This is a genomic window from Parabacteroides acidifaciens (assembly GCF_003363715.1).
Lineage (GTDB): Bacteria > Bacteroidota > Bacteroidia > Bacteroidales > Tannerellaceae > Parabacteroides > Parabacteroides acidifaciens.
On sequence record NZ_QREV01000003.1, the window covers coordinates 55,587 to 113,257 of the forward strand.

The window sequence follows — 57,671 nt, forward strand, 5'->3', positions numbered from 1 at the left end:
CCTTGGTCTGCTCTGTCGTGCTCTCCACATCGCTATAGCGCGACAGGGCGGCGTTGACGACATTGGCGACAGAGCCTTTCTGTTCGCTGCACAGTTTATGGGCGGCTTCGAGGTTGCCGGCTTCGAGGTATTTCTTGATTGCCTGTACGAAGTTGACCAGATTCTTTTTCCCTTTTGAGCGGCTGATGGCGATCATGCGTTCGATACTCAGGGTGATCACGGTGAGCAACAGTGTGATCACGAGCGGGACAATGTATCCGCCTTTGTAGACAGTTCCGAAATAGTTTCCGGGCAGCGGATGGTTGGCAGGATTGTTATCCATGAAGTTGGCCGGGTTGCCCAGCACGAACTTGTAAAAACAAACGGCTATGATGAAGCACGCTAAGATGACGATGGCTGCGGAAATGCCGTTATATGACTTCTTGTTATTTGATTTCTTCGTTTCCATACTCTTGTATTATTTGACAGTAAATGTGATTTTGTGATAAAGCTGATGCATGTATGGCTGTTTAGCGGCTGTATCCAACCATTCCCCTCTTGAGAAAGGCGGAGAGTGCGGTATTGTCTGCGCATGTGAAAATACACACTCTTTGATCCCCTCTCCAAGAGGGGAGACGATTACTCTCAGCTACTAAAAACCGACAGTATGTACTATCAAATAATAATTTTTCGTAAGACGTAGACCCAGTGGCCTGCCCGTATACGAAGGGAAGAGCATTTTAAGGTGTGATTGATTGATGTTATTTCGGATATCTTATTGAGGGCGTCTTGTTCTTTTTGCAACGATAGCTCAAGCAGGCGGGTAGTCGTTTTTAAAAGACGTTCGCTGTATTCGGTCGTTTGTTGTACACGGTTGGTGAGGCATAGGGCGGCATTCGGACTTTTGCATAATTCGAAATGTTTGACTTTCTCCTGGAGGGAATGGGCATTGTCTTTTTCCGTCACGATGGTTTGCCTGTCGGCGGAGTCTTCTGTCGTAGCCATGATTCCTTGTCCTACGGTGAACAGGAGAAGAATGGATAATATGGATAACAATCTTTTCATCATGGTACATTTAGAAACCCTATCGTATAAACATAACAATGCAAGTGGCAAAAAGTTGAACGGTGTATAGATAAATTCGATCTCTTTTTTCCAACAAACCTTCGTATTCTCCTGTTATATTTGTACAAAAGATAAAACTCAAAAAGTAAAAGTATGGAAATTGTAAAAGTAATAGGACGAGAAATCCTTGATTCACGTGGTAACCCGACTGTTGAAGTAGATGTACATTTGGCTTCCGGCGCTTTTGGCCGTGCGGCTGTTCCCTCCGGAGCTTCTACCGGTGAAAACGAAGCGATCGAGCTTCGCGATGGCGACAAGAAACGTTATGGTGGCAAAGGCGTTCTGAAAGCTGTCGATAATGTAAACAACATAATTGCTCCCGCTATCTTAGGTATGTGTGCCCTGAACCAGCGCGAGATCGACCATAAACTGATCGCCCTGGACGGTACGAAGACTAAGTCTAATCTGGGCGCCAACGCCATGCTGGGCGTTTCACTGGCAGTAGCCAAAGCGGCAGCCAACTATCTGGACCAGCCCCTTTACCGCTATATCGGCGGAACGAATGCATACGTGCTGCCTGTCCCGATGATGAATATTATCAATGGCGGTTCACACTCCGACGCGCCGATCGCATTCCAGGAATTTATGATCCGTCCGGTGGGAGCTTGCTGCTTCCGCGAAGGTTTGCGTATGGGAGCCGAAGTGTTCCATGCTTTGAAGAAGGTGTTGCACGACCGCGGCCTGAGCACTGCCGTAGGGGATGAAGGAGGATTTGCTCCTGCATTGGACGGCACGGAAGATGCCCTGAACTCCATTATGGCCGCTATCAAAGCCGCCGGATACGAACCGGGCAAGGATGTGACGATCGCGATGGACTGCGCCTCTTCCGAATTCTATCACGACGGCGTATATGACTATACGAAGTTCGAAGGCGACAAGGGCGCTAAACGTACGGCTCAACAGCAGGTGGCTTACCTCTCCGAACTGGTTGCCAAGTATCCGATCGACTCGATCGAGGACGGTATGGACGAAAACGACTGGGCAGGCTGGAAGATGCTGACGGAAGCGTTGGGCAGCAAATGCCAGTTGGTGGGCGACGACTTGTTTGTTACAAACGTTGAGTTCCTGAAGAAAGGTATTGAAGAAGGCTGTGCCAACTCTATCCTGATTAAGGTCAACCAGATCGGTACGCTGACTGAGACACTGGATGCTATCGAGATGGCACACCGCAACGGCTACACCTCCGTCACTTCCCACCGTTCCGGTGAGACGGAAGATGCAACGATTGCCGATATCGCCGTGGCTACCAACAGTGGACAGATCAAGACCGGTTCTCTGAGCCGCTCCGACCGTATGGCGAAATACAACCAGCTGCTCCGTATCGAAGAAGAGTTGGGTGACCTGGCTGTTTATGGCTATAAGACTTACAAGAAGTAACCGACGGAAAGAAGGTCTATAATAACAAAAAGGCCTGCCAATCACTGGTGGGCCTTTTTTCATGTGTCAAAAAATTTTACCTAATCAGAGAGTGAATGTTTATTCGTTTCATCATCATTCGTCATCCGGGTCATAATCGTATGGATGCAGTTCCCAGATGTCATCGAACCGGTAAGTACCGCTTTTGCCCGTTGCTATAAAGCCTCTTGTCCCGTTGGAGAAAGAGACTGCTACTGTACGCGCCGACCCTTTGAAGGCATGTACCTCTTCCCACAGGTCGGTAGAAGGATTATACTTCCATGTGTCGTTTCGGACGTTTCCGCTTTCCCCGCAGGTCAGATAGGCTGCGCCGTCGATAACGAAGGTGCTGGCGTTCATGCGTACAATACTATAATCGTCGTCATAGTCTTCATCCGAAGTGTTGGCTATGTCGCGAAGTTGTGTCCATTGTCCTGTCGACGGGTCGAACTTCCAGAAGTCGCTGATATATTCGCCGTTGTTGACGCCGCCGCATACATAGGCGATATTGTCGATCACGAAGCTGGAAGCGCCCATGCGCTTGCTTCCCCCGATACTGATAATCTGTGTCCAGGTGTTGTTGGCAGGGTCGAAGGAGTAGAAGTCTTTCAGGTAGTTGCCGTCGTATCCGGCACCGATGTATCCTTTCCCGGAGACTCCGAAGGAGACGGCGCTGTATCGTCCTACGCCGGGAAAGTCGGCCTTTTGTGTCCAGGTATTGGTTGCCGGATCGTATTCCCAGAAGTCGTTCAGCTTGTTTTCGCCGTCGTAGCCGGTACCGAAATAGCCTTTGCCGTCGATCGCGAAGGCGGTTGCGTTACTGCGGGCGATGCCGGGGAAGCTGGCTTTCTGCGTCCAGGCGTCCGTTGTCATATCGTATTCCCACAGGTCGCTCAGTCGCGCATTGCTTTTGCTACCGTCATATCCGCAGACCAGGTATCCTTTATTGCCGATGGAGAAGCAGGAGGCTTCTCCGCGGGCAAGCCCGTCGAAGTCGGAGGTGCGTACCCAGTTACCGATCAGATCGTCGTCATCGTCGTCGCTGCAAGAAGAGACGAAGACGGGAAGCAGAGCTATCAAGAGAGCAAATAATCTTTTGTGTGTCATTCTTAAACGTGTTCTTTTGTTGTTTACGGTTGCAAAAGAACGAGGCTTTCCCTTTTCCCGCAAATGAAATCGACGAACAGACGTTCTTATCCGGTGAACGGACGGATCAGGGAGGTAAATGCCTTTTTCACCCGCTGAAAGACATTGGCAGGCGAACAGCAGCCTTTTATTGAGAGAAACCGGCCGTTGGCAGGTTATTCTTGCAGGACAAAACCGGATTGAAGTTCTTTGCAAGCCGAAATATATCGTATATGTATGAATAAGAATCTGATTCCTTTTGGGCTGCTTCTACTGTGCAGCGCTCTCTTTTCCTGTTATGACGAGAATAATAGTTACGGGGACAACTTGGTGGACAGTGTTTTCCGGAATGTGCTGGTGGACAGTTGTACCGTCACGGTGAGTTCCACCATAATCGATTCGTTAGAGACGACCGGACAGGGGCTTGCACTGGTGGGACAGTACACCCATTCGCTCTGGGGAACAGTCTCCGCCAGTGCCTATCTGCCTTATTCGTCTCCTTCCTATACGACGGAGGCGGACGAGGTTGTACGGTTGGATTCCCTTGTGCTGGCCCTCTCATACGGCGGCTATTCGATCGGCGACACGGCGCAACCGATGCGGCTTACCGTACACCGCCTCTTGGAGAAGGTCATCCTGAACGATAACGACTATCTTTATAACAACAGCTCTTTCGCCTATGATCCGGAGCCGATCGCTACCTGCACCTTCAAGCCGAAGCCGGGTGACAGCGAACGGTTGGAAATCCGTCTGCCGGACGACTTGGGAGAAGATATGCTCACAAGGTTGCACAGCCGCGACGACGGCCTGTCGGGTGACCGTTTCGAGGATTACTTCAAAGGGCTGGTCGTTGTTCCCGACCTCGACGTATGCCGGAATATCGTTTCCTTCAGTGTGGGCGACACGGCTTCCGCCCTGATCCTGCGCTATCGTATAGAAGATGCAATCGCGCAGGAAGCGGAGTGTGTGATCTATCCGAACACCGAGACGCAGTTCTACCATGTCGACCACGACCGGACAGGGACGGCTATGGAAAGCCTGCCGCTTAAGAACCTCGAAGTCGCTTCCTCCGAACTGGATAACCGGGGCGTGCTCTTCGGGGGAATCGGCTGGTACAGCCGGCTTGGCTTTCCCCACCTGAACGAGATCCTGCAACAGGGCGAACGTATCTCGATCGAATCGGCCTATCTAAAGATCTATCCCGAGCCGGGTTCCTGGTCTGAGTTCAACCCTCTTCCCGACAGCCTTTTCCTGTATATCGTAGACGAGAACAACGTGGTGACGGATGCCGTCACCGACTATTTAGGCACCGAAGTACAGAGCGGGACGCTGGTCAAGGACGAGAGTTTCTCGGAGAATACATATTACTACTTTGACGTCAGTACTTTCATGCAAGAGGAGTTAGGCGCTTTCGGGAAGTATAAGCACAGCCTGCAACTGGTCTTCGGCGAGGACGATTATACCCAGACGTTCCGCAACCTGACCTTCAGCGACCAGGCGGGACGTTCTCCCATTGTCTTACAACTAACTTATAAAATATATGAGAGTTATTAAATACGGATGGCTGCTCGGCCTGCTGCTTCCCCTCTCCGCCGCAGCCCAGAATGTGATGACTTCCTCGCCCTATTCGATGTTCGGGATCGGGGAGATTACGACCGGGCTATATGGCTCCAATACGGCTATGGGAGGCGTTTCGACCGGTATGCGGGGGAAGATGCTTCTCAACATGGATAATCCTGCCGCCCTGACTGCCATCGATACGTGCCGCTTGCTGGCGGAAGTCTCTGCTTTTGCCAAGTGGGAGGCGTACCGCTCGAAGGGGGACGATAACCAGGCTTTTACGGGCAACTTCTCCCGCTTTGCGATGGCCGGGCGTATCATTCCCCGCTGGTATATGGCGGCGGGACTGACGCCTTACAGTTCGGTCGGCTATTATTTCCAGAGCACGCAGGAGCTGGAAGGTTCTCCCGGCTCTTACTATACGAGTGTGTTCTCCGGTGACGGCGGCCTGTCGAAGGTGTATCTCTCGAATGCTTTTCTGGTGTTGCCCTCGCTGTCGGTCGGTGTCAATCTGGGCTATATCTTCGGGAATATGACACAGGCGGAGACGCAGAGCACGATGGCGATCTCCCAGAAACTCTTCGGGCAGTCTTTCACGGCCGATTTCGGCGTGCAGTACTCCCGCCGTCTCGGCCGCGAACTGAACCTGACGCTCGGTGCTGTCTACGGCCTGCCCCAAACGATGCGCCTGGAGAAGACAAAGACGATGACGGATAATTCCACCTCCACCTCTTCCAATATGAAGAAGGTCAGCCAGACCTTGCCGCAGTATATCGGGGCAGGCGTTTCCGTGGAGTATAAAAAGATGACGTATGCGTTCGACTATATGTACCGGCAGTACAGTTCGCTGACTTCGGTGGACACGCGTGTCACGTTCCACGATTCGCACGAACTGCGTGCCGGCGCCTGTTATTATCCGGATGGCTACAGCTCATCGAGCATCTGGCAAAGGATGGATTATAAGATCGGCCTCGGACTGTCGTCCCCTTATTATATGCATGTCAGAGGACAGTCCGGCATCTCCTGGCGTGTCAGTGCCGGCCTCGGCTTCCCGCTGATGAACGGCCGCCTCCATACCGCCTTCTTCTACGACCGTGTCGACCTCAGCGGCAATGCGCTGAAGCGGGGGATAACCGGTTTCACGGTTACTTATACGCTGAGCGAGTTGTTCTATAAGGTTAAGTTGTAGAGGAATGTGTTGCCGGATGTTATAAGCCTTTGATGTGTTGCGGGAAAAGATTTATTTCATATCTTTGCTTCTGTAACTCAAAAGAAAGGAGTATAAATATGACTATGATAGAATTAGACACTTACTCCATGCCTGCGGATTTATTGGACGATTTGATGGCACAAGCAGAAAAAGATGATGAGACTGGATTGTGTATAACATCCGAAGAGTTAGACAAGGAGATGGAAACATGGTAATGTTCAACCGCTAAAAAACTATATGGCAAAGCTTAACCGCAAAATAAAGACAAAGACAACCGCGTCCACCGAAGAGGGAGCCGGATATATCAGTAAGGAAGAAATCCTTGCTGGAATTGATGTTGGGTTGAAAGATTTGAAAGCAGGAAGGAAAACACCGGCACGGGAATTCTTAAAAGAGTTGAGAGATGTTCGTTAGTATCTTCTAACCGATTATATCTTCTATTCGCTTAATCTATTAAACTTATCCCTATCCATTAAGTCATTCCCCCTATTATATTATCCCTTTCATCGTAATCAATAAGTCGTCCGCTTGGCGTCGAACGATCGTTCGCTTGCCGCCGGACGATCGTTCACTGGGCGGCGGACGATCGTTCGCCACCAAGCGGACGACTTACGAATAGTAACCAACGGCCTAACATATACCGAAGAAAAGGCTAAAGGATAACGATCAAACGCTTAACAGCCGGTAGCCTTATTTGGAAGAAGTCCCGCTCTCCAGAATACTGACAATGGAGAAGAGCGTGAAACAGATACCTCCCAATCCCGCCAACACACGTGCCGGCACGAAATAGTATCCGTGAACCGTCCCCATTTCGAACAGGAATGCTGCCAGGAAGAGGCACCCCAACGCCGTAAAGATAGGAATCAGCGGGATACGGTTGGACAGCTTGAACTCATGCCGCCATATCTTCGACAACAGGATCACCTTGCTGGAAATGCTGTAGCAGACCAGTCCCAATCCAATCATGATGTAGCCGGTCGAAGCGAGTCCCCTGTCGGCCGTACCCAATATCAGGATCAATCCCCAGATGACACACAGGCTTCCCATGATTAGGACCAGCACCGGCCATATCTTTCGTTCGGAGGCGGAGAAGATGTTCCGTATCTGCCGGGCGATGGTGGCGACCAGCGTAATCAGGCAGGTACAAATCGAGGCGAGCCCGATCATGACGTGTCCCGCCACGAAATACTTCGGATGCAGTCCGCTCTTGGCAAGCAGCACGAATGCCCATACCCAGGCGACGACCGAGATGATGAGGGCAATGGAGATCAGCGTCAGCCCCTGTGTGCGTGTGAAGGCTTTGGGTGGTGGCTCGTGGTCGTTCCTCCGGGCGTTAACGGTTATCATTGTAAAGCGGGTGGATGAGGTCGCGGTTGTTGCCACACAGGCGGTGATAAGTCCGACGCCGCAGATGACATGCCCTGCCACAAACGAAGCTGTGTCCGTCGAAACATGCAGCAACCGGATTCCTCCGATAATCGTCAGGGCTGCCGACAGATAGCCCACTCCGGGAAGCACATATTTACTCACTGTCCCGAAAGTCCCGATAATCTGCCGTATGATAGTGGCGGCTGTCGAGAAAAGAGCAATACAAATCATCCCTAACGAGAACACGACCGGACCGGCTAAAAAGCGGTTTGGGTCTGTCCCATACGACGTGATGAACAGCCCGTAACCGAAACAAAACAGGCCCATAAGCAGGGGAATAGCCCTGAACAGAACGCTAATACCGTAATTCATAGAATCATCTTTTTGAGTTTCCAGACAAACAACGCCTGCCGCAGCTTTGTTCCTGCTCTTTACATTTTATAAATACTTTTAGGGGTGGACGGTTTATGAATCCGATGCCTGTCCGTCCGCAAAGCGACAGGCATCGCATCCGGAACGGACAGGCACAACAAAAAAGCCGCCCGAAATGAATCGGACGGCTTTTTCGTATGGCAATCGAACCAGAGAGATTACACTCTTCTTTCTTTGATTCTTGCTTTTTTACCGGTAAGAGCACGCAGATAATACAGCTTGGCGCGACGTACTTTACCAAATTTGTTTACAGTGATGCTTTCGATAAACGGAGATTCGATCGGGAAAATACGTTCTACACCTACGTTTTCAGACATCTTACGAACAGTGAAGCGTTTCTTGTCGCCGTGACCTGAGATGCGGATTACAACACCTCTGTACTGCTGGATACGTTCCTTGTTACCTTCTTTGATACGGTAAGCTACTGTAATAGTGTCACCACTCTTGAATGAAGGATATTCCTTCTTTGTAGCAAACGCTTCGTTTACAACCTTAATTAAATCCATTGTTTTATAGCTTTTTAATTGTATTTATTAATGAAACGCAATGTAACGGGCAACCTTGTCCCGACAGAGATTACGCAAAGCGGATGCAAAGTAACGAAATAATTATTTGATACGCAAAGAATCCGGATTGTTTATTTTAGATAAACTACAAGTATTGAGAGCACGTATGGTTGTTGGCTATGTAACGGACTAAATAAGTCTCATTGTGAATCGAAAAGAATACATACCATTGTGTGTTATGATTTTTCCTGTAGCTGACGTAATACAACTCCTTCCCATAACGATCAAAATGAGCCGGAGCTTTCTTCTTTAATTGAAAGGGAAGGCTGTCTTTAATGTCTTGAATCAAGTCTTCCACGTAATCCATAGCAGATTCGTAAAAACCAAAATACTGTTTCTGATAAAGTATTTCGATTAATTCAACCAAGTAGTTCTCTACTTCTGGTAAGAATAATACAACCATTAATCAAATAGGGCTTTGATACGGGGACGAAGGCGGTTGATTAATTCATCCGCAGTGATGGCGCGCTCCAAATCTATATCATAATCGACTTGGGATTGCATTCCTCTACGATTGTAGGAAACGATAGGTTCTTCAACTTTGAAGTGGCTTTCTTCCGGTTCTGGATATGTTTTATGTTCAGTCATTATGTGTTGTCTTTTAAGATGTCTCCAAAAGTACGGATTATAATCGGCATAGGCAAACGAATCCAAATAGAAATCCAATTATGTTCGGATACAATTGGATTTCCGTTCGGAATTATTATTCATTTCAACCACTTATCCGCAAACCGGATGTAGTTCTCCCAGTCGAAATCCGTCACGTCGTGTACACCGGTACGGATGTGATAGGCGACGCGGTCTCCGATCGAAGTGTTGACGGGCGGAAGGGTGGTTGTCTCCAGACCTTTCATGCCGTAGAGTTTGTAAACATCTCCTGCGTATGAGGCGGAAAGGAATTCCCCTTTCGGATCGGACCAGCGGTCGCCTTCGGCACTTGCCACATAAAGCGGGCGGGGAGCGATGAGGGCGAGCAGTTCGTGCTGGTCGATTGGCAGGTCGTTCTCTTTCTTGTTGTACCGGCGGAAGTTCTTGCAGAACCAGTGCGGGAATACATTGTTGATGCGGTTGACCGTCTCGCCTACCTGCCGTCTGGACAGGGCTGCACCGCCGCAACCGGATTCGTTGGCGACGACGATGGCGAAGCGCGTATCTAAAGCACCGGCCCAGAGTGAGGCTTTCCCTAAGCGGGAATGGCCCATAAGGATCACTTTGGAAGCGTCCACCTGCCAGTCTGTTTCCAGATAGTCCATCACACGGCTGTTTCCCCAGGCCCAAGCGGCAATGGCCTGTCCGCCGTCTGCCGGGATATCATCGCCGGGTTTGTAGCCGAAGAGGGCGAGGATGCTTTCCGCATGCTTGTCTTTATCGTCGGGGAAGAAGTCGAAATAATGGACGGTGGCAAGGCCGTAACCGGCATCGATAATCTTCTGCAACGGCCAGCGGGAGGCTTGGTTGCCCCGGGCTTCTTTGGAATATTGCGAAGGGATGATCTCCGGGTCTGCCGAGATTGTCTGGTTCCCCTGGAAGTTGAAGTGCAGGAAGACCGGCACTTTGGTCTTGACATGGTTCGGCAGGTACATCAGCAGCAGGGCTTTCCGTTCGACGCCGTTGCGGCTGAACGTGATCTCGATCTGTTTGCGGGTGGCGCTGCCGTCGAGGGCGCTGTGGTTGTCGTCCAGCTTTTTATAGGAGACATCCACTTTGCCCTCAGGCATTTTACCATATACCTGTTCGGCAAAGATGGAAAGCAGTTCGGGACGCCTGGTCTGCTCCCATTGTTGCGAGGTGGTAACTTTCTGGCCGTTTGCTGTTTCCAGCAGGGCTGGCAGGGTGAACGGCGGAATCTTGCTTTCGTCGTAGTTGGCTTCTTCTGCATTCTGCGCGTGCAGGCCGAGCAGGCTGAATGCTAAAAGTAACAGGATGGATAATCTTTGCTTCATGGTATGATATATTAATTCTTAAATTGGCACATTATCCCATTGGCATATTATTTATATTTGCGAATAGGGCAATGGCGAAAGGAACAGGCTGGTGTTCCGGGTTGCCGTGTAGGCATATTCGGGCATATCCTTGATCCGTTGCCAGTCGGGATGCTTGCCGAACTTGTTCCAGGCTTCTGCGCGTGTCGGTTCGTCCTTATACCAGGTGAGGTACATGATCGCCGGCATAATCGGTCCGGCCATTATCTCGCCGTAGCAGACGGAGTTGACGCCTACTTTGTCGAATATCTCGATCTCGTCGTTGTTGAACATGGCGATTTTCCGCTGGTTTGCCTCTTCGTTCGGGCTGTGGTAAGTGCGCAGTTCCAGGAGCGTCCGGTTCTTGTCCGGCATTCGCATCACAGGGATTTTGTCGAATGCTTCGCAAAGGTAGCTTTCGAAGTTGAAGTAGGCTGGCTTGGGAGCCGTCTGGTCGAAGAAAGGTTGGGCGGCTTTCCGGAACGTGGTGTCTTTCCATATATCCTTCTTTACCTTGTAATAGGTGTCGATATCGGGATAGACGAACAACAGCAGGCGGCGTTCCTTTTCCTCTTTCTTGTAAGGGGCGAAAGCGCCGGCTTTGATATTCTTCCGGTTATAGGCCGGGATCAGGGTATCACGGAAAAAGGCATCCAGTCCGTCTCCGTCTCCTTCCAGTGTGTAGATGCGCCATTCGTAGATCTGCTTCTTTGAGGAAGCGGTTTTTTCTGTGGTTGCGGCTATTCCGTTGATTGCCGGGAGAGTGGCCAACAGGCCGGTCAGTTTCATAAAGTGTCTTCTCTGCATGGTTTGATAGAATTTGAATTAAAAAATAATTAGTAAACAGCCCAAAGGTAGGAAATATCAGGGTAAAATTCTTACTTTTGGTGTGCAATATTCTCGGGATTTGTTTAATATTTGATGAAGTAAGGAAGTTAAGATGAAGAAAATATATATCCTCCTGTTTAGTTGTGTCACGTTTTTATCCGCTCTGGCGCAGACGACACCGAACCTTTACCGGGCTGCGGACCAGGCGAAGATGAACCATTGGGTAGACTCCGTCTTCGATGCGATGAGCTATGACGAACGTATCGGGCAGCTCTTTATGGTGATCGCCAATCCGAAGTCCGACACCCGCAATATGCAACGGCTGATGCGGTATGTCAATGAAGTTAAGATAGGCGGCATCCTGTTCCACAAAGGCGATCCGGTGACACAGGCCGAGGTGACCAACCGCCTGCAAAAAGCCTCCCGCATCCCGATGTTGGTCTCGCTGGACGGCGAGTGGGGGCTATCAATGCGCCTCTCCGGTACGACACGTTTTCCGAAGAACATGATGTTGGGCGCAATCGAAGACAACAGCCTGATCACCGAATACGGGAAAGAGGTGGCCCGCCAATGCAAGGAGATGGGCATCCATATCAACTTCGCTCCGGATATGGATGTGAATAGCAATACCGATAACCCGGTGATCGGTTTGCGCTCTTTCGGCGAGAATCCGAATGCGGTTGCAGACAAGGGACTGGCTTATGCCCGCGGACTGGAAGGGCAGGGGATTATCTCCGTCTCCAAACACTTTCCCGGCCATGGCGATACGAACGAGGATTCCCATTACACCCTGCCTGCCGTCCACCACGACCGGGCGCGACTGGACAGTGTCGAACTGCTCCCTTTCAAACGCTATATCTACGATGGCTATGCCGGTGTGATGACCGGGCACTTGTATGTCCCGGCGCTGGATAAGGCTCGCAATAAACCTGTCTCCATGTCGCGTGCCGTTGTCACCGACCTGTTGCAAAAAGATTTAGGATTCCGGGGACTTTGCTTCACTGATGCGTTAGCGATGAAAGGCGCCTCCACCCGCAAATCCGATAACCCGTCCGTCATGGCTCTTCTTGCCGGAAACGATATCCTGCTGGCTCCTGCCGCTCCGATCAACGATTTCGCTGCGGTCAAGGATGCACTGGAAGAGGGTATTCTGGATAGGGAAGAGGTAGAAGCAAAGATTATCAAGATTTTGCAATACAAATATATCGCCGGACTGAACAATTACCGCCCGGTCGAAACGAAAGGCCTGTCCGCTCGCCTGAACACGCCCCATGCCGCCTGGCTGGCGGCAAAGCTGAATGCCGAGGCGATCACGCTTATGAAGAATGAAGGAGACATCGTGCCCCTGAAACAGTTGGACAAGAAGAAGATTGCCGCCCTCTCTATCGGAGATGACACCGGCAACGAGTTCCAGAAGATGCTCTCCCGCTATGACTCGGTCGCTTGTTTCAGTATCGGCAGGAATGCGACGGCGCAGCAGGTGCAGAACGTGTATAGGAAACTGGAGAAATACGATGTGATTATCTGTGGTGTCCACACGGTGCGTATCCCGGAAAGCCTTGCTCTGCGCCAGTTGGCCGAGAAGAAAGAGCTGGTCTATGCCTTCTTCACTTTGCCTTATTTCTGTAAGGAATATAAAGCCTCCATTCTGAAAGCCAAAGCTGTGGTGATGGCTTACGAAGGGACGCCGCTCGCCCAGGAATACGCTGCGCAAGTAATCTTCGGCGGCATTGCAGCCAAAGGAAAACTTCCGGTCTCTATCCCGACCTTATACCAGGCCGGTACGGGTATCTTTACCGAAAAGACGCGCCTCGGCTATCATGAGCCGGAAGAGGTAGGCGCCAGTCCCGAACGCCTCGATGTCATCGCCTCGATTGTGGAGGACGGACTGGAGCAGAAAGCCTTTCCTGGTTGCCAGGTCTTAGTTGCCAAAGACGGGATGATTATTTATGATAAATCGTTCGGCTATTTCAGTTACGACGGGAAACAGCCGGTTGAAGGAAACTCGGTCTACGACCTGGCCTCTTCCTCCAAAGCAGCCGGAACGCTTCTGGCAGTCATGAAGGCTTACGATGAAAAGAAGTTCACCCTGAACAATAAGATTTCCGATTTTGTTCCCGAACTAAAAGACTCCGACAAGAAGAATCTGCTTATTAAGGAACTGCTCTATCATCAGTCCGGCCTGACACCTACGATTAATTTCTACTTGAAAGCGATCGACAAGGACAGCTACAAAGGCAGCCTCTACAGCGGTGCAAAGAACGCTACACATCCCGTCCGCTTCGATGCCAAGACGTATGTCCGCAACGATTTCTCTTTCCTGCCCGACCTTGTTTCCAATAAGAAGAAACCGGGCTTTACGACAGAAGTCGCCCGGGGTATGTATCTGCACGATTCCTTTAAAGACACCATCATACAGGAAATAAAAGACTCCCGTCTGGGGGTGCGGGGTAAGTATAAATATAGTTGCATCAACTTCATCCTCCTGAAGATGATGGTTGAAAAGCAGACCGGGCAGCCGATGGACCGCTTGTTGCACGACCAGTTCTTTAGTCGTCTTGGCGCCTGGCATACGACTTACAATCCGCTGCATGTCATGGACACGGCCTGTATTGTCCCGACGGAAAACGACCAGTTTGTCCGCCGCCAACTGCTTCGCGGTTATGTGCACGACGAGGCTGCCGCTTTCCAAGGAGGCGTTTCCGGAAATGCCGGGTTGTTCTCTAATGCGGACGATCTGGCGAAAGTCCTGCAACTCTACCTGAACCAGGGAACCTATGGCGGCGAGCAATACCTCTCCCCGGAGACCGCCCGCCTCTTCACGCAAAGCAAAAGTCCGACCTGCCGTCGCGGTCTCGGTTTCGACAAACCTGCTCCCGGTGCGGGCAAAGGTTCGCCATGTGGCAGTCTGGCGCCGGCCTCCGTCTACGGACATACCGGTTTTACCGGCACCTGCTTCTGGGTCGATCCGGACAACAACTTGCTCTATATCTTCCTGTCCAACCGCGTGAACCCGACACGGGCCAACAACAAACTAAGCTCGCTGGAAATACGGACGCGCATACAGGATGCTATCTATAAAGCAATCAATGGAGGGAAATAAAACAAAAGTCGTATCTTTGCCTCTCTATTACACGATAATTATTTACTAAAAACAGATATTGTATGCTATTCGGACACGGTGATGATTTCTATAATTCGCAGAACGAAGTAAAGATAAACTTCAGTTCAAACGTCTGGCATGGTGCTAACCTGGAAAAGCTCAAAGATCATTTGAATGAGCAGTTTGATAAACTGACACGCTATCCGGAACCGGATGCCGGCACCCTGAAGCGGTTACTGGCCCGCCGGTATGAGATGAAAGAGAATAATATTGTCGTAACAAACGGCTCGATCACGGCTTTCTATCTCCTGGCGCAAGCCTGGAAGGGGGGGAAGTCGATGATTGCGATCCCCTCTTTCTCCGAATATGAAGATGCCTGCCGCCTGCACGGACATGAGATCAGCTTCTTCCCGACATCGGACGACCTGTCCGAACTTTCGCTCGAAGGACAGGATTTCTGCTGGATATGCAACCCGAACAATCCGGACGGCAAGCTGATACACCGCACCGAACTGCTGGCTCTGATTGCTGCTAACCGACAGACTACTTTTATCATCGACCAGGCATACGTCGCCTTTACGACTGAAGATATGCTGAAGCCTTCGGATGTCAAGAATCATCCGAACCTGATCCTGGTGCAGTCCATCTCGAAAGCCTACAACATTCCGGGGCTGCGCATCGGTTACCTGATTGCCTCTCCCGAGAAGACGGAAGAGATTAATAAATACATCATTCCCTGGTCGGTCAATGCGATCGCTATCGAGGCAAGCAAATATATCCTGATCCACCCGGCACAGTTCACCCTGCCGATCCGTAAATGGCAGCGCGAAACAGCCGAACTAATCTATCAGCTGAATAAGCTGGACGGTCTCGAAGTGCAACCCACTTCCACCACCTTCTTCCTGGTCCGCCTGAAGAAAGGTACTGCCGCCGCACTGAAACAGTATTTGTGGGAGAACCACGGCATACTGATCCGCGACGCCTCCAACTTCCGCGGCCTCGATGAAACCTATATCCGTGTCTCTACCCAGACCACTGCCGAGAATCAGGTACTGGTCGATGCGGTAAAGGAATGGCTGGCGCAGCAATAAAGAAAAGTAAAAACATGGCACGCTGATGGCACAGATTAGGTAAATGGTAAATAAATATCATTATCTTTGTCTGTGTTATTCATTCAAATAAATGATAATATGAAAACATTAGAATTGCGTGCTTCATTAATGCAGGAAATTGTAGGGTTGTTAGATAACGACGAGGCAATGGAGAAGTTACAGAAATATATCCGTCGGTTAAAGAAAGAGATAACTGTAAATGCTCCGGCTGTTCAACCCTATACAATGGTAGAACTGAATGAGCGTATCAATCAGGCAGAAGATGATGTCCGTACCGGGCGTACACTATCAAACGAACAGATGTTTGAGGAGATTGACAATTATCTGAAAGAATTATGCAGATAATCTGGACAGAACAAGCCCGGCAGCAGGTGAAGTCGGCTATGGACTATTGTAAAGCGACGTTCGGGACAAGAATCTTGATCCGTTTTAGTGGACAGTTAAAGGCTGATATCGTTCGATTAGGTAAAAATCCGTTTATGGGACTGGTTGAGCCTTTATTGGAAGGACGAAATAAGGTATATCGTAGTTTAGTTATCCATAAATTGTACAAGTTGGTTTATTATGTGGATGAAGAAACGATTTATATCGCCGATCTATGGGATGTGCGTCGTGATCCGGATAGATTAATAGCTCGTTTACCGTTGTAAAAGAGAATCGTTCAAACATAAATGAGGATGGGACTGAATAAAAAGTCCCATTCCTTACCCTTTTTCCCACTCAATCATCTTCCTCTTTCTTTCGCTTCCCCAATGATATTCTCCGTATTCTCCGGTGGAACGTATGACTCTATGGCACGGTATGAACAAAGAGACCGGATTGGCTCCTACTGCCGAACCGACTGCACGGCAGGCTTTCGGCTTTCCGATATGGTTGGCGATGGTGGAATAGGTGGTGAGTGTTCCGGTGGGAACCTTAAGTAATTCTTCCCAGACCTGTATCTGGAAATCAGTTCCCTTTACATGTAAAGGAATCGGACCGGAGGCGCATTCTTCTTTCCCTTCTCCCGTCTCTTCCCGGTAAGTAGCATTTGGGAAAATCGCTTGCAATTCGCCTATGGCCTGCTTGCGGTCGTCATCGAAGGCGGCATAGCAAATTCCTTTTCCGGTACGGGCCAGCAGCATCTCTCCGAACTCTCCGCTGGTGTAACGGTAGCGGATGACGAGGTTTCTCCCTCCGTCTTTATATTCTTCAGGAGTCATTCTTTCGATGCGGAACGAGCAGCTGTTTAAATGTGTGTAAGTCATAATGATATAGTTTGATTCTGCTTGCAAAGCTAACATTCTTCTTTAATTATGAATGATGAATTGTGAATTATTTGTAAGTTAGCAAGATTGGAAAAGTGCCCCGGCAGGAGGCTGGTTACCTTTGCGAAGTAAAACAGAAAAGAATATGCAACAAAGAACTACGACAAGAGAAGAGTATCTGAAACGGGTGAACCTGGTGGTCGAGTATATCAATAATCACTTAGGGGACGAGATTGACCTGAATCGGCTGGCCGAAATGTCGCATTTATCCCCGTATCATTTTCATCGGGTGATGAGTGCGTTCCTGGGAGAGCCGTTAGGGGCGTTCATTGTGCGGAAACGGATTGAGACTGCAGCTCATCTGCTTCGCTACACGGATATGTCCATTGGCGATATCGCTTACCGGATCGGATACGGTGCACCCTCCTCCCTGTCGAAAGCATTCAGGCAGTTCTATTCTATTTCACCTAACGAATACAGAAACAATAAAGAGTACACGATTATGAGACCAGAAAAGATATGGCCCGACCTGCAATTGGAGGCCGAAGTGAAGGAAATCCCTGCCCGCGATGTTATCTATATCCGCCTGATGGGAAACTACCAGTTGAATGACTACGGTGGAACGTGGATGAGGCTTTATGCCTTTGCCCGCGAACAGAACCTGCCGGTGAACGACCCTTGTCCGCTTTGCATCTATCACGATGACCCGAAGGTGACTTCCGAAGAGAAGCTCCGCACGGATGTCTGTATGGTGATGCCCGAAGCCGTTCAGCCGAAGGGGGAAGTCGGAGCGAAACAGATTCCGGCAGGACGTTATGCCAGCTTCATTTATAAAGGCCCGTACGACAAACTGCAAGCCGTCTATGATACCATCTATGCCCGTAAATTGCCGGAGATGGGTTGCACCCTGCGTGACGAGCCGAGCTACGAACGCTACCTGAACGATCCGTGCACGACGGAGCCGGAAGACCTGCTGACGGAAATCTGCATTCCGATACAGTAGCCCTGTTAATCTTTCTTGATTATCCCAGAATCGCTGAGCCTTTTGCCGGGTTGGTTGTTTACATAGCATCTTTATTTAAACGCAGACGATTATGAAAACGACAAGCAGACATCTTAGCGATAAACTGACAACCGAAGAAAGGGACTTGCTCCCTTCTTCGGATTTTGGCATTCCCGAAACCCGTGAGTTCCCGATGCCCGATGCGGCCCACGTCCGGGCGGCAGAAGCCTATTTCCGCTACGCCTCCGAAACGGACAAGCCTCTCTTGGCTTACCGGATTCTATTAAAAGCACGAGAGTACGGCGTAGAGGTGAAAAGTCCGACGGTCCTCGAATGGGCGGAGAAATATAAACCGTAATAATTCTGCCGCCGGAGGGATATTGTTACCGGAAAAGTTTTACATTTGCCTTGTGAACTGTAAAACGAATTGATTCAACTTATGAAACACCAACTCTGTATATAGCGTCTCCACACTGACATAACAGGCAAAGATACTTCCTGCCTGTTTGTACGCTATCCTATACATATACAGGGTACGAATCTCTATACAATTATATTTATTCATTAGTCGGGATGCCTTCCCTTGCGGAGGTGTGTCCGGACGCATCCTTTAAGTTGAATTATGAACTTTTCTTATAAACAAATCTGGCTCATCAACTATCCGGTGATGATGAGCTTGCTGATGGAACAATTGATTAACATGACAGACGCCGTGTGTCTGGGACGGGTAGGCAAGGTAGAGTTAGGAGCTTCGGCTCTGGCGTGTATGTATTATCTGGCGATTTATATGCTGGGCTTTGGCTTCGGGTTGGGCATACAGGTACTTGTCGCACGGAAGAATGGTGAGGGACGGCTGTCTGAAACGGGCGAAGTGTTCTGGCAGGGACAGTATTTCCTGCTGGCACTGGCATTGGCGTTATGCCTGCTGTCCGAGTTTCTTTCTCCTTTTCTGCTTCGCCGGATGATTGCATCCGATGCCGTCTGGCAGGCGGTTGTCGATTATGTCCGGTGGCGTAACTACGGGCTGTTCTTTGCATTCCCGGTATTGGCGTTCCGTTCTTTCTTTGTCGGGATTACGAAGACGAAAGTGTTGATTGTGAACTCGGTGTTGATGGTACTGGTGAATGTGGCGCTCAACTATATCCTGATCTTCGGTCGTTTCGGGTTTCCGGCATTGGGGATTTCGGGGGCGGCGATCGCCTCTTCGCTGGCGGAAGGATTCTCGTTGTTGTTCTTTAGTGTGTATGTCTGGAAGAAGGTGGACTGGAAGCGGTTCGGTCTGAAGCCTGTGTTTCGTTTCGCCCTCTTGCGGCAGTTGTTCCGTTTGTCGGTGTGGACGATGGTGCGCTCTTTTGTTTGTGTGATTCCCTGGTTCTATTTCTTTGTGGTCATCGAGCATTTGGGGGAGAGCCAGTTGGCGATTGCCAACATCATCCGGAATGTCTTTACCATATTCTTTGTTATCATGAACTCGTTTGCGACGACGACGAGTGCGCTGGTCAGTAACCTGATCGGGGCTGGAGAACGAGGACGGGTGATGTCGCTCTGCCGGAAAGTGATGTGGTTGAGCTATGGGATCGGGACGCCGTTTGTGTTGCTGGCTTTGCTTTTTCCTACTGTTGTATTGGGTATTTATACGAACGAGGCGTCTTTGGTTGACGGGGCTTTCTGGCCTTATCTGGTGATGTTGACGAATTACTTCCTGGCGATTCCCGGTTATATTTACTGCAATGCGGTGATCGGAACGGGGCATACCCGGACGGCTTTTGCTTTCCAGTTGGTTACGATTGCCGGCTATGTCGGGTATCTGTTACTATTGTCCGGCTTTCCGGGGATGCCGTTGGCGGTTTACTGGACTGCGGACCATGTGCATGTGTTATTGCTCTTTATCCTTTCTTATTCATATATAAGGAAGGAGTATAAACAATTCAATCTGAGTCCGGTTCTATATAAAGAAGACAATTAAAATGAACTTTTTATGGAATATCGGATAGAGAAAGACACGATGGGGGAGGTAAAAGTCCCCATCGATGCCTATTATGGCGCGCAGACACAGCGCAGTGTGGACAATTTCAAGATTGCCCGGGATATTAACCGCATGCCGATCGAGGTGATACGCGGGTTCGCTTACCTGAAGAAGGCGGCAGCTCTGGCAAACAAGGACGCGGGCGTTTTATCGGCTGAGAAGTGCGAACTGATCGGGCGTGTCTGCGACGAGATATTGGCGGGCAAGCTCGACGACCAGTTCCCGTTGGTCGTCTGGCAAACCGGTAGCGGCACGCAGACCAATATGAACGTGAACGAGGTAATTGCCAATCGGGCCCATGTCCTGAACGGCGGCAAACTGACGGATAAGGAAAAGGTGCTGCTTCCCAATGACGATGTGAACAAGTCGCAGTCTTCGAATGACACGTTTCCGACGGCTATGCACATTGCCGCCTATATCATGGTTAAAGAAGTCACCCTTCCCGGCCTGGAGAAGCTGCTCAAGACTCTCCGGAAGAAAAGTCGCGACTTTATGCCTGTTGTCAAGATTGGACGTACGCACTTTATGGATGCGACCCCGCTGACATTGGGCCAGGAGTTCAGTGGTTATGCCTCCCAGTTGGAACATGGCATACGGGCGATTAAAAACGCTCTTCTGCATTTGGCGGAACTGGCGATCGGAGGGACGGCAGTCGGAACAGGTATCAATACGCCTCCTGACTTTGACGAATGCGTGTCGAAACGGGTTTCGGAGATGACGGGACAACCGTTTGTGAAGGCGCCGAATAAGTTCGAGGCGCTTGCTTCGCACGACGCGATCGTGGAGGTGCATGGCGCCTTGAAGCAGGTTGCTGTCAGCCTGATGAAGATTGCGAATGACATCCGTATGTTGAGTTCGGGACCGCGTGCCGGTATTGGTGAAATTCATCTGCCTGAGAACGAGCCGGGCTCCTCCATTATGCCGGGAAAAGTGAACCCTACGCAGTGCGAGGCTTTGACGATGATTGCCACCCAGGTGATGGGGAACGATGTGGCAATCTCGGTCGGTGGTGCGAGCGGGCAGTTCGAACTGAATGTGTTCAAGCCGATGATTATTTATAACTTCCTGCACAGTGCCCGGCTGATAGGCGAAGGCTGTGTCAGCTTTAACGACCGTTGCGCCGTCGGTATCGAACCGGTGAAGGAGAACATAAAGAAGCATCTCGACGATTCGCTGATGCTGGTCACCGCCCTGAATCCGAAGATCGGTTATTACAAAGCTGCCTCCATTGCCCAGAAAGCCTTCAAGGAGAATAAAACCTTGAAACAGGCCGCTGTCGAGTCGGGGCTGCTAACGGCCGAAGAGTTTGACGAATGGGTGGATCCGTCGAAGATGGTTGGTCGGTTGGATACATTCCCGGAATGATATAAATGCTGATTTATCGGTGCGTTTGCTCGTATTTACCGGACGCAGACGGGCGCAGATTACGCAGAGGAACGCAGACTTATTTTCTTTTAAAACAATAAATGATCTGCGTTCGTCTGCGTTGTCTGCGAAATCTGCGTCCGGTAATACAAACATAGCGACACCCCGTTAAATCATCATTTACTTCTTATTCCCCTCTGTTATTACCTCCTTTATATTTTGCCTTAGTGAGTAAGCTACCTCCTTCGCATACCCGATCCGTAACAACAATACCGGATATTCTTTATCGATAGGCAACTCTTGCCGTATCTCCTCCGCTAACTCTTTTACCTCGCAAGGCTGGTTGAGGAAGGCGGCAGCGATGTTTTCCTGTGTGGCTGTCAGCAGGAAGCGTTGCAGGGTTCTGCCCAGGCCGATCCATTCTCCGACGGTGTTGTTGGGGACTGTGAAAAGAACCAGATGGGAGGATGAGGCGATTTTCTTCCTGTCTCCTTTGTTCTGGGTGGAGCTGTTGAGGAATGAACCCATGATTGCTTTCGACAGGAATGCCGGCAGGTTCGGGGCGCCGAAGACGGCATAACTCAGTCCGTTGCGTGTCGCTTCCGAATGTTTTTTGTTGTAACGCATCCAGGCTTGCAGTTCCTCCTTGAAGGCAGGGTCGTTCATCTGGCTGTCGTTTCCTTTCGAGATAAGTGCTTTCAGGGTGTTAAACTCTTCGGAACCGTTCTTCCAGAGATGAAAGCGGATGCCCGATTCAGTTGCGATGGCAGTCAATGCTTCGAGGCTTTTCTCCGGGACTACCTGTCCGTTGTAGACGCTTCGGTTTGTCTGCCGTTTCTTTATGGCCGGATAAAGCGGGGAGGGAAGGACGTCTGCCGACTTCTCAAGGCTGATATGGATGGCGGCAGGTTGTTCGGCCGGTGCTTCTATGCTGGCTTCCGTCTGGTAACCGGAGACCGAGGCTGCTATGCAAAGGTTCTCTGTGGCGCATCCTAAGCTGATGTATAACTCCCGGCGATCGTTGTCGACAACAGGAAGTTCTTTTGTCAGGTCCGGCAGGATTGTAATTTCTTTTTCGCCGATGCGGAAAAGCCAGGGCTGGGTGTTATGTCCCGAGGGAGCCCGGGTGGCAAGCTCTACGAGCTGAAGGTAGTCGGTATTCATTGTATTCATTTTTAAGACAAACGTAAAGAACTAAATGGTAACATCCAAATAATCCTTCCTCTCTTCAAAGATTATTCTTATTTTTGTTCCTGAAAGGAAACCGGCTGTCGCCTCCCGAAAATAGAAAATTATGGATGATAAAGTGCTCGAGAAACTGAAAGTGCTGGCGGAGTCGGCCAAGTACGATGTATCCTGCGCTTCCAGTGGAACGTCGCGCAAGAGTAAGAGCGGCGCGATAGGAAGTGCGGCGGGATGGGGCATTTGCCATAGCTTTGCCGAAGACGGCCGTTGCATCTCGCTCCTGAAGATCATGCTGACGAACTACTGCATCTTCGACTGTGCCTACTGCATCAACCGCCGCAGCAACGATATTCCCCGCGCTACGCTTTCGGTTACCGAGTTGGTGAATCTCACCATCGAGTTCTACCGCCGTAATTATATCGAAGGACTTTTCCTGAGTTCGGGGGTGGTGCGCAATGCCGACTATACGATGGAACGCCTGGTGCGCGTCGTGAAAGACTTGCGGACGGTCTACCGTTTCAACGGCTATATCCATCTGAAAAGTATTCCCGGAGCCAGTCAGGAACTAGTGAACGAAGCCGGCCTTTACGCTGACCGTATGAGCGTAAACATCGAGATCCCGAACGAGAAAAGCCTCCGTTTGCTGGCTCCCGAAAAAGATTTTCAGAGTGTTTTCCAGCCGATGCGCTACATCCAGCAGGGAGTCTTGCAGAGTGCCGAAGAGCGGAAGCGTTTTCGGCACGCACCGCGTTTTGTACCGGCCGGACAGAGCACGCAGATGATTGTCGGCGCTACGTCCGATTCGGACAAAGACATCCTCCGCCTCTCGTCCGCCCTCTATCAGCGTCCGACGATGAAGCGCGTGTACTACTCCGGCTTCATCCCCGTCAACGAATATGACAACCGGCTGCCGGCCCTGAAACAACCGCCGCTGGTGCGTGAGAACCGTCTTTATCAGGCGGACTGGCTGCTCCGCTTCTATCAGTTCAAGGTGGATGAGATCGTGAACGATGCCTATCCCGACCTGGACCTGGAGGTCGACCCGAAACTCGGCTGGGCATTGCGTCATCCGGAACAGTTCCCGGTCGATATCAACAAGGCGGACTACGAGATGCTGCTCCGTGTGCCCGGCATCGGTGTGAAGTCGGCAAAACTGATCGTTGTCTCCCGCCGCTATTCCCGCCTGGGAACGGAACAGTTGAAGAAGATCGGTGTCGTGATGAAGAAAGCCCAGTATTTCATCACCTGCCACGAGCTGCCGATACGGACAATCAACGAAGTGTCGCCCGAAGCCGTCCGCCAACTCCTTGTCCGGAAAGCAGGACGGAAGAAGACGGACGACCGCCAGCTTATCCTTCAATTCCAGGATGAACCATGACAATCTTTGTGTACGATAAAACATTCGAAGGGCTGCTAACTGCCGTCTTCGATGCCTATTCCCGCCGCAGTTTCCCGGATATGTTGCTGGCGGAGGGGGAGCCTTTTCCCTTGTTCTACGATGAGGCGGTGACAATCTATACGGACGATGCCAAGGTCGACCGCGTCTGGAAAGGGTTGCAAAAGAAGATATCTGCGACAGCCTTGTCCGTGATAACTGTCACGTGGCTGTCCGAATTGCCGGAGGCGGACCTGCTACTTTTTCGCTATATCCGGAAAGCGATCGACGCTCCCCGCACGATCGAGCTGAACTTTGGCGATCCCGATGTGCTGGAAGTCGCTAAAATCTGGAAGAAGGTGACGAATGAGCGCCTACGTGTCATGCAGTTCCTGCGTTTCCAGAAAGCGGCGGATGGTACTTTCTTTGCTGCCGTCAAACCAATATACAACGTCCTGCCACTTACGCTCAGCCACTTGACGGACCGCTTTGCCGACCAGTGCTGGCTGATCTATGACCTGCAACGTGAGTACGGCTACTATTACGACTTGAAGGAAACGACGGAAGTGCGTTTTGAAGAAAAGGAAGCTCACCTGCTTTCCGGCCTGCTCAGCGAAGAACTCATGGATGCCGACGAAAAACTGTTCCAGCAGATGTGGAAAACCTACTTCAAATCCATCGCCATAAAGGAACGCCTTAACCCGAAGCTCCACCGTCAACACATGCCCGCTCGCTTCTGGAAGTATATGCCGGAGAAGCTATAAGCAGCGTCCCTGCCGGATACAGTCCAGAGCAAATTCCAGCTGTGTGTCTCGTCCTTCCATATAATCCGATACCGTTTGCTTGACGATATAATTGGGCTCGATGCCTATTCCCTCCAGCGGAAAACCTTTGGGGGAAACGTCGGGACGGGCAGTCGGGATACGGAAGCTGGTGCCATGGGACGTCTTGAACGTCCGGGGATTGTTACCTGTGTCTCCGGCTGTCGGTTCACCAATCAGGAGGGCATTGCCGCTCTCCTTCATGTCGATAACGAAACTTTCGGCGGCGGAACAGGTGAAGGTGCTTGTCAATAAGAGGATCTTCCCTTGATAAGCATCTTCCATCGGAATCATCGGATGACGTCCCAGGCAGTGAGGTTGTTCCTTTCGTATCAGGTAGCGGCAAAGATCCCGTCCGTTACCGCTGTTCCCACCACCGTTTCGGCGGACGTCGACAATCAGGTAAGGCCGGTGTCTTACTTTCGGGTAATCTTCGGCGAAGTCCTCCATCACTCCGTTCATCATGGAGTTTATTTCCAGATATCCGATGCTGTCGTTCAGGATTTTCCAGGATGTTTTCCGCCGGTCGGCAACCGGAATGTTATCTTGGGGCTGCAGGACGAGTTGCAGATTAAGCGTGTCGGCTCCCCGGCAAACGGTGTAGGTCTTTACCGTGTCGGTGAAACTTTTGAAGAGGCTGCGGGCTGTGAATAAACGTTTGTATTCCGGTGTCGAGGCCGATATATACTTCTCGTTCCGGTCCATCCACTCCTTGATTGGCGTCCCGTCGACAGCGATGATCCGGTCTTTATCGTTGAATCCTGACCGTTGCAGGTACGTGTCCGGCTTATCCACGAAAAGTGTGTCGTCGATATAAGCCGGGAAAGCCCTTGTCCGGTACTCTTTAAAGTAAACATAGGCATGTGCGACGCGTAAATCCGCGAAGTATTCCCACAGCGTTTTCCCATATTCTTCTCCGGTGGATAACTTCCCGATCCGTTCGGCATAGGAGGCGGAAAGGGCGTCGATATCGATATGCTTGGACTCGTAGAGGGAGTAGTTCCTTTTTACTATTTGGCTGATCTCGGCGAAGTCTTCTGGATATTGATCTGGCGAAAGCGGCAGTTCGGACATATAATGCCTTTCTATTTCCACCTCGGAAGAATAGAAATACTTGGTGTAAACGATCAGTCCGATAAATGCCAGACCTATAAGGATGACAATAACTGCTACTATTCGACCGATGAGTTTTAGTGCTTTCATAAGATATTATATTGCATGAATTTCAGCAAATGTATAGATTTGTTCATTCCCCTGCAATAAACCGCGAATCTTTTCATTGCAGTCTGCGAATTTTAAGATTTGGATGTTGCCGGGGAGCGATGCCTATTCCTTTCAAAAGCGATGCCGACCTTTTCCGAAAGCGATGCTTACGTTTTTTAGAACGCCGGCAGCTCTTTTTCCAGATATTCGGCAGTGACGGAACGCCTGCACGCGAGCATCTCCCGGGGAGTGCCGGAGTACAGCAGCTCACCGCCCATTTGTCCGCCTCTGGGACCTAACTCGATGACGTAGTCGGCGGCTTTCAGGACGTCCAGGTTATGCTCTATCAGGAAGACGGAGTTGCCCTGTTCGACCATAGAATCGAAGAGGCCGATGATCTGGCGGATGTCTTTTACGTGAAGGCCGTCGGTGGGTTCGTCGAGGATAAATATCTTGCCGTTGCTGTCCAGGTAGGAGGCCAGCTTGACGCGCTGCAATTCTCCGCCGGAGAGGGTGGATAGGGCCTGGTTGAGATGCAGGTAGCCCAGTCCGACTTGCATCAGTGGGCGTAGTTTCTGCTCGATCTCACTCCCGGCAAAACGCAGGGAGGCTTTCCGTACGGTCAGGTCCATCACTTCGGCGATATTCAGTCCGTCTACTTTGTACTGCAGGGCTTCCGGTGAATAGCGCAAACCGCCGCAGGCTTCACAGACCGTTTCTATTGAATCCATAAAAGCCATGTCCGAGACAATGACGCCTTTCCCTCCGCATACCGGACAGCCTCCTTTGCCGTTAAAGGTGAACATGCTGAGTCCGGCTTTGCTCTTCTGGGCGAATAGTTTGCGTATGTCGTCAGCCACGCCGATGTAGGTGGCTGGGGTGGAGCGCAGACTGATTCCGATATTCTTCTGGCTGATGTAGATAACCTCTTCCTCGCAGGTGTTGCGGAAACATTCCATCAGGGAACTTTTCCCCGAACCGGCCACGCCCGCTATGACGGCGAAGACACCTAAGGGGAAACGGACGGTCAGGTCTTTCAGGTTATGTTCCTTTGCGTGTTCGAGGGTAAACCAACCGGAAGGAGTGCGGCTTTCCGATTTTAACGGCGACTTTTCCGCGATCATCAGTCCGGTCTGCGTACCGCTTTTCATCAGTCCTTCATAACTGCCTTCATACAGGATGTTACCGCCGTCCATACCGGAGCCGGGCCCCATGTCGACGATGTGGTCGGCTATCTGGATCATCTCCTTATGATGTTCGACAAGGAGCACTGTGTTACCGTGGTCCCGCAGTTTCCGAACGGAGGCTTTCAACAGGCGGATGTCGTGGCTATGCAGACCGACACTGGGCTCGTCGAGCACATACAGCATGTCGCATAAGGCGGAGTTGATATATTTGGCGATCTTGCAACGCTGCGCCTCGCCGCCGGAAAGAGTTCCCATATTGCGGTCGAGTGTGAGGTATCCTAAGCCGATTTCCTCGAGGGCGGACAGGCGGTTGGTGATGGCCTGTTTCAGGTCGCCGGCCAGCGGGTCGTCGATTTCCTGCAACCAGTTCAGGATGTCGGGAATAGCTAAGCGCGTGACTTCCGCAATATTCTTTCCTCCAATGCGGCAGGAGAGTACTGTCCGGTTCAGCCGCGTGCCTTCGCAATCCGGGCAGATACCCATTGTCACCATAGGCTCCAGCAGCTTTTGATGCAGCTTCCCTTCTTCGGAATTGATGATACTCCGGTACATACGGTTGACTAATCCTTCGTACTTGGCGGTACGCGGCCAGTCAGCCGGCGGGTTCTTGAGCCGGATTTGCGGGGAATAGAGAAACAGTTGCAGTTCTTCCGGCGTGTAATCCTTAATCTTTTTGTCCAAGTCGAACAGACCGCTACAGGCATAACGGATCCATCTCCATCCGCCACGGTGGAAGGCCACGTAGTGGATCGTGTCTTCATCGTTCAGCGATTTGTTGAAGTCGACCAGCTTGTGGACATCCAGTTCGCGCACCTCGCCCAATCCGTCGCAACGCGGGCATCGCCCCTGCGGATGATTGAAAGAGAAGGTGTCGGAGTATCCGACAAACGGTTTGCCGACCCTCGAGAACAGCAGGCGGAGCAGCGAATAGATGTCCGTATAGGTCCCGACCGTCGAACGGGCGTTCGGGGCGGGCTTCTTCTGGTCTATCACGATAGCTACCGGGAGATGCTCTATCCGGTCCACATGTGGCCGGCCGTATTTGGGCAGGTATTGCTGGACGAAACTGGGAAACGTCTCGTTCAGTTCCCGGCGTGAGCTGGCCGCGATTGTGTCCAATACTAAAGAAGATTTCCCGGAACCGGAAACCCCGGTGAAGATGGTGATCTGCTTCTTGGGTATTTCTAATGATATATGTTTGAGGTTGTTTTCGTAAGCACCTGTGACTTTGATGTTTTCCATATCTGTTATTATACTTTCTCGTCCGCATCCAAAAGTAATCATATAATTCGGAACCGGAAGCGGACGGGCACAAAAAAGGCTGACGAATCATATTCATCAGCCTCCCCTGTATTTTTCGATTAATAGTTAAAACATTCCTTTTTCTAAATCAGCTGCCTTTACACGGAAAATGTATCCGTTGCGCGAGAAGACTAATTCGCCGTCTTCTTTCTTTTTCTGGTTTACTAATCGCTGGAAAGCGATGTTGGCACCTTTAACTATATTCTCTTCAAATTCTCTAACCTCTTGTTCACTCATGATGCTCAAGTTTTGTATAAATATCCGAATTATATATCTCTTTTTTATCACTCTTGAAGCCTTTAGCGATTACTTCCATCGGCGACATCGAGTTGTCTGCAATCATCCAATAGTCACAAATGGGGATATATAGTTCAAAGAGATTGTGTATACCCGCTTCGTAACGACGGCGGATAGTACTCTCCGGAATGTTATGCCCTCCGGCGGCCACTCTCATTTTAACCCGTTCCACTGCCAGATCCGGCGTATTCAGCCAGAAATACAACAATGTCACATAATACCCTTCCCTTTGTGCTTCCCTGATCAGGTTTGCGCCTGAACGGGTGGCCAGTGTAGTTTCCATCGCAAATGTTTCGCCTGCGGCGATTAGTTCCTTAATACGCTTATACATAATCCGACTGGCTTCTACGGCTACCGCGATACTATCAGAATTAAAAGGGGAAAGCCCCTTGGCAATCTCGTCGGAATTGACAAACTCCTTACATTTCAACATCTCTGGAAGAATTGTAAAGGAGGCGGTCGTTTTTCCTGCCCCGTTGCACCCCGATATCATGTATAAATATGGCACTACTTACTGTCTTTTGTTGGGGCAAATATAGAGAATAGTTTAATATGTTGGTTAATTTTATTCTCAAAAATAGTAAAAATGTGCAGAAAATGTACGCATAACCCTCCAGTTCGTTGTAAAAACAGGCGGTTTGGTGTAATTTAATGGCTTTGTCAATTGGCTGCAATATACCGTCATACCCATAAAAGATCGCTCATGATGCCGTCGGAAATGAAGATCCCTTCTTTCGAGAGGGTCAGGGTGTCGTTTTCGCGGATAATCAGTCCCCGGCGCAGATAAGCGGCGGCCTGGCGCTCGAGGTAGGCCTGTTTTTCTTCTCCGAACTGCTCCCGGATGTCGTCAAGGCGGATGCCCCACATGGTACGCAGTCCGGTAATGATGAAATCGTTGTACCGGGTGTTGAGGTCCAACTTTTCTATCTCGACGTCGGGCGTACCGGAGGCGATCGCTTTCAGGTAGAGCGGGAGGGAGGAGACATTCCACTGCCGGCTTTCCCCGTTATAGGAATGGGCGGAGGGACCGATGCCCAGATATTTCTTGCCTGTCCAGTAGGAACTGTTGTGTCGGGAGAAGCAGCCGGGCCGTGCGAAATTGGAAATCTCGTAATGGAGGTAGCCGGCATCGGTCAGCTTATTTATTAATGTAGAGAAAAGGGATACGCTCAGTTCTTCTTCCGCCGGGGTGACTTTTCCGGCTTCCAGCAGTTTGTAGAGGGCTGTCCCTTCTTCATATATTAAATGGTAAGCGGAGATGTGCGGGATGTCCAGCCGGATGGCTTCGTCCAGGTTGCTTTCCCATTCGTCCGGAGTCTGTCCCGGCAGGCCGTATATGAGGTCGATGCTGATATTCCGGATACCGTTCTCTTTACAGCGATCGACGGCACGGAGCGCCTGCTCGCGGTCGTGGCGGCGGTTCAGGAAGCGGAGGTCTTTCTCCTGAAAGCTCTGGACGCCCATGCTGACGCGGTTGAACGGAAGGTCGCGGAGAGAGGCTACATATTCCGGTGTCATGTCGTCCGGGTTGGCTTCGATGGTGATTTCCCGGCAACCGGTCGTGTCGAACAGGCGGGCGGCTGCATCAAATATCCGTTTGAAGTCGCCGGCTTGCAGTTGCGAAGGCGTGCCGCCCCCGAAATAGATAGTTTCGACCGGTTCCTGTCCGATGTATTCCTGCCGCAGCTCCATTTCCCGGATAACGGCATCGACATACGGCTCCCTGAACTTCATGTCCGTGTTGGAAAAGAAGTCGCAATACAGGCACCGTTTGGCGCAGAAGGGAATGTGAATGTATAAACCTGCCACTTATAATTCTATACTTAGTTTTATTTTACCGCCTAATCCTTTTTCAACGATATCAAAAAGAGTTTTGAGGGTTATATTGCTTGTGTCGTTTTCTATACGTGAAATATAACTGCGTTTTTTGTTTAGTATATGTGCCAGATCTTCCTGAGTCATCGTCTTTTTTAAACGGGCTTCTCTAAGTAGCAACCCTATTTTTAAGGTTTCCACTTCCCTGTCGAGCTCATCTCTGCGTGTCGTACCTTTTTTACCGAATACGTCATCTTTTATTTCATTCCATGATTTTATGTTATTTTCCATCTGTCATTCTCCTTTCTTTAAAGTATTCCTTCATTAGTCGTTTTGCTTTTTCTATCTCTGATGTAGGAGTCTTTTGTGATTTCTTTTGAAATCCGTTTAAGAGGATAATGAGCTTGTCATTCTCAAAAAAACAAAAAACTCTCCATATATTACTGCCTAATTGAATGCGAGCTTCGTATAAACCTTGCGTACCTTTAATATATTTGAGGTATTGCGAAGGTATGTATTGCTGCATTTCTATGATCTCTAATATTTTATAGATCTTATTTTGGACTTTCTCGTCCTGAGACCTTAGAAAGTCTTCAAAATAGTTTTTGTAAACAGTTATTGATCTAAATCTTTCCATAGTTGTATGGTTTTTAGTTTGGACAAAGGTAACTTAAAAGTAACATATGGACAAACATATTCTCCTTTTTCTTAAGAGTAAGTTTTTATTATCTCCTTTTCTTTCCGCTTGTTATCTTCGAACTGCTAAACAACATAGTTCTCAAACACCGGGCCTTGAATTGCTTTTCTCCTTTACAATATCTAATTTGCGGTCCCGTGAATAAAGGGTTTGCGGGAGCAATCTTTATTGTTAAACACAAATTTATACCTTGATATCATGAAAGTATACCAAACAAACGAAATTAAGAACATCTCTATCTTGGGAAGTTCGGGCTCTGGGAAAACCACTCTCGCTGAAGCGATGCTTTACGAGGGTGGAGTTATAAAACGTCGCGGAAGTGTTGATTCCGGAAACACTGTGAGCGATTATTTCCCGGTTGAGAAGGAGTATGGTTACTCGGTGTTCTCGACCGTTTTCAGTGTAGAATGGCAGGATAGAAAGCTGAATTTTATTGATTGTCCGGGTTCGGATGATTTTGTCGGCGGGGCGGTTTCCGCTTTGAATGTGACAGATACCGCTCTGATGGTGCTGAATGCACAGTACGGAGTGGAAGTCGGAACAATCAACCAGTTCCGGTATACAGAACAATTCCATAAGCCGGTTATCTTCGTGGTGAACCAGTTGGATAACGACAAGGCTGATTATGACGGGACAATCTCTCAATTGCGTGACCAGTGGGGCGGCAAGATTGTTCCGATCCAGTATCCTGTATCTACGGGAGCATCTTTCAATGCAGTCGTAGACGTGCTGAAGATGAAGATGTATCGCTGGAAACCCGAAGGCGGTGTTCCTGAAGTATTGGACATCCCGGCGGAAGAAATGGATAAAGCGATGGAACTTCACCGCGCATTGGTAGAGTCGGCCGCAGAGCACGACGATATGCTGATGGAGAAGTTCTTTGAAGAAGGTACATTGAGCGAAGACGATATGCGTGCCGGTATCCGTGCAGGATTGGTGATCCGTGGAATGTTCCCGGTCTTCTGTGTGTGTGCAGGTCGCGATATGTGCGTGCGCCGTACGCTTGAGTTCTTGGGTAATGTTGTTCCGTGTACGGATAAAATGCCGCGTCCGGTTACAACTGAAGGAGTGGAAGTGACACCGGATTCTAACGGCCCGACAAGCCTGTTCTTCTTCAAAACGACCGTAGAGCCGCATATCGGCCAGGTTTCTTATTTTAAAGTGATATCAGGTAAAGTAAAAGCAGGAGACGATTTGCTGAACGCCGACCGTGGTTCGAAAGAACGTATCGCACAGTTGTTCTCGGTTGCCGGACAGACCCGTAACGAGGTGTCGGAAATGGTTGCCGGCGATATCGGAGCGACGGTGAAACTGAAAGAAGTACGCCGTGGCAATACCTTGAACGGCAAAGGATGTGACTATCGTTTTGACTTCATTAAATATCCCGAACCGAAATTCCGCCGCGCTGTCAAGCCGGTGAATGAGTCGGATGCGGAAAAGATGATGGAAATCCTGATGCGTATGCGTGAAGAAGATCCGACATGGGTAATCGAACAGTCCAAAGAGCTGAAGCAGACGATTATTTCCGGTCAGGGAGAATTCCACCTCCGCACATTGAAATGGAGAATCGAGAACAATGATAAATTGCCGATCGAGTTCTTCGAACCGAAGATCCCGTATCGTGAAACGATTACGAAAGCCGCCCGTGCAGACTACCGCCATAAGAAACAATCCGGTGGTGCAGGCCAGTTCGGTGAAGTACATCTGATTGTCGAGCCTTATTACGAAGGCATGCCGGCACCGGATATGTATCGTTTCGGCGGACAAGAGTTTAAAATCAGCGTACGTGATACGCAAGTGGTAGATTTGGATTGGGGTGGAAAGTTAGTATTTATAAACAGTATCGTCGGTGGAGCCATCGACGCCCGTTTCCTCCCGGCTATCCTGAAAGGTATTATGGCCCGTATGGAGCAGGGACCGTTGACTGGTTCGTATGCCCGTGACGTGCGCATCATCGTTTACGACGGAAAGATGCACCCGGTAGACAGTAATGAAATTTCCTTCATGCTGGCCGGCCGTAATGCTTTTAGCACTGCCTTTAAAGAAGCCGGTCCCAAGATCCTGGAACCCGTTTATGATGTAGAGGTTTCAGTGCCGGCTGATTATCTGGGCGACGTGATGAGTGATTTACAGGGACGTCGCGCCATTATCATGGGTATGAATAGCGAAAAAGGCTACGAAAAGCTGTTGGCTAAAGTGCCTTTGAAAGAGATGTCTACGTACTCGACATCCTTGAGTTCCATCACAGGTGGACGTGCTTCGTTTACGATGAAGTTCGCTAACTATGAACTGGTTCCGTCGGATGTTCAGGATAAGCTGTTAAAAGCTTACGAGGCAACTCAGGCGGAAGATTGATTTGGATTTTCTATAAATTGTATGAAGGCTGCCCCTGTGAAGGAGTGGCCTTCATTGTTTTTTAATAGCTCTGTTGTCGTGCTGTAACAGGAAGTGGCTTTTTTTGTATCGTGTTAATAAAGACAACATGAAACTAAGAAAGTACTATCCAACTATTGTCCTGTCGGACATTCACCTGGGTTCCGAGCATTCCCGGACTACAGAAGTGACTAATTTCCTTAAACACGTCAATTGTGACCGCCTGATACTGAATGGAGACATCATCGACGGCTGGCAGCTTCAGAAGCCCGGACGCCGTTGGAAACAACAGCATACCGATTTCTTCAAAGTCCTGATGAAGATGATGGAGAAGCAGGGAACGGAGATCATTTACGTTCGCGGCAACCATGACGACTTCCTGGATAACCTGGTTCCTTTCTCATTCTCGAATCTTATTATCGTAAAAGATTATATCCTGAACAGCCACGGAAAGCGTTACTTAGTGACACACGGCGATATCTTCGATACGATCACGACCAATATGCGCTGGTTAGCTATGCTCGGCGATATGGGTTATACGTTCCTGCTCTGGCTGAACCGGATCTACAACCAGCGGAGGGAAAAGGCGGGAAAGCCTTACTTCTCGCTTTCGCAGCATGTCAAACACCGGGTGAAAAGCGCCGTCTCTTATATCTCCGACTTTGAGAAAGAACTGGTCAAGCTGGCTGAAGTGAAGAAGCTGGACGGCATTATTTGCGGACATATCCACCAGGCTGCAAACGTATGGTACGGCAATATCCATTATCTGAACTCCGGCGATTGGGTCGAAAGCCTTACGGCTCTTGTCGAGAATGAGCAGGGAGAATGGAATATTGTTTCCTACAGCAAGGAGGAATATGGACAGGAAGAAACACAATCCTCTAACCTGCTTTATGCCGAAGTAATATGAAGATACTATTTATCATACAAGGTGAAGGGCGCGGCCATCTGACCCAGGCGCTTTCTCTTCGTCAGAAGTTAATAGGTGAAGGTCATCAGATTGTTGGCGTCCTGGTAGGCAAAAGCCCGGTCCGCCGCCTTCCCGACTTTTTCTTTGAAAAGATTGAAGCTCCTGTCTATTTGTTCGAAAGCCCCAACTTCCTGCCTTCCGCAAAGAATAAACAGGTCAATTTGGCAAAGAGCGTGATTTATAATGTGCTCCGGTCACATCGGTATATGTCCGGCATCCGCTATATCAACCGGATGATAAAAGAGACCGAAGCGGATGTCGTCGTAAACTTCTACGAGCTGCTAACCGGACTGACTTATCTCTTCTTCCGTCCGAAAGCCCTGATGGTCTGCATCGCGCACCAGTATTTATTCCTGCATCCTGATTTCGTCTTCCCGAAAGAAAGCCGGTTGTCGCTTGCCTCGTTAAAGTTCTTTACCCGGATTACGGCTATCGGGGCGGCGAAGAAACTGGCCCTGTCTTTCCGCAAAATGTGCGAAGTTCCGTCCGAAGGCATCGTCGTTGTCCCTCCTCTTTTGCGTAAAGAGGTTTTAGAAGTGACACCGACAAACGGGGATTATTTGCATGGCTATCTGCTGAATAGCGGGTTTAGCGAAGAGATACGATCCTGGCACAAGGCCCATCCTGCCGTCAAATTGCATATATTCTGGGATAAAAAGGATGTCCGCCCCGAAGTGAAAGTGGATAACCACCTTTCTTTCCACCAATTAAACGATACTCTGTTTGTCCGTTATATGGCAGGCGCGAAAGCCTATGCCACGACCGCCGGTTTCGAGTCTGTCTGCGAAGCCATGTATTTAGGCAAACCTGTCCTGATGGTCCCGACGCATATCGAACAGGCTTGCAACGCATACGATGCCACTCTGTCCGGAGCTGGCGTCGTCTCAGAACAGTTCGACCTGGATGCTCTGCTCCGCCTTTCCCAAACTCATCAGCCGAATACCTCTTTTGCCCATTGGGTCAAACAGGCCGACTGGCTGATCTTGCGCGAATTCCGTGCAGATGTGCTTCTGGAAGAAACTCCCTCTTCCCTGTGGCATCGCTTGTCGACAGGCTGGATCTACCGGCTGGGTAAATCGTTGCCGATTTGACGATAAATCGTTTGCCCGCGCTGGCTGATCGTCCACTGTCCGTCGACAAGGCGCAGGTTCTTTGTGTCGTCGTCTTCTACGTTCCAGGCATATCCGCCGGCCGGAAGTGAGCGTCTGTCCAATATCTCGTTCTTGTCCCCGGAAGAGAAAAACAATTCTACTTTGGAAGAGTCCGGGCTGAAGACGATAAAAACGGACCGGTCGCCCTCGACCGCTTGCAGCCGTGTCCCCTTCTCGAAAATACGGATGCAATCCTGCAATACCTCGCTCCACTGGTAGCCAGCCGAGCCGATGCAACCATGTTCGTCCCGGTCGCCGCCGACCTTGTTCCTCTCTTTAGGTACGACAACAATCTTTTGCGCACTCATCCCGAAGCTATATTTTCCCTGGAAATAGACAGTTGCCGTGTCGTCGAGCAAAATCCCGTCCGTTACTTCTCTTTTGGCGTCCAGTGTACTGAAAGACAGGGTGTCGCCTTCCCCTGAAACGATCGTCAGCGTGTTCATCGTAGCATCGGTAATGACACCTTTGACTTCCGATATTCCGGGTGAACAGGAAAAGGCAATACCCGCACAGAGAGCTATTGCGGCCCACTTTGATTTGTTCATATTACTTGTTCGCTTATTTGAAATAGTACAGGAAGATCGCAATGCCTTCTAATGCTTTCTTCGGCTGGTCCTTGATTTCGATGGCAAATTTAATTTCTGCCTTGGCAACCCCGCGGAGGTCGGATAACGTCTGGAGCTTGGCGGTCAGGCGGATGCTCTGGCCGGTCAGGACGGGCTGGCCGAACTTCATCTTGTCCATACCGTAATTAATCATCATCTTCAGGTTATTCACCTCGATAATCTGGTCCCACAAGTGCGGAAGAAGCGACAATGTCAGATAGCCATGCGCAATTGTGCTGTGAAACGGACTTTCCACTTTGGCGCGTTCCGCATCGACATGAATCCATTGGTGGTCCAGTGTCGCGTCGGCAAAAAGGTTGATACGTTCCTGTGTCAATTCGATATAATCGGATGTCCCGATCTGCTGGCCTACCAGCTTTTCAAAGTCTGCATACGAGTTGATAACTACTTTTCCCATTATTCTTTTGTTTAGTAAATTACAATCTTATCGGTTCTCTTGGGTGCCACTGCGGTAAGTTTTTACCGGCAGTAACAAAATGCTCCTGCAATTTTCGCGATAATTCCTGGAATAAACAAATATTTTGGCAAGATTGGATGACGCGCAGTCCATATAGATTGTCTATATTTGTTGAGCCAGGGAGGAAATGTAAGCTTGCCTCCGGTTGAACAAAAGGGGCGCTTAATAGCGTCTGTGTCCTGGCGGGCTTGACCCGCCATCTCATGCTATTGTTAATCAGATTAGTGTGAGATTGCGGATCAAGCCCGCAATGACACAAAGAGGCTTTCAGTATTAAAGTAGATAAACCATTAAAGTTAATTGTCATGGAAAAGAAGTTTTGTCAGAGTTGTGGTATGCCACTGCAAACCCCCGAAGAGATGGGGACGAATAGCGACGGGAGCAAGAACGACGAGTATTGCTGCTATTGCTATAAGGACGGTGCCTTCACTTCGGATTGCACGATGGATGAGATGATCATGCACTGCGCGGAGTTTGTAAGCGAGTTCAATAAAGGCTCAGGCCTTGCCCTTACAAAAGAACAGGCGATTGCAGGCATGAAAGAGTTCTTCCCGACTTTGAAGCGGTGGGCTGCGCAGTAAATTTGCGTGAGTAGGGATGAAAAATAGCATCCACTCGGACGTAATATAGATTTAGTTCCATATAATCCTTGTTCGACGAAGGTCGGACAGTTGTTTGACCCTCGTCGAACAGCTGTTTGACTCCCGTCGGACAGCTGTCCGACCCGGGTCGAACAAGGATTGCATGGGCGCTTCCTGTAAACGGAAGCAGGGTGAGCAAAATCAGGAAGCAGGAAAAACAAAAAAACACAGCAGATGACGGCACAATACAGCCTATTTAAAAATCCCGGCGAAGAAGGAAAAAAAGGAAAACCCACCTTACACGCCCGTTTAGTGAACCAACGTATCATTCGCACGGAAGAACTGGCCGAATACATATCGGACAGTTGCTCTTTCAGTACGGCTGACGTGAAAGGAATGTTGGAAGCCTTGAAGAATCGTCTGGCAACCGGCTTGAAGCACGGAGCGATTATCGAGTTGGAAGGGCTCGGCACGTTTACGGTCTCGATGAAATGCCCGGCACTTATGGAGGAGAAGGACATCAAGCCGAAACACGTACAGTTTAACAAAGTGGTGTTCCGCTGCGCCAAAGAGTTGCGTAGGGAATTGAAGCACATGGAAGTGGAGCGTTCCGGAGAGAAAAGCCGCCTGAAAGGTTTATCCGCCGACAAGCGGAAAGCGAATATCCTGAACTACCTGCAGGCGAACGAGACGATCTCGTCTTCATCCTGCCGTGGCTTGAACGGTTGTTCCAAATATATGGCCTTGAAAGACCTCGGGGAGTTGCGGGAAGAAGGGATAATTGTACGGTTAGGCTATCGCTCGAACGCACAATACGGGTTGGCGAAACAGAAAGAAAGCGAGGCGGCAAATGGAGAATGAAGATAAAAACAAGAAGTTGCAGATCCGTAACAGCACGGCGGAGTTCCTGATATTCCAGCTTCAGAATAAAGAAGAAGGCGTTGAGGTGCTTTACCGGGATGAGATGCTTTGGTTGACGCAGAAGGCGATGGCTATGTTGTTTGAAGTGGACAGGACGGTAATAACCAAACATTTAAAGTCTATTTTTGATTCGGAAGAACTGGATAAGGATTCAGTATGTGCAATTTTTGCACATACTGCCCAAGATGGGAAAGAATATCAAACCAATCATTACAATCTGGATGCCGTCATCTCCGTCGGCTACCGCGTCAACTCTATCCGTGCCACCCAGTTCCGCCAATGGTGCACTTCCGTACTCCGCCAATTTGCCATTCGCGGCTATGTGGTAGATAAGAAACGGATGGAGAACGGCTCTTTTATCGGGGAAGATTACTTCGAGCATCTGCTGGCCGAGATCCGGGAGATTCGTTTGAGCGAACGGCGTTTCTATCAGAAGGTGACCGATATCTATGCGACCAGTATCGACTACAACAGGGATGCGCCGACCACCCGTATGTTCTTTAAGAAGGTACAGAACAAACTGCATTATGCCATCCATCAGCATACAGCAGCCGAACTAATCATGTCGCGCGCAGACGCCGGCAAGGAACACATGGGATTGACTACGTGGGAAAACAGCCCGAATGGAAAGATTGTGAAGACCGATGTCAGTATTGCAAAGAACTATCTTCGGGAAAATGAGCTGGACGAAATGGGGCATCTGGTCAACGCCTTTCTTGACTTGGCGGAAAGCCGCGCGAAACGGCATATTCCCATGACGATGGAGGATTGGGCGACGCATATCGACCGCTTCCTGCAATTAGACGACCGGCAGCTTCTGACTGACGGTGGACATATCAGTGCGGAGGCGGCGAAGATGCATGCAGAAGCAGAGTTCGAGAAGTATCGTATCGTTCAGGATCGCCTGTTCGAATCGGACTTCGATAAGGAGATAAAAGGCTTGTTTGAAGACTGAAAGGTAATTGCAGCCTTTTGCAACTTAACTCTGTTTATTTTGTTGATTTTATATAGACAGAGTTAAATTGCAGTTTTATGGGGAAGACGAAGAAAGTTATAGGGTATACATTGGGAGGTGTGTTATTGCTGGCCGCCGGCTTGTTCCTGCTTAACCTTCATCTGACAAAACGGCTTGAACGTTACCTGCGTAAAGAACTGATCCACCGGACGGCGGAGGCGACGGATGGCTTTTATACCCTTTCCTTCGATAATCTTTCCATCAGTTTTTTCAAAGGAGAGTTGAAGCTCGAAGGGGTGAAGCTGTTTCCCGAACCGGCAGTCTTCCGGAATTGGGAAAAGAAGGACAGCCTGCCTTCTGTCTATGTAATGGCACAGGTTGGCATGATTGACTTTAAAGGGGTGAACCTGACTTGGCGGTGGAGTTACAAACAGTTGCATTTCGATTCGTTTGAAATCCGGCAACCGGACATACAGGTGTTCAGCCCGTATTATTCGACGCGTACCGGAGTGAAGGTGAAGCAAGAGCCGAAAGCCAAGACTTTGTATGAGGTGATCTCTCCTTATATCAATGAATTGACGGTCCGCAGGCTCGATCTGGAAAACGCCAGCGTCTCCTATTCTGTTCAGAATCCCGCCTTACCTATAATATATGCATTGACGAATGTGAGTTTCCATGCGTATGGTTTCCGGCTGGATGAGAACTCGTCCGAAAGCGGGAAACTTCTTTATTGCGATAACTTCGACTTTATCACCAACCAGCCCCAGACGTTGCTGACGAACAATGATTTCCGCCTGCAAACGGAGCGTATCTTGTTGAGCACGGAAGATTCGGTTATCTCTATTTCCGATATCCGTCTTACCCCGCAAGGCGAATTGTGGGAGAAAAGCCGGCGGCGGCCGGACAGCTACCTGGATGCCCTGATCAGGGCAGTCGAGGTGCGGGGGATACAATTCCGGCGCGAAAATGCACTGAACTACCTGACTGCACGCTCCTTCGATATCACTTCTTCGGATATACAGGCCTTTAATCTGGCTGGTGAAAGCCGTCCCGTGCAAACGGATTCCCTGGTAAGTTCTCTGTCGCTATATGATGTGATCTCGCCGGTCCTGCATTCTGTTTCCATCGGGACGATCGGGATCGAGAAGGCGAAGCTGCAATATTCCCTTGCCGTAAAAGATAAAGTAGAGGTCTATAAACTGGCAAACTTCGACTTTCATGCGTACGATTTTCAGGTGGACTCTGCCTCGGAAGCCCGGCATGGCCTCTGGTACTCGCGCAACTTTTCGTTCGAGGCGAATGATATTGAGGGCATGATGACAGCCCGTAATCATCGGTTTACGGTGAAACGCATGGCGCTGGATACGGAAAGCGGGGACTTTAATCTGGAACAGGTTCGTTTGCACCCGCTGTCGGTCCGGAGCCGTAACGATTATATGTCCGGGAGTATCGATACGGTTGGCATTCGTGGTTTGCTGTATGACAAAGGGATTAGTGCCCGGTTGTTGAAGGTCGATCGGCCGGATTTTCATTATGTGGTGGCTCCTTCTTACAGGAAGAAGGATGTGAAAACAGCGGCCCCTGCGAATAGCCGGGTGGATGTGGAGGCGATTCTGAATCCGTTCCTGCGCTATCTATCCGTTAAACGGGTGAGCCTGAATAACGGAAATGTGGCGGTGGAAGACAAGAGCGCTGCCGAGCCGGTCACTTACAGGCTGAATGACTTTAACTTCTTTGCCACGGACATATTAGTGGATCAGGAGACGGGGAAGGGTAAAGGGCTGTTCTTCGATTATCAGGACATGGGCTTTAGTTTCAGCAATTTTGATAATTACCTGCCGGGAAAAGAGTATCGTCTCTCGGTTCGGAAAGGACAGTTCTCTACCGTAAAAGGTGTTTTGCAATTGCAGGATATTAAACTGCTTCCGGAGGAAACGGACAGGCAGAAGGGGAAAACATTCGTCCGGTTTTCGTCTCCCGAACTCCGTATAAGCGGGTTGAAACGCATACCGGAACGTCCGGAGCGGAACATACGGCTGACTTCATTTCAGGTGGATTCGCCCGATATCCGGGTGTTCAAACCGGATGGCGGCGGATTGTCGGCTTCGCTCGAACGTTTAGCGTTGGATGGCATTTCCTGGGACAGCACGTCGTTGAAGTTGGGGACAATCCGGTTGGAAAGTCCGGTTGCGGATATCTATCCCGGCCGTTATCCGGATACCTTGTCCCGTAAGGCGAAGAAGGAGCCGGTGGATTTATATGCGACGTTAGGAAAGATTGCCGGAGAGATATCTTTGGACAGGTTCAGCCTGACCGATGCGAATATACAGTATGCTTATTATGGTAAAAGCGATTCGTTGCAGCATCAGAAGCTGGATACGACGAACCTGTTTGTGGAAGGATTGACGGTGGACAACCGCCGGCGTTCCTATAAACTGGATGATATACGCTTCTCCACCCGCAACTTGGCGTTTCCGTTAGATAATGGTTTCTACACTTTGCAGGTGGGCGGTGTGGACTTGACTAAATCGAGTGCGCTTGTCGAGCATATCCGTCTTGTCTCTCCCTACCCGAAGATGGAGTTTGCCTATTTGCAGCCGCGTCATGCGGATTGGTTTGATGTGAGTGTCGGAAGCGTTTCCCTGACCGGTATCGACCTGCCTTCCTATTTCACGGATAAAGTGCTCCGGATCGACGATGTGCAAGTGTCGGACGCAGTGTTGCAGAACTTCAAGAACCAGCAGATTCCGGGACCCCGGCATATCGTTCCGATGATCTATTCCGGCCTCCAGAAGGCGCCTGTCAAACTGGATTTCAAAAGGGTGGGAGTGAAGAACTTCTCTGTTGTTTATGAAGAGTTGGCAAAGAAGGGGACGACGCCCGGCAAGCTCTTCTTTACGGATATGAACGGTACGTTTTCCGGCTTCACGAACCTTGTTTCCCGTCCGGACCAATACATCCGGCTGGATGCTGGCGGCAAGCTGATGGGGCAGGGGGTGTTTACCGCGACATGGAAATTACCTGTCGATTCGCTGAACGACCGTTTTCTGTTGAATGCCCGCCTGGATAGTTTTGACCTGACGGCCTTGAATGAGTTGATTGTCCCCTTGGCTTCGGCCGAGGTCCAGAGCGGGCATGTCCGGGGAATGACATTCAGCACGGAAGCCTCCAGCAAAGGTGCGACCGTAGAGATGCTTTTCCTGTATAATGATCTGAAAGCAGCCCTGTTGAAGGAGAAGGACGGGGAACTGACGGACAAGAAGTTCCTGACAAGCCTTGTCAACCTTATTTTAAAAAATGATAATCCGGATAAAACAAAGAATGGTTATAACAATCCGCGTCATTCGAATGTTTCAATAATAAGAGATCCTTATCATTCCACCTTCAACTATTTGTGGCAGATATTGAGGCCGCCGCTGATCGAGTCGGTCGGTGTCTCCAAAAAGAAACAGGATGCGGCTACACATGTCGTGACTTTCTTTACAAAGGTGAAGAACTTCTTCCGCGGTAAAAAGAAAGTGGAGGAGAAAGCCGTTCCGGAAGGAAATGAAGAAGATACTTTATCATTGGAATTTGAACCGGTAAATAATTAAGAATATGGATTATACAATTACTCATTATCCCGAAAAGAATCGTTTCGAAACGAAGTTGGATGGCGTAACGGCCTTTGTACAGTATCGTCTGTCCGGCGACAAACTGGATATTATCCACACAATCGTTCCCCCGGCCATTGAAGGCCGTGGAGTGGCTGCCGCTTTAGTGAAATACGCTTATGATTATGCAATCGAACACGGAATGAAGCCGTTGGCTACCTGCTCGTATGCCGTTGCCTGGTTGCACCGCCATCCGGAGTATGCCGGATAAAGAGGTCAGTCCTTTATCTCGACACCCAGCATCCGCACTAAATCCAGTGCTTGCAGGGAAGAGACGGAAGCGCCCCGTAGTTCGCTACCGGCAAGGCTGCTGATACGGATGCCGGATATTTCGGAATCCGACAGGTCGATCCCTTTCAGGGAAGTCCGGTAGAACTCGGCCTCGATCAGGTTGCAGGCCTCAAAAGCGACGCTTGTAAGTTGGCAACCTTCTATTCCGGCTCCCCGGAGGTTGCAGCGGATGAATTGTATATAGCGCAGCTTGCTCATCGAAAGATTCATATATTCTCCCCGGCATTCGTCAAACGTGATATGATTGAATATCCCGTCTGCCATATTGGTCCCCATTAGTTTGCACCCGAGAAACTCCACCCGGTGGAAGCCGCAGCCGGTAAAGTTGACGTTCGACAGGTCGCAGTTCTTGAAAACCACGTCGCTGAACTGTGATTTCCTAAAGCTGCACTCCCCGAAGCTGCAGTTGGCAAAAACGCAGGACTGTACCGAAAGATTATCTTTCTTCAGCCCTTCTATGCGCAGGCTCTTGAAAGCATACTCGGTTAAATCTTCGTCGTTCTTCTCTAACGCAGTCTGTATGTCTATATCTTCGTGCAGTGTGCTTGCCAAACGGGGTTGTGTAATTTTCATATAATGTCTGTTTTTTTGAATGTCCGGGTAAAGATTTTTGAATGTTCCGGTAAAGATACTTACTACCGGGGTAAATGGATAAAAAAAGAGGACATATCTTTCGATATATCCTCTTTTGTAGTCGGGATGAGAAGACTCGAACTTCCGACCTCCACGTCCCGAACGTGGCGCGCTAGCCAACTGTGCTACATCCCGTTTTTGATTACGGCTGCAAAGGTACAACTAATTTTTAAACGACAAATACTTTTGCTGTTTTTTTTTCATTCTTGCCGTGATTTTTTCGCCCCACCACCCAATCTCCAATTTCTTTGAATATTTTTCATCAAATAATTTGGACTGTAACAAATAATGTTTACCTTTGCACCCGTTAAACAAAACAACGGTGCCATAGCTCAGTTGGTAGAGCAAAGGACTGAAAATCCTTGTGTCCCCGGTTCGATTCCTGGTGGCACCACTTTTAAGAAAAGAAAAACGATGTAAATCCCTGAATTTCAAAGAAGTTCAGGGATTTTCCATTTCCAAGAATAGGCAAAATAAGTGGGATTAAAGCAAACTATACGTTCTTATTCGGGGGACGGTTTTAGAAAGCCCTGAATGTTCCACTAATCAATAGTTACTTCATTCTTTTACAGCACGTTGCGCTATTTTACATAACAGAGTCCTCGGTTCGATTTCCTAACTTTGTATCATTAAAAATTGAGCAGTATGGAAAGAAAAAGATTCAGTGTTTTGTTCTTCATCAAGAGAAGCAAACTGTTAAAAAACGGAGAAGCTCCCGTGCGTGTGCGTGTCACTTATGACCGCTTGTATGTGGAACTTCAACTAAAACGAAGCGTAAAAGTCCCACTTTGGTCGCAGGACAAAGAGAAATCAATAGGCAAAGACCGCAATTCCGTAGAACTAAACCATTACATTGATGCCTTGCGTGTGAAATTCTATCAAATCTACCAAGATTTAGAACTGGAGGGAAAGATTATTTCTGCCCGTGCCATAGTAAACCGCTATCAGGGAAAGGACGAAACTTTCAAGACATTATATAATGTATTCAAGGAGCATAACGACAACTGCCGGAAGCTAATCGGAACGGATTATGCCGACATTACCGTAAGACGTTACGATAATTGCCTTAAATATCTTATGGAACTGGTGAAACGGGATTATAAGGTAGATGATATTCTACTACGTGAAGTAAACGGGGAATTGGTGCGCAACTTTGATTTATACCTGAAAACGGAAAAGCATTGCGCACAGAATACCGTTATCCGTTATATGAAGTGTTTCAAGAAAGTGATAAACCTTGCCATTGCAAACGAATGGATAACAAAAAATCCGTTTGCCGGAATCAAGTTTCACGAGGTGGAAGTAAACAAACAGTTCCTTAGCCAAGCCGAAATAAATAAGATATGGCAGAAAGAGTTTAAGATAGAACGGCTGGAACTGGTACGGGATGTATTCATTTTCTGTGTGTACACCGGATTGGCGTTTATAGACGTATATAATTTACGCCCCGAACATATTTCCGAAGATAGTAACGGTAATTTATGGATAGTAAAAGCCCGTGAAAAAACAAATAACCTTTGTAATATTCCACTTTTGAGCATTCCGAAACAGATACTTGACAAATACAAGGACAATCCGTATTGCCTTGACAAAGGCGTAATGCTGCCTGTCCCTTGTAATCAGAAGATGAACAGTTATTTGAAAGAAATTGCCGACCTATGCGGAATTAGAAAAAATCTGACCACGCATACCGCAAGACATGTGATTTCTTCTTTCTGATTGAAATACAAGGAATTATAGAAGACCTATTTGATAACAGGTAACGATTTAGAAACGAGCGAACTACTCTAATTCGCTATGTTTTGCATTAAGTCAAAAGAACACTTCATTACTTTGCAAAGATAGTATTTTTTTGTTTATCTGCTATCTTTTCTTGCCGTAATTTTATAGCCAAATTCCTATAAACTTTATAGTTGTCGAATTTTTCTCTCTTTTTATTATAACAGATGGCGGACTCCGGCCCGAGCTGCTCGCTGGCGGAAGCGTTGAGCAAGCAGGATTTGTTCATCAACTCCACGCTGGCGCAACTCGGCTACAACATACTGTGGAAGATGTTCCGAAACGGAATGATCGAGCATCAAGGGCTGTTCCTGAATTTAGAGACATTAAAGGTCAATCCGATAAATGTATAAGATTTGAACCTATTAATATTTTTCTAATTTTTAAGCCTATATTGACTTGGGGTTATCCCCTCGTATCTCTTAAAGAAGCGAACAAAGTGCTGTGGATATTGAAACCCCAGTTTGTTGGCAACTTGCGTAATGCTCTTTTCCGGATATAACAACGCTTCTTTGGCTATGTCAAGCATCTTCAACTGTATATATTCCTTGGCAGATTTTCCCGTTTCTTTTTTAACCAAATCCCCGAAATAGTTAGGAGACAAACATATTTTATCCGCGAAATACTGGACGGAAGGAACGCCGTTTTGCAACGCGGATTCAGAATTAAGGTATTCGTCGATTAACTTCTCGAATCGGCTCAGCACATCCAGATTCATATCCTGACGGGTAATGAATTGTCGCTCGTAGAACCGCATACAATAATCCAGAAGTAACTCGATATTAGTACATATCAGGCTTTTAGTGTGTTTATCAATGGCGTGTTGCAATTCCGCCCGGACAATGGCCAAGCAATTATGAACAACCATACGTTCTTCTGCGGAAAGATGGAGTGCTTCATTTGCCTCATAGGAAAAGAACGTATATTTCTTAATTTTCTGTCCCAATGACGTTCCTCGAATGAAATCAGGATGGAACAATAATCCGATGGATTTGGGTAATGTTCCTTCAATGCGTGTATAACCGACCGTCTGTCCTGGAGCAAAACTAACTACAGTTTTATCATCGAAGTCATAATGATTTTTTCCGTAATTGATAATACACCCTTTGGTCTCTTTTAGAAAGATCCCGTAAAAACCGACAGTCATCCGATAGTTTCCCTGACTTTCGGGCCTGTCGAAATCGACCATATTTACTAATGGATGACGAGTTTGAAACCCGAACAATTCGTTATATTGTTCAACGGTGTCTATTTTCATTATTTCTTCCATACAACTTCTGCTTATTGATTTCACTACAAAAATAGTGATTATTTTATCATTTGGGTTCATCCCAATCTATGAAAAAGTAATCGGGGTAAATATTTGCACAAATTCCGTAATTTCGGTAATACGCTTGCTGTTCAATAAAATACGGGGACTTCAAAATCAGTAATCGGGGTAAATTCTTCCTTGGTTTCGGTACATCGGTTCTTGTAAGTTCCCTGTAATTTTGCCACCATAAATCATAAGGGTATTGAATCAAAAAACAATAAACTCAATAATTATGAAACGTATTTTATTTTTAGCAATTATGGCAATAACCGTTTTTACAGCATCTTGCAACGGGCAGTCTCGTAAAACAGATGGTTCTTCTTCCCAATCTAAGAAAGTGCTGATTATTTCATCGAGTCCCAGCAAGGGCGGTAATTCAGATTTACTGTGCGACGAGTTTCTCCGAGGTGCCAAAGACGCAGGGCATGAAGCGGAGAAGGTATTTCTGAATGATTTGGACATCCAATTCCTGCGGATAAAAGACGATTATACGGACCGCAATCTTGAAATCAATGATGACGCTCCAAAAGTCGTGGCAAAGATGATAGAGGCCGATGTTATCGTGATGGCTACTCCTATTTATAACGACAATATGTGTGGCCAGATGAAAACGATGATGGACCGGGTTTTCGAGAGGGAGAGTGAAGTAAAGAACAAGGAGTTTTATTTTATCATGACTGCCGGAGGTTCCAATACGGGATGTGCATTGTTAGGTTTCCGCAATTTTATTCGGTATCTGCCCGGTTCCAAGGAGAAAGGGGTTATTCAAGGAACGGGGATACATTTGAAAGGGACCGTGAAAGGAAAGCCTGTGATGAAGGAAGCCTACGAAATGGGGAAAAACGTATAAATAAACCAAATAGAGAATTTTAAAGACAAGTTGTTATGAACAAGATTGTTATCGCTGCGCTTATTGCCTGTATGCCGATAATCGGTCAGGCACAATCAATCAGCCAAATGGAACAAAAAAACATTAGAAATATGGAAAATCTGACATTGACAAAAGAATGGGATAAGACATTCCCGCAAAGCGACAAAGTGAATCACACGAAAGTGACTTTCATCAACCGTTACGGCATCACGCTGGCAGCTGACATGTATGTACCGAAGAATGTTACCGGAAAACTATCCGCCATCGCCGTCTGCGGGCCGTTCGGAGCTGTCAAGGAGCAGGCCGCCGGACTTTATGCACAGACAATGGCCGAGCGAGGTTTTCTGACTATCGCTTTTGACCCCTCCTACACCGGAGAGAGTGGCGGCGAACCCCGTTACGTGGTATCGCCCGACATCAATACCGAGGATTTTTCGGCAGCCGTCGATTTCCTTGCCACCAACGACAAAGTAGATTCCGAACGGATCGGCATTATCGGTATCTGCGGCTGGGGCGGATTGGCCATCAATGCCGCAGCAGCCGACCCGCGTATCAAGGCGACCGTGGCCTCCACGATGTACGACATGAGCCGGGTGAATGCCAACGGTTATTTCGATGCGGACGATAGTGCTGAAGCCCGTAACATTCTCCGTAAAAAGCTTGCCGCACAACGTACCGAGGATTTCCGCAACGGTTTCCCGAAACCGGGTGGTGGCGTTCCCGACGAATTGCCGGCTGATGCTCCGCAGTTCTTCAAGGACTATCATGCCTATTACAAGACTTCACGGGGCTATCATCCGCGTTCGCTCAACTCCAATCAGGGACGGAATGCGACGGAAGCCATTCCGTTCATCAACTTCCCGCTTATGAGCCGTGCGGACGAAATCGAAAATGCCGTGCTTGTCATCCATGGCGAAAAGGCACATTCCCGTTACTTCGGGGAAGATGCGTTCAAGAAGCTGCAAGGCGACAACAAGGAACTGATGATTATCCCCGGAGCCAGCCACACCGACCTATATGACAGGACAGAGACCATTCCTTTCGACAAAATAGAAACATTCTTTATCAATAACTTCAAATGAACAAAATGATGAAACAGACTTTGATTATCCTTCTTGTGTTGATTTTCGGTTATGGAATCACACAAGCCCAAGAAAACGACCGTATCCCGGCCAAAGGTTTTGCAGTATTTTCGGCAGATGACACTTTCCATCCTCACGAGTTTACCCGTCACGCAATCGGTGCCAACGACATACTGATCGAAACGATGTATGCGGGAATCTGCCACAGCGACCTGCATGCGGCATGGGATGAACACAAGGCTCATGGCATTTCCGGTATTTATCCTATGATTCCCGGACATGAAATAGCCGGACGCGTGGTAAAGGTTGGAAAGAATGTGACTAAATTCAAGGTCGGTGACTATGCCGGTGTGGGATGTATGGTAAATTCCTGCGGACATTGTACTTTCTGCGACATGGATAAAGAACAGTTCTGCGAGAACGGAACGACATTCACCTACAACAGTATCGACCGTTATCATGAGAACGAACCGGCGATGGGCGGATATTCCAACAATATGGTGGTAAACGAGAGATTCGCCATCCGTATCCCTGAAACAGCAGACATGAAACGGGTCGCCCCGCTGCTTTGTGCCGGAGTAACCATCTGGTCCCCTATTCATTTCAGCAAGGTAGGGAAAGGGGACAAAGTAGGCGTAGCCGGTTTTGGAGGCTTGGGACACATGGCCGTGCAATATCTTGTGAACCTCGGTGCGGACGTTACGGTTTTCGACATCACGGAAGAAAAACGTGCAGATGCAGCCCGTATGGGAGCATCTCGCTATGTGAATGTGAACAATGAGGCGGAGATGAAAGGCCTGAACAATGCGTTCGACTTCATAATCAGCACCATACCGGCGCAATACAACCCGCTTATGTATGCCCGGATGCTGAAATACGGGAAAGGAGAGATGGCCATAGTCGGACTGCCTGAAACCGCGACAATCAATGTGGCAGATTTGGCTATGGGCGGAGCTGCCAACCGTAAAGTGTACGGCTCGCTGATAGGCGGCATCAAGGAAACGCAAGAGATGATGGACTATTTCGTGGCACACGATATCTACCCGGAAGTTGAAGTCATTTCGGCCAATGCCGCCGAGATCGACAAGGCTTACCGCAATGTGCAGGATGGGAAAGTCAAATTCCGTTATGTGATTGACATGAATACATTGAAATAACCGGTAGAATCCATCCGCTATGGAAAGGCAAAATAGATATTGTCCAAAGAAATGGCTTGTATTGATCCTGACATTCGGGGTGTTCGGTATCATCAATACCGAGATGGGGGTCGTGGGTATCATTCCTCAGATTGCCGAAACCTTCGGAGTGACAATTCCACAGGCCGGATGGACGGTGAGCGTATTTGCGCTCATCGTCGCCATTTCCGCTCCAATAATGCCGCTCCTGTTTTCAGGGGTGAACCGACGGACAGTCATGTTGTTGGCATTGGGCCTTTTTACCGCAAGCAATCTGATTTCCATTTTTACCGAATCATTTGCCGTGCTGCTTGTCGCCCGTGCGTTACCTGCTTTTCTGCATCCGGTTTATGTTTCTATGGCCTTCACGGTCGCGGCTCAGTCTGCCCTCAAAGAAGATGCATCGAAGGCCGTATCAAGAGTATTCATTGGAGTGTCGGCCGGAATGGTGTTGGGTGTCCCCGTAACGAGTTTCATCGCCAGCCACACTTCATTCGCCGTAGCGATGGGCTTTTTCGCCACTATCAATGCTCTCGTGTTGCTGGCTACTTTATTTTGTGTGCCCTCAATGCCTGTTCGTGAAAGGCTTTCATACGGGACCCAGTTATGTGTATTGCAAAAACCGGATGTATGGTACTCGGTTCTGTCCTTTACGCTGATTAACGGCGCAATGTTCGGATTCTTCAGTTTCATGTCCGATTATCTGAACCGTGTAACAGGACTCGCATCCGATACGGTCAGTGTGCTGTTGTTGGTTTACGGTATTGCGAATATCATAGGAAATGTACTTGCCGGCAAGATGTTTCCCCTACATAGACAACGGTATATGATTGTAATGCCCATGGTCATGTTTGCCGGATATCTGCTGTTGTTCCTTTTCGGAGCGCACAACATCATTGCAGGCGTTTTGATTCTGCTTGCCGGATTATTGGCGGGCTTTGTCAATATCGTCGGGCAGTATATGATTTCCAGCTCGGCCGCCGAAGCCCCCGATTTCGCAAACGGGCTCTTCCTTACCGCTGCCAACTTCGGCACAATGGCCGGAACCGCTCTTTGCGGGGCATTCATCACGGTAGCAGGTACTCGTTATTCGTTGATGGGAACTTTATTGTTCCTCGTATCGAGCCTGTTGTTCGTAGGGCTCCGCTATCGTACAACCCATAAATTGAATAAGAAATTAAAAACAATCGAATTATGAAAAAGTGGTTATAACCTATGATTCTTCTGTCAGGATTGACCCTGACGACAAGTGCCTGCTCTCCAGTTGATGAACCGGACAAAACGGAAACCCCAACTCCGACACCTGATCCCGATCCGAACCCTGATCCGCAACCTACGGATGGACGGGCATTGGTGGTCTATTTCTCCTGCACGAACACGACCAAAGGCATTGCCGACCGGATTGTCGAGGCGACAGATGCGGCGACTTGGCGCATAGTGCCCGAAGTGGCTTACACGTCCGAGGACTTGAATTACAACAATTCATCATCCCGTGCCAACCGAGAGCAAAACGACCCATTGGCACGCCCTGCCCTCAAGGGCAAATGCGAGAACCTTGCCGACTACGATGTGATTTTCCTCGGTTATCCTATCTGGTGGGGTAAAGCTCCGAAAGTCATTTTCACTTTCCTCGAAAGCCATGACCTCACGGGCAAGACCATCGTGCCGTTCTGCACATCGCACTCCAGCGGCATCGGTTCGAGCGATACCGACTTGCACCGTCTGGCGACCGGAGCAGAATGGAAACAAGGACGGCGGTTCAGCGGAAACGAATCGGAAGAAACTATTAAAAATTGGATTGAAAGTATGAACCTGAATTTTAATAATGATACGAATGCAGGGGCATTCGACCTCTCGAAAGGTACGAACGGCAACGCCCCGACAGTGAAGTTAAGCAGCGGTTACGATATGCCGATTCTCGGATTGGGTACTTACAGCCTGCACGGAGCCACTTGCGTCAATTCCGTAAAAGCCGCGCTTGCCTCCGGTTTCCGCAAATTCGATACAGCATCCATCTATGGCAACGAGGAGGAAGTGGGGCAAGGTGTCCGCGAATCGGGTGTACCGCGTGAGGAAATTTTCGTGGCGACCAAGCTCTATCCCAACCAGTATTCCAATCCAGAAGCCGCCATCGAAGAGTGCCTGCGCAAACTCGACATCGGGTACATCGACCTTATGCTGCTTCATCATCCCGGTACGAATGACGTGAAGGCATACAAGGCAATGGAAAAATATGTGGCGGCAGGCAAAATCCGTTCGATAGGCGTATCGTGCTACTATGTCAAGGAGATAAACGAATTTCTGCCTAAAGTGAATATCAAGCCGGTATTGGTTCAAAATGAGGTTCACCCCTATTATCAGGACAAAGAGGTGGTGAAACATCTTCACGACCTCGGCATTATTGTCGAAGCATGGTATCCTCTCGGTGGCCGTGGACATCAAAAGGAACTGTTAAGCGACCCTGTTTTGTCCGAGATTGCAACCAGACACAATAAATCGGTAGTCCAAGTGATCCTACGATGGGACTTGCAACGGGGCGTGGTCGCCATTCCCGGTTCGAGCAACCCCGACCATATCAAGGAGAACATCTCGATTTTCGACTTCTCGCTGACCGACGACGAAATGGCACGAATCGCCGCACTTGACCGTAACGAGAAACATGACTGGTATTAAACAGAAGTGGAATTGCCTCAGAAATAAGAAAGATAAAATGAGATGAACAAACAATGGCTTTTATCCTTTTCTTTCCGTTGCAATCCTGTGCTTCGTCAGATAGCAAATCGGATGAAGCACAGACTTTACCACGGGATGATTTGAATGAGAATCTGGATAAGAATGCCGTTTTTCCTTATCAGTCACCCCTTCCAAAGAGAAAAATACAGCCTCAATTTCGAAAAATCGGAAAGTGTCGAATTAGTCCTAATAGACAATAATTAAGAAAAACAATTATGGTACATATAGCAAAAATAACGGTAGATCCTTTAAAGCTTGAAGAATACAAGAAAATTTTACAGGAAGAAATGGAAGCATCGCTCCGTCTGGAAAAAGATGTGCATGTACTGTATGCAGTTTGGGATAAAGAATATCCCAACCAGTTCACGATACTTGAAGTGTATAAGGACAAGGAAGCTTATGACAGGCATTTCAATTCACCCCATCTACAAAAGTATTTTGCAGAGACAAAGGAGATGGTAAAAAAACTCGAAATATCCGAAGTATTCCCTCTTATCGAGGGTATTCAGATGAAATGCATTTAATATCTCAAATAAAATCCAATAATTATGTTAGTAGAAACAAAAGCAAGAGTAGGCGTATTCTCCATTGCATTGGGTGCCTACTTGCCCCAATTCCCATCGTTAGTGCCTGAATTTGAGGTCCAGTATGAATCATTCAAAAAGATGATACCTGACACGGTGGAAGTTATTGACGGAGGTCTGGTTACGACCAAAGAGCAATCGCAGGCGGCGGGAAATAAGTTCCGTGCCGCAGACGTGGACATCGTAATTATGCAACTTCTGACTTATGCAACATCTTACAACATGCTCCCTGCTGTAAAAGACCTTGATGTCCCTGTCGTGTTGGTAAACATCCAGAAGTTGAAATCCTTGGATTACGTTCATACAGACATTGCATCCTGGCTGGGAGAGGGATATGCTTGTGGTGCAGTGGGCGAGATGGTTGCCGACCTTGAACGCTTTGGCAAGCGACATGCCGTTATTACAGGCGTTGCTGAGGGTGGAGACCCTGAAGTTCAAATACAAATCAAGGAATGGTGCCGTGCCGCACAAGTCAGAAGAAGATTCCGAGATACCAATATTGCTCAGATAGGACGTCCTTATCCAGGCATGATGGACTTGTACATCGATGAATCTAATCTTTATCGCCGTATGCATCTTTACACCAAACAATTTGATTGGGAGAAGATGTGGGCCATAGCGGATAATGTCACTGACGAGAAAGCTATCCGCATCAAGGCACAAGAGATTCTCGACACCTTCAATATAGAAGAAGGCGGTAACATAGAGGAAATGAGGGAAATGGCAAAATATGTCATTGCTTTTGAACAATGGGTCAAAGATGAAAAACTCGGTCTCATTGCCTCTCATTATGATGGTTATGCCCAAGGTAAGGCCGGAGTTCTCGACAGCATGCTTATTCCGGCATTCTCCATGCTTATCAAACAGGGTACTGCCTGTGCTGTTGAAGGCGATATGAAAGTTGCAATGGCTATGAGTATCATGAAGACCATTTCAGGAACGGGACAGCTTGCAGAGATGTACTCCATAGATTTCAACGATGACATAGCCATCATTGGACATAGCGGATCGGGAGATGCAGACATTTCGGCGAAAAAACCGACTATGAAGATTGTGAAAGTTTTTCATGGTAAAACAGGCGGAGGATATCTGACACAATTTTATCCTTATACGGGTCCCGTTACATATCTCGCCATTACCCAGAACGGAGAGGGATATTTCAAGTTCGTTGTTGCAGAAGGAGTAAATGAGGAAGGACCCATCCTTTCTTTCGGCGATACAAATATGAGAACTCGTTTTACTTGTGGTGCCAGGGAGTTTATGAATCGCTGGAGCGAATGCGGACCTACCCATCATTTTGCGGCAGCTACAGGAAGACATATCAATACGATATTGAAAGTTGCCCATATTTTCAATATTCCAGTTGATATTGTGACACGATAGATAACAATAATAGGAAACAGATAAAAATAAAAACAAAATGAATACTCAAATGAATTTCAATTTTTTCAACCCTACCCGAATCCTTTTTGGAGCGGGTCAGTTGAATAACCTGCATGAACAGATTATGCCGGGCAAAAAAGCCCTGCTGTTGATTTCTAACGGTAAATCGACACGAATAAACGGTTCGCTTAACCGCACCATCGAACAACTCGAAAAGGCGGGTATAGAGTACGCACTTTTCGCTAAAATCATGGAGAATCCTTATAAGGAGGTTATTATGGAGGGAGCAGCTTTCGCTCGTGAAAATGGTTGTGACTTTATCGTAGCACTGGGTGGTGGGGCCGTGCTTGACTCGTCGATTGCGATTGCGGCAATGGCCACCAATCCCGGTGACTTGTGGGATTATGTATGGGGAGGTACGGGCAAAGGCCAACCACTTCTGCATCCCGGTTTACCAATCGTGACCATAGCGACGACTGCCGGTACGGGGTCTGAAGTGAATTGCTGGGGTGTTATTTCCAACGAGGCGACAAATGAGAAAATCGGATTCGGGGCGGTCGAACTCAATCCCGTACTTGCCATTGTCGATCCCGAACTGATGCTGACCGTCCCTGCCAAGTACACGGCTTACCAGGGATTCGATGCCTTGTTCCATAATACGGAAGTAATGATCAGTAACGGGGTCAATGTTTGCAGTGAGGCCATCGCTCTTTCGGCCATCGAACATATTACCCGATACCTACCGCGAGCCGTGAAGGACGGGAACGACATCGAAGCCCGAGAACATGTGGCATACGGAAGTACTATGGCAGGTATCACGATGCAATTGACGAATACGACTGCCGAACATTCGATGGAACACTCGATGAGTGCCTATCATCATAATCTGCCGCACGGCGCGGGGCTGATTATGATCTCAAAAGCTTTTTACGAATTTTTCATCGAGCGTCATGCCTGTGATGGGCAATTTATCAAGATGGCACGTGCGATGGGAATCAAGGAAGCCGACAAACCCGAGGATTTCATTACGGCACTCGTTCGTCTGCAAGAGGAGTGCGGTGTAGCCGATCTCAGGATGAGTGATTACGGTTTCCGCCCCGACGAATCCATGACACTCGCCAAAGGAGCCCGTTCCATGCAGGGCGGATTATTTGCTGCCAATCCATGCGAGATGACTGACGAGGATTGCGCCGCCATATTTGATAAATCCTACCGTTGATGATGAAAACCGGACAAATAAGTTTTTCTGATGGGAGTAGCATGTGCGCTATCGGGCAAGGCACATGGAATATCGGACGTAATCCATTGAAACGCAAGGAGGAGACGGCTGCCTTACTCGCGGGAGTCGAGTTGGGCATGACGATGATCGATACGGCTGAGATGTACGACAACGAAGCCTTTATCGGCAAGGTTATCGCCGGTATCCGTAATAAGGTTTTTCTTGTCAGCAAGGTTCATCCTTCACACGCCGATTACCGGGGAACAATTGCAGCATGCGAAAAAAGTTTGCGGAAACTGGATACGGACTATCTCGACCTCTATCTGTTGCATTGGAAAAGCAGCTATCCATTTATCGAGACCATCGAAGCGATGAACGACTTGCAACGAAGCGGTAAGATACGGATGTGGGGCGTGAGCAACATAGATCTGCCGGATATGGAATTGATTGAGAATCTTCTGGGAGGATGCGCCTGCGATGCCAATCAAGTTCTTTATAACTTGCAAGAAAGAGGTGTGGAATACGATCTTATCCCGTGGTCAAGACAGTATGAAATGCCGATTATTGCCTATTCACCTATCGGAGAAGGTAAATTGATCAAGCAATCTGTATTGCAACGTATCGCAGAAAAGCATGAAGCGACGGCGGCGCAAATAGCGTTGGCATGGACGATTCGTCACCCAGGTGTTATGGCAATTCCGAAAGCGGCAAATGTCCGACACGTCGAAGAGAATTTCCACAGTCTATCGATTCGACTTGATGCAGAGGATCTGAAGCAACTGGATGCGACGTTTCCTCCGCCAACACACAAGGTTCCGCTTGCGGGATGGTAAATAATTGAGTTATAATAGTTAGTTTAATTGAAAATGATATGCAAGAAATTAAACAATGGACGATGAGAGCATGGCGGCAATTGCCATTTTGGACGGGGCAAAAGCCTTTTCTTCTCACATTACGACCCTGAATAAGTTCGTTTTTTACTGACTTTCAAAGTAGATTGACGATATGGAAAAGACTATTTTACTATTAGCCGTAATGTTTGCGGCATTTAACAATACTATGCTTATGGCTCAAAATAAAATTACACAGACCGCAGGACGCAGTATCCTCGGAGAGTTCGCTCCGAAATTCGCGGAGCTGAACGACGACGTTCTTTTCGGCGATGCCGTCTGGAATGATTCGACTCTTTCGCTTCATGACCACAGTATGGTCACTATCTCTATTCTCCTGGGGAAAGGGTTGATTGATTCCTCATTCCGCTCGCATTTGGAAATGGGTAAAAAGCACGGCATTACCCGCAAGGAGATTGCCGCCCTCCTGACGCAGGCCGCTTTTTATGCCGGCTGGCCCAACGCATGGGCGGGATTCCGTGTGGCGAAAGAAGTTTGGGCAGATGATACGGTTGGAGAGGATGCCAGAGCGACTTTCCAACGTGAGATGATCTTCCCCATCGGCGAACCGAACACGGCGTATGCCAAGTATTTCACCGGCAACAGTTACCTTGCGCCGGTTTCACGGGAGCAGGTGAACACATCCAATGTTACGTTTGAGCCTCGTTGTCGTAACAACTGGCACATCCATAAAGCCACGAAAGGCGGCGGACAGATGCTTATCGGTGTGGCCGGACGTGGC

At 48.8% G+C, this 57,671-nt stretch carries 55 protein-coding genes, 2 tRNA genes and 1 pseudogene (2 of these 58 cut by a window edge); 36 read left to right on the forward strand and 22 right to left on the reverse strand.

The genetic code is table 11. From position 1 onward, the window contains the following. A protein-coding gene (locus DWU89_RS02000) for a MotA/TolQ/ExbB proton channel family protein (protein ID WP_115498008.1) crosses the window boundary here: on the reverse strand, positions 1-448 show its 5' portion. 362 nt of this gene lie to the left of the window's left edge; only the first 448 of its 810 coding nucleotides appear in the window; its start codon is at positions 446-448; its stop codon lies off the left edge, out of view. Between the two features lie 206 nt (positions 449-654). Continuing rightward, on the reverse strand, positions 655-1,044 hold the full coding sequence (locus DWU89_RS02005) for a hypothetical protein (protein ID WP_158543309.1): 390 nt from the start codon (positions 1,042-1,044) through the stop codon (positions 655-657). Positions 1,045-1,197: 153 nt separating this feature from the next. On the opposite strand from DWU89_RS02005, the gene eno reads away from it, so the two are divergent. Further along, positions 1,198-2,481, forward strand: a complete 1,284-nt coding sequence (gene eno, locus DWU89_RS02010; RefSeq protein ID WP_115498010.1) for a phosphopyruvate hydratase — start codon at positions 1,198-1,200, stop codon at positions 2,479-2,481. A gap of 114 nt (positions 2,482-2,595) precedes the next feature. On the opposite strand, the gene DWU89_RS02015 is transcribed toward eno, so the two are convergent. Next, on the reverse strand, positions 2,596-3,606 hold the full coding sequence (locus tag DWU89_RS02015; protein WP_115498011.1) for a Kelch repeat-containing protein: 1,011 nt from the start codon (positions 3,604-3,606) through the stop codon (positions 2,596-2,598). A 255-nt stretch (positions 3,607-3,861) separates the two neighbouring features. Between DWU89_RS02015 and DWU89_RS02020 the strand changes: the two genes are divergently transcribed. The 4 genes from DWU89_RS02020 to DWU89_RS20575 all read left to right on the forward strand — a co-directional run bounded on the left by DWU89_RS02020 (position 3,862) and on the right by DWU89_RS20575 (position 6,808). Next, on the forward strand, positions 3,862-5,178 hold the full coding sequence (locus tag DWU89_RS02020) for a DUF4270 family protein (protein WP_115498012.1): 1,317 nt from the start codon (positions 3,862-3,864) through the stop codon (positions 5,176-5,178). After that, on the forward strand, positions 5,165-6,373 hold the full coding sequence (locus DWU89_RS02025; protein WP_115498013.1) for a hypothetical protein: 1,209 nt from the start codon (positions 5,165-5,167) through the stop codon (positions 6,371-6,373). Before DWU89_RS02020 ends, DWU89_RS02025 begins: the two co-directional genes overlap by 14 nt. 104 nt (positions 6,374-6,477) lie before the next feature. Further along, the gene (locus DWU89_RS21175) at positions 6,478-6,609 is read left to right on the forward strand and encodes a hypothetical protein (protein WP_262405887.1); all 132 of its coding nucleotides are present in this window, start codon (positions 6,478-6,480) and stop codon (positions 6,607-6,609) included. A gap of 22 nt (positions 6,610-6,631) precedes the next feature. Next, positions 6,632-6,808 (forward strand): hypothetical protein, encoded by a 177-nt coding sequence (locus DWU89_RS20575; RefSeq protein ID WP_158543311.1) that lies wholly within the window; start codon positions 6,632-6,634, stop codon positions 6,806-6,808. A gap of 276 nt (positions 6,809-7,084) precedes the next feature. On the opposite strand, the gene DWU89_RS02030 is transcribed toward DWU89_RS20575, so the two are convergent. From DWU89_RS02030 to DWU89_RS02055, 5 genes are all read right to left on the reverse strand, one after another. Continuing rightward, positions 7,085-8,134, reverse strand: a complete 1,050-nt coding sequence (locus tag DWU89_RS02030; protein ID WP_115498014.1) for a DUF2776 domain-containing protein — start codon at positions 8,132-8,134, stop codon at positions 7,085-7,087. A gap of 218 nt (positions 8,135-8,352) precedes the next feature. Further along, entirely contained in the window at positions 8,353-8,700 is a 348-nt protein-coding gene (rplS, locus tag DWU89_RS02035; protein WP_115498015.1) for a 50S ribosomal protein L19, read from the reverse strand. 462 nt (positions 8,701-9,162) lie between these two features. Then, complete coding sequence (locus tag DWU89_RS02045) at positions 9,163-9,348, reverse strand: hypothetical protein (protein ID WP_115498017.1); 186 nt, start codon at positions 9,346-9,348, stop codon at positions 9,163-9,165. Between the two features lie 119 nt (positions 9,349-9,467). Next, positions 9,468-10,703 (reverse strand): glucuronyl esterase domain-containing protein, encoded by a 1,236-nt coding sequence (locus DWU89_RS02050; RefSeq protein WP_115498018.1) that lies wholly within the window; start codon positions 10,701-10,703, stop codon positions 9,468-9,470. 51 nt (positions 10,704-10,754) lie between these two features. Further along, on the reverse strand, positions 10,755-11,528 hold the full coding sequence (locus tag DWU89_RS02055; RefSeq protein ID WP_115498019.1) for an NIPSNAP family protein: 774 nt from the start codon (positions 11,526-11,528) through the stop codon (positions 10,755-10,757). Between the two features lie 133 nt (positions 11,529-11,661). Here DWU89_RS02055 and DWU89_RS02060 point away from each other — a divergent pair, with 133 nt between their 5' ends. The 4 genes from DWU89_RS02060 to DWU89_RS02075 all read left to right on the forward strand — a co-directional run bounded on the left by DWU89_RS02060 (position 11,662) and on the right by DWU89_RS02075 (position 16,414). Further along, positions 11,662-14,652, forward strand: coding sequence for a glycoside hydrolase family 3 N-terminal domain-containing protein (locus tag DWU89_RS02060; RefSeq protein WP_115498020.1), 2,991 nt, complete (start codon positions 11,662-11,664; stop codon positions 14,650-14,652). Positions 14,653-14,714: 62 nt separating this feature from the next. Further along, positions 14,715-15,743 (forward strand): aminotransferase class I/II-fold pyridoxal phosphate-dependent enzyme, encoded by a 1,029-nt coding sequence (locus DWU89_RS02065; RefSeq protein WP_115498021.1) that lies wholly within the window; start codon positions 14,715-14,717, stop codon positions 15,741-15,743. A 99-nt stretch (positions 15,744-15,842) separates the two neighbouring features. Continuing rightward, complete coding sequence (locus DWU89_RS02070; RefSeq protein ID WP_115498022.1) at positions 15,843-16,109, forward strand: hypothetical protein; 267 nt, start codon at positions 15,843-15,845, stop codon at positions 16,107-16,109. After that, complete coding sequence (locus DWU89_RS02075; RefSeq protein WP_115498023.1) at positions 16,100-16,414, forward strand: type II toxin-antitoxin system RelE/ParE family toxin; 315 nt, start codon at positions 16,100-16,102, stop codon at positions 16,412-16,414. Before DWU89_RS02070 ends, DWU89_RS02075 begins: the two co-directional genes overlap by 10 nt. A 54-nt stretch (positions 16,415-16,468) precedes the next feature. Here the strand turns inward: DWU89_RS02075 and DWU89_RS02080 are convergent, their stop codons facing one another. After that, positions 16,469-17,011: a methylated-DNA--[protein]-cysteine S-methyltransferase gene (locus DWU89_RS02080; RefSeq protein ID WP_115498105.1), complete on the reverse strand. Its 543-nt coding sequence runs from the start codon at positions 17,009-17,011 to the stop codon at positions 16,469-16,471. 145 nt (positions 17,012-17,156) lie between these two features. Here DWU89_RS02080 and DWU89_RS02085 point away from each other — a divergent pair, with 145 nt between their 5' ends. From DWU89_RS02085 to fumC, 4 genes are all read left to right on the forward strand, one after another. After that, a complete protein-coding gene (locus tag DWU89_RS02085) occupies positions 17,157-18,014 on the forward strand; it encodes an AraC family transcriptional regulator (RefSeq protein ID WP_115498024.1) in 858 nt (285 codons plus the stop codon). A 91-nt stretch (positions 18,015-18,105) separates the two neighbouring features. After that, a complete protein-coding gene (locus DWU89_RS02090; protein WP_115498025.1) occupies positions 18,106-18,372 on the forward strand; it encodes a hypothetical protein in 267 nt (88 codons plus the stop codon). Positions 18,373-18,636: 264 nt separating this feature from the next. After that, complete coding sequence (locus DWU89_RS02100) at positions 18,637-19,980, forward strand: MATE family efflux transporter (RefSeq protein WP_115498027.1); 1,344 nt, start codon at positions 18,637-18,639, stop codon at positions 19,978-19,980. Between the two features lie 12 nt (positions 19,981-19,992). Continuing rightward, positions 19,993-21,405, forward strand: a complete 1,413-nt coding sequence (gene fumC / locus DWU89_RS02105; RefSeq protein WP_115498028.1) for a class II fumarate hydratase — start codon at positions 19,993-19,995, stop codon at positions 21,403-21,405. A gap of 180 nt (positions 21,406-21,585) precedes the next feature. Here the strand turns inward: fumC and DWU89_RS02115 are convergent, their stop codons facing one another. Next, positions 21,586-22,569, reverse strand: a complete 984-nt coding sequence (locus DWU89_RS02115; protein WP_244205828.1) for an Acg family FMN-binding oxidoreductase — start codon at positions 22,567-22,569, stop codon at positions 21,586-21,588. A 130-nt stretch (positions 22,570-22,699) separates the two neighbouring features. Here DWU89_RS02115 and DWU89_RS02120 point away from each other — a divergent pair, with 130 nt between their 5' ends. After that, entirely contained in the window at positions 22,700-23,968 is a 1,269-nt protein-coding gene (locus DWU89_RS02120) for a putative DNA modification/repair radical SAM protein (RefSeq protein WP_115498031.1), read from the forward strand. Next, positions 23,965-24,729 carry a TIGR03915 family putative DNA repair protein gene (locus tag DWU89_RS02125; RefSeq protein WP_115498032.1) on the forward strand — a complete coding sequence of 255 codons (765 nt, stop codon included), beginning with the start codon at positions 23,965-23,967 and terminating at the stop codon, positions 24,727-24,729. The genes DWU89_RS02120 and DWU89_RS02125 overlap by 4 nt, the downstream gene beginning before the upstream one ends. Here the strand turns inward: DWU89_RS02125 and DWU89_RS02130 are convergent. From DWU89_RS02130 to DWU89_RS02155, 7 genes are all read right to left on the reverse strand, one after another. Further along, positions 24,724-25,989: a S41 family peptidase gene (locus tag DWU89_RS02130; RefSeq protein ID WP_115498033.1), complete on the reverse strand. Its 1,266-nt coding sequence runs from the start codon at positions 25,987-25,989 to the stop codon at positions 24,724-24,726. The genes DWU89_RS02125 and DWU89_RS02130 overlap by 6 nt on opposite strands. A gap of 176 nt (positions 25,990-26,165) precedes the next feature. After that, complete coding sequence (locus DWU89_RS02135; RefSeq protein ID WP_187574909.1) at positions 26,166-28,418, reverse strand: ATP-binding cassette domain-containing protein; 2,253 nt, start codon at positions 28,416-28,418, stop codon at positions 26,166-26,168. A 126-nt stretch (positions 28,419-28,544) separates the two neighbouring features. After that, the gene (locus DWU89_RS20720; RefSeq protein ID WP_005637232.1) at positions 28,545-28,715 is read right to left on the reverse strand and encodes a hypothetical protein; all 171 of its coding nucleotides are present in this window, start codon (positions 28,713-28,715) and stop codon (positions 28,545-28,547) included. Next, a complete protein-coding gene (locus tag DWU89_RS02140; RefSeq protein WP_115498034.1) occupies positions 28,708-29,268 on the reverse strand; it encodes a zeta toxin family protein in 561 nt (186 codons plus the stop codon). The genes DWU89_RS20720 and DWU89_RS02140 overlap by 8 nt, the downstream gene beginning before the upstream one ends. 188 nt (positions 29,269-29,456) lie before the next feature. Beyond that, the gene (gene hemW, locus DWU89_RS02150) at positions 29,457-30,584 is read right to left on the reverse strand and encodes a radical SAM family heme chaperone HemW (protein ID WP_167451610.1); all 1,128 of its coding nucleotides are present in this window, start codon (positions 30,582-30,584) and stop codon (positions 29,457-29,459) included. Next, on the reverse strand, positions 30,585-30,881 hold the full coding sequence (locus DWU89_RS20725) for a helix-turn-helix domain-containing protein (RefSeq protein WP_122344840.1): 297 nt from the start codon (positions 30,879-30,881) through the stop codon (positions 30,585-30,587). Continuing rightward, positions 30,871-31,227: a type II toxin-antitoxin system RelE/ParE family toxin gene (locus DWU89_RS02155; protein ID WP_115498036.1), complete on the reverse strand. Its 357-nt coding sequence runs from the start codon at positions 31,225-31,227 to the stop codon at positions 30,871-30,873. Before DWU89_RS02155 ends, DWU89_RS20725 begins: the two co-directional genes overlap by 11 nt. Before the next feature lie 258 nt (positions 31,228-31,485). On the opposite strand from DWU89_RS02155, the gene DWU89_RS02160 reads away from it, so the two are divergent. The 3 genes from DWU89_RS02160 to DWU89_RS02170 all read left to right on the forward strand — a co-directional run bounded on the left by DWU89_RS02160 (position 31,486) and on the right by DWU89_RS02170 (position 35,721). Further along, a complete protein-coding gene (locus tag DWU89_RS02160) occupies positions 31,486-33,642 on the forward strand; it encodes an elongation factor G (RefSeq protein WP_115498037.1) in 2,157 nt (718 codons plus the stop codon). 127 nt (positions 33,643-33,769) lie between these two features. Next, positions 33,770-34,570: a UDP-2,3-diacylglucosamine diphosphatase gene (locus DWU89_RS02165; protein ID WP_115498038.1), complete on the forward strand. Its 801-nt coding sequence runs from the start codon at positions 33,770-33,772 to the stop codon at positions 34,568-34,570. Continuing rightward, complete coding sequence (locus tag DWU89_RS02170; RefSeq protein ID WP_115498039.1) at positions 34,567-35,721, forward strand: glycosyltransferase family protein; 1,155 nt, start codon at positions 34,567-34,569, stop codon at positions 35,719-35,721. The genes DWU89_RS02165 and DWU89_RS02170 overlap by 4 nt, the downstream gene beginning before the upstream one ends. On the opposite strand, the gene DWU89_RS02175 is transcribed toward DWU89_RS02170, so the two are convergent. Both DWU89_RS02175 and DWU89_RS02180 read right to left on the reverse strand, forming a co-directional pair. Next, positions 35,691-36,329 (reverse strand): hypothetical protein, encoded by a 639-nt coding sequence (locus DWU89_RS02175; protein WP_115498040.1) that lies wholly within the window; start codon positions 36,327-36,329, stop codon positions 35,691-35,693. The two genes, DWU89_RS02170 and DWU89_RS02175, sit on opposite strands and share 31 nt — an antisense overlap. A gap of 13 nt (positions 36,330-36,342) precedes the next feature. Next, positions 36,343-36,807, reverse strand: a complete 465-nt coding sequence (locus tag DWU89_RS02180) for a MaoC family dehydratase (RefSeq protein ID WP_115498041.1) — start codon at positions 36,805-36,807, stop codon at positions 36,343-36,345. A 365-nt stretch (positions 36,808-37,172) separates the two neighbouring features. On the opposite strand from DWU89_RS02180, the gene DWU89_RS02185 reads away from it, so the two are divergent. The 5 genes from DWU89_RS02185 (at position 37,173) to DWU89_RS02205 (ending at position 43,188) form a co-directional block, all read left to right on the forward strand. Beyond that, positions 37,173-37,448 (forward strand): zinc ribbon domain-containing protein, encoded by a 276-nt coding sequence (locus tag DWU89_RS02185; RefSeq protein WP_115498042.1) that lies wholly within the window; start codon positions 37,173-37,175, stop codon positions 37,446-37,448. A 234-nt stretch (positions 37,449-37,682) separates the two neighbouring features. Beyond that, positions 37,683-38,309, forward strand: coding sequence for an HU family DNA-binding protein (locus tag DWU89_RS02190; protein ID WP_115498043.1), 627 nt, complete (start codon positions 37,683-37,685; stop codon positions 38,307-38,309). Next, entirely contained in the window at positions 38,299-39,324 is a 1,026-nt protein-coding gene (locus DWU89_RS02195) for a virulence RhuM family protein (RefSeq protein WP_115498044.1), read from the forward strand. The genes DWU89_RS02190 and DWU89_RS02195 overlap by 11 nt, the downstream gene beginning before the upstream one ends. 77 nt (positions 39,325-39,401) lie before the next feature. Continuing rightward, complete coding sequence (locus DWU89_RS02200) at positions 39,402-42,917, forward strand: DUF748 domain-containing protein (RefSeq protein ID WP_115498045.1); 3,516 nt, start codon at positions 39,402-39,404, stop codon at positions 42,915-42,917. Between the two features lie 4 nt (positions 42,918-42,921). Next, the gene (locus DWU89_RS02205; protein ID WP_115498046.1) at positions 42,922-43,188 is read left to right on the forward strand and encodes a GNAT family N-acetyltransferase; all 267 of its coding nucleotides are present in this window, start codon (positions 42,922-42,924) and stop codon (positions 43,186-43,188) included. 5 nt (positions 43,189-43,193) lie between these two features. Here DWU89_RS02205 and DWU89_RS02210 read toward each other — a convergent pair whose 3' ends face one another. Both DWU89_RS02210 and DWU89_RS02215 read right to left on the reverse strand, forming a co-directional pair. Next, entirely contained in the window at positions 43,194-43,841 is a 648-nt protein-coding gene (locus tag DWU89_RS02210) for a pentapeptide repeat-containing protein (protein ID WP_115498047.1), read from the reverse strand. Positions 43,842-43,962: 121 nt separating this feature from the next. Next, a tRNA-Pro gene (locus DWU89_RS02215) sits at positions 43,963-44,036 on the reverse strand. Between the two features lie 186 nt (positions 44,037-44,222). On the opposite strand from DWU89_RS02215, the gene DWU89_RS02225 reads away from it, so the two are divergent. From DWU89_RS02225 to DWU89_RS02235, 3 genes and pseudogenes are all read left to right on the forward strand, one after another. Next, a tRNA-Phe gene (locus DWU89_RS02225) sits at positions 44,223-44,295 on the forward strand. A gap of 251 nt (positions 44,296-44,546) precedes the next feature. Next, a complete protein-coding gene (locus DWU89_RS02230; RefSeq protein WP_244205829.1) occupies positions 44,547-45,620 on the forward strand; it encodes a site-specific integrase in 1,074 nt (357 codons plus the stop codon). Between the two features lie 233 nt (positions 45,621-45,853). Continuing rightward, positions 45,854-46,033: pseudogene (locus DWU89_RS02235) on the forward strand (PRTRC system ThiF family protein); the annotation flags it as partial. Positions 46,034-46,056: 23 nt separating this feature from the next. Here the strand turns inward: DWU89_RS02235 and DWU89_RS02240 are convergent. After that, positions 46,057-46,950, reverse strand: a complete 894-nt coding sequence (locus tag DWU89_RS02240) for a helix-turn-helix domain-containing protein (RefSeq protein WP_115498049.1) — start codon at positions 46,948-46,950, stop codon at positions 46,057-46,059. Positions 46,951-47,224: 274 nt separating this feature from the next. On the opposite strand from DWU89_RS02240, the gene DWU89_RS02245 reads away from it, so the two are divergent. The 10 genes from DWU89_RS02245 to DWU89_RS02290 all read left to right on the forward strand — a co-directional run. Beyond that, positions 47,225-47,842 carry a flavodoxin family protein gene (locus DWU89_RS02245; RefSeq protein ID WP_244205830.1) on the forward strand — a complete coding sequence of 206 codons (618 nt, stop codon included), beginning with the start codon at positions 47,225-47,227 and terminating at the stop codon, positions 47,840-47,842. Between the two features lie 71 nt (positions 47,843-47,913). After that, positions 47,914-48,945, forward strand: coding sequence for an alpha/beta hydrolase (locus DWU89_RS02250; RefSeq protein ID WP_392391918.1), 1,032 nt, complete (start codon positions 47,914-47,916; stop codon positions 48,943-48,945). An 8-nt stretch (positions 48,946-48,953) separates the two neighbouring features. Next, the gene (locus DWU89_RS02255; RefSeq protein WP_115498108.1) at positions 48,954-50,102 is read left to right on the forward strand and encodes an NAD(P)-dependent alcohol dehydrogenase; all 1,149 of its coding nucleotides are present in this window, start codon (positions 48,954-48,956) and stop codon (positions 50,100-50,102) included. Between the two features lie 19 nt (positions 50,103-50,121). Continuing rightward, on the forward strand, positions 50,122-51,318 hold the full coding sequence (locus DWU89_RS02260) for an MFS transporter (RefSeq protein WP_115498051.1): 1,197 nt from the start codon (positions 50,122-50,124) through the stop codon (positions 51,316-51,318). Positions 51,319-51,335: 17 nt separating this feature from the next. Beyond that, positions 51,336-52,793, forward strand: coding sequence for an aldo/keto reductase (locus tag DWU89_RS02265; RefSeq protein ID WP_167451612.1), 1,458 nt, complete (start codon positions 51,336-51,338; stop codon positions 52,791-52,793). Positions 52,794-53,068: 275 nt separating this feature from the next. After that, complete coding sequence (locus DWU89_RS02270; protein WP_115498052.1) at positions 53,069-53,377, forward strand: putative quinol monooxygenase; 309 nt, start codon at positions 53,069-53,071, stop codon at positions 53,375-53,377. Positions 53,378-53,401: 24 nt separating this feature from the next. Further along, positions 53,402-54,820, forward strand: a complete 1,419-nt coding sequence (locus DWU89_RS02275) for an arabinose isomerase (protein ID WP_115498053.1) — start codon at positions 53,402-53,404, stop codon at positions 54,818-54,820. Positions 54,821-54,857: 37 nt separating this feature from the next. Beyond that, positions 54,858-56,039: an iron-containing alcohol dehydrogenase gene (locus DWU89_RS02280; RefSeq protein WP_115498054.1), complete on the forward strand. Its 1,182-nt coding sequence runs from the start codon at positions 54,858-54,860 to the stop codon at positions 56,037-56,039. Beyond that, positions 56,039-56,872: an aldo/keto reductase gene (locus DWU89_RS02285; protein ID WP_115498055.1), complete on the forward strand. Its 834-nt coding sequence runs from the start codon at positions 56,039-56,041 to the stop codon at positions 56,870-56,872. Before DWU89_RS02280 ends, DWU89_RS02285 begins: the two co-directional genes overlap by 1 nt. A 172-nt stretch (positions 56,873-57,044) precedes the next feature. Continuing rightward, positions 57,045-57,671: the 5' portion of a carboxymuconolactone decarboxylase family protein gene (locus DWU89_RS02290; RefSeq protein ID WP_392391917.1), read on the forward strand. The gene runs 201 nt beyond the window's last position; the window shows 627 of its 828 coding nt (coding positions 1-627); its start codon is at positions 57,045-57,047; its stop codon lies off the right edge, out of view.

Bases quoted from the DNA above. Each gene is read 5' to 3' on its own strand.
- DWU89_RS02005 (WP_158543309.1), bottom strand. From the start codon at position 1,044: ATGAAAAGATTGTTATCCATATTATCCATTCTTCTCCTGTTCACCGTA.
- eno (WP_115498010.1), top strand. From the start codon at position 1,198: ATGGAAATTGTAAAAGTAATAGGACGAGAAATCCTTGATTCACGTGGT.
- DWU89_RS02015 (WP_115498011.1), bottom strand. From the start codon at position 3,606: ATGACACACAAAAGATTATTTGCTCTCTTGATAGCTCTGCTTCCCGTC.
- DWU89_RS02020 (WP_115498012.1), top strand. From the start codon at position 3,862: ATGAATAAGAATCTGATTCCTTTTGGGCTGCTTCTACTGTGCAGCGCT.
- DWU89_RS02025 (WP_115498013.1), top strand. From the start codon at position 5,165: ATGAGAGTTATTAAATACGGATGGCTGCTCGGCCTGCTGCTTCCCCTC.
- DWU89_RS21175 (WP_262405887.1), top strand. From the start codon at position 6,478: ATGATAGAATTAGACACTTACTCCATGCCTGCGGATTTATTGGACGAT.
- DWU89_RS20575 (WP_158543311.1), top strand. From the start codon at position 6,632: ATGGCAAAGCTTAACCGCAAAATAAAGACAAAGACAACCGCGTCCACC.
- DWU89_RS02030 (WP_115498014.1), bottom strand. From the start codon at position 8,134: ATGAATTACGGTATTAGCGTTCTGTTCAGGGCTATTCCCCTGCTTATG.
- rplS (WP_115498015.1), bottom strand. From the start codon at position 8,700: ATGGATTTAATTAAGGTTGTAAACGAAGCGTTTGCTACAAAGAAGGAA.
- DWU89_RS02045 (WP_115498017.1), bottom strand. From the start codon at position 9,348: ATGACTGAACATAAAACATATCCAGAACCGGAAGAAAGCCACTTCAAA.
- DWU89_RS02050 (WP_115498018.1), bottom strand. From the start codon at position 10,703: ATGAAGCAAAGATTATCCATCCTGTTACTTTTAGCATTCAGCCTGCTC.
- DWU89_RS02055 (WP_115498019.1), bottom strand. From the start codon at position 11,528: ATGCAGAGAAGACACTTTATGAAACTGACCGGCCTGTTGGCCACTCTC.
- DWU89_RS02060 (WP_115498020.1), top strand. From the start codon at position 11,662: ATGAAGAAAATATATATCCTCCTGTTTAGTTGTGTCACGTTTTTATCC.
- DWU89_RS02065 (WP_115498021.1), top strand. From the start codon at position 14,715: ATGCTATTCGGACACGGTGATGATTTCTATAATTCGCAGAACGAAGTA.
- DWU89_RS02070 (WP_115498022.1), top strand. From the start codon at position 15,843: ATGAAAACATTAGAATTGCGTGCTTCATTAATGCAGGAAATTGTAGGG.
- DWU89_RS02075 (WP_115498023.1), top strand. From the start codon at position 16,100: ATGCAGATAATCTGGACAGAACAAGCCCGGCAGCAGGTGAAGTCGGCT.
- DWU89_RS02080 (WP_115498105.1), bottom strand. From the start codon at position 17,011: ATGACTTACACACATTTAAACAGCTGCTCGTTCCGCATCGAAAGAATG.
- DWU89_RS02085 (WP_115498024.1), top strand. From the start codon at position 17,157: ATGCAACAAAGAACTACGACAAGAGAAGAGTATCTGAAACGGGTGAAC.
- DWU89_RS02090 (WP_115498025.1), top strand. From the start codon at position 18,106: ATGAAAACGACAAGCAGACATCTTAGCGATAAACTGACAACCGAAGAA.
- DWU89_RS02100 (WP_115498027.1), top strand. From the start codon at position 18,637: ATGAACTTTTCTTATAAACAAATCTGGCTCATCAACTATCCGGTGATG.
- fumC (WP_115498028.1), top strand. From the start codon at position 19,993: ATGGAATATCGGATAGAGAAAGACACGATGGGGGAGGTAAAAGTCCCC.
- DWU89_RS02115 (WP_244205828.1), bottom strand. From the start codon at position 22,569: ATGAATACCGACTACCTTCAGCTCGTAGAGCTTGCCACCCGGGCTCCC.
- DWU89_RS02120 (WP_115498031.1), top strand. From the start codon at position 22,700: ATGGATGATAAAGTGCTCGAGAAACTGAAAGTGCTGGCGGAGTCGGCC.
- DWU89_RS02125 (WP_115498032.1), top strand. From the start codon at position 23,965: ATGACAATCTTTGTGTACGATAAAACATTCGAAGGGCTGCTAACTGCC.
- DWU89_RS02130 (WP_115498033.1), bottom strand. From the start codon at position 25,989: ATGAAAGCACTAAAACTCATCGGTCGAATAGTAGCAGTTATTGTCATC.
- DWU89_RS02135 (WP_187574909.1), bottom strand. From the start codon at position 28,418: ATGGAAAACATCAAAGTCACAGGTGCTTACGAAAACAACCTCAAACAT.
- DWU89_RS20720 (WP_005637232.1), bottom strand. From the start codon at position 28,715: ATGAGTGAACAAGAGGTTAGAGAATTTGAAGAGAATATAGTTAAAGGT.
- DWU89_RS02140 (WP_115498034.1), bottom strand. From the start codon at position 29,268: ATGATATCGGGGTGCAACGGGGCAGGAAAAACGACCGCCTCCTTTACA.
- DWU89_RS20725 (WP_122344840.1), bottom strand. From the start codon at position 30,881: ATGGAAAATAACATAAAATCATGGAATGAAATAAAAGATGACGTATTC.
- DWU89_RS02155 (WP_115498036.1), bottom strand. From the start codon at position 31,227: ATGGAAAGATTTAGATCAATAACTGTTTACAAAAACTATTTTGAAGAC.
- DWU89_RS02160 (WP_115498037.1), top strand. From the start codon at position 31,486: ATGAAAGTATACCAAACAAACGAAATTAAGAACATCTCTATCTTGGGA.
- DWU89_RS02165 (WP_115498038.1), top strand. From the start codon at position 33,770: ATGAAACTAAGAAAGTACTATCCAACTATTGTCCTGTCGGACATTCAC.
- DWU89_RS02170 (WP_115498039.1), top strand. From the start codon at position 34,567: ATGAAGATACTATTTATCATACAAGGTGAAGGGCGCGGCCATCTGACC.
- DWU89_RS02175 (WP_115498040.1), bottom strand. From the start codon at position 36,329: ATGAACAAATCAAAGTGGGCCGCAATAGCTCTCTGTGCGGGTATTGCC.
- DWU89_RS02180 (WP_115498041.1), bottom strand. From the start codon at position 36,807: ATGGGAAAAGTAGTTATCAACTCGTATGCAGACTTTGAAAAGCTGGTA.
- DWU89_RS02185 (WP_115498042.1), top strand. From the start codon at position 37,173: ATGGAAAAGAAGTTTTGTCAGAGTTGTGGTATGCCACTGCAAACCCCC.
- DWU89_RS02190 (WP_115498043.1), top strand. From the start codon at position 37,683: ATGACGGCACAATACAGCCTATTTAAAAATCCCGGCGAAGAAGGAAAA.
- DWU89_RS02195 (WP_115498044.1), top strand. From the start codon at position 38,299: ATGGAGAATGAAGATAAAAACAAGAAGTTGCAGATCCGTAACAGCACG.
- DWU89_RS02200 (WP_115498045.1), top strand. From the start codon at position 39,402: ATGGGGAAGACGAAGAAAGTTATAGGGTATACATTGGGAGGTGTGTTA.
- DWU89_RS02205 (WP_115498046.1), top strand. From the start codon at position 42,922: ATGGATTATACAATTACTCATTATCCCGAAAAGAATCGTTTCGAAACG.
- DWU89_RS02210 (WP_115498047.1), bottom strand. From the start codon at position 43,841: ATGAAAATTACACAACCCCGTTTGGCAAGCACACTGCACGAAGATATA.
- DWU89_RS02230 (WP_244205829.1), top strand. From the start codon at position 44,547: ATGGAAAGAAAAAGATTCAGTGTTTTGTTCTTCATCAAGAGAAGCAAA.
- DWU89_RS02240 (WP_115498049.1), bottom strand. From the start codon at position 46,950: ATGGAAGAAATAATGAAAATAGACACCGTTGAACAATATAACGAATTG.
- DWU89_RS02245 (WP_244205830.1), top strand. From the start codon at position 47,225: ATGAAACGTATTTTATTTTTAGCAATTATGGCAATAACCGTTTTTACA.
- DWU89_RS02250 (WP_392391918.1), top strand. From the start codon at position 47,914: ATGCCGATAATCGGTCAGGCACAATCAATCAGCCAAATGGAACAAAAA.
- DWU89_RS02255 (WP_115498108.1), top strand. From the start codon at position 48,954: ATGAAACAGACTTTGATTATCCTTCTTGTGTTGATTTTCGGTTATGGA.
- DWU89_RS02260 (WP_115498051.1), top strand. From the start codon at position 50,122: ATGGAAAGGCAAAATAGATATTGTCCAAAGAAATGGCTTGTATTGATC.
- DWU89_RS02265 (WP_167451612.1), top strand. From the start codon at position 51,336: ATGATTCTTCTGTCAGGATTGACCCTGACGACAAGTGCCTGCTCTCCA.
- DWU89_RS02270 (WP_115498052.1), top strand. From the start codon at position 53,069: ATGGTACATATAGCAAAAATAACGGTAGATCCTTTAAAGCTTGAAGAA.
- DWU89_RS02275 (WP_115498053.1), top strand. From the start codon at position 53,402: ATGTTAGTAGAAACAAAAGCAAGAGTAGGCGTATTCTCCATTGCATTG.
- DWU89_RS02280 (WP_115498054.1), top strand. From the start codon at position 54,858: ATGAATACTCAAATGAATTTCAATTTTTTCAACCCTACCCGAATCCTT.
- DWU89_RS02285 (WP_115498055.1), top strand. From the start codon at position 56,039: ATGATGAAAACCGGACAAATAAGTTTTTCTGATGGGAGTAGCATGTGC.